At 73.2% G+C, this 57,671-nt stretch carries 42 protein-coding genes, 1 tRNA gene and 2 pseudogenes (2 of these 45 only partly in view); 24 read left to right on the plus strand and 21 right to left on the minus strand.

Annotated features, from left to right (window positions below; translation table 11 throughout):
- The 14 genes from RNL97_RS10625 to RNL97_RS10690 form a co-directional block, all read left to right on the plus strand.
- Positions 1-734, plus strand: the 3' portion of a protein-coding gene (locus RNL97_RS10625) for a mechanosensitive ion channel family protein (protein ID WP_030577160.1). The gene continues 337 nt to the left of window position 1, outside the view; only the last 734 of its 1,071 coding nucleotides appear in the window; its start codon lies off the left edge, out of view; it ends in the stop codon at positions 732-734.
- A 234-nt stretch (positions 735-968) separates the two neighbouring features.
- Entirely contained in the window at positions 969-2,201 is a 1,233-nt protein-coding gene (locus RNL97_RS10630) for an ROK family transcriptional regulator (protein WP_313750618.1), read from the plus strand.
- Positions 2,202-2,270: 69 nt separating this feature from the next.
- Positions 2,271-3,602 (plus strand): ABC transporter substrate-binding protein, encoded by a 1,332-nt coding sequence (locus RNL97_RS10635; RefSeq protein WP_313750619.1) that lies wholly within the window; start codon positions 2,271-2,273, stop codon positions 3,600-3,602.
- 6 nt (positions 3,603-3,608) lie between these two features.
- The gene (locus tag RNL97_RS10640; protein ID WP_030577151.1) at positions 3,609-4,550 is read left to right on the plus strand and encodes a carbohydrate ABC transporter permease; all 942 of its coding nucleotides are present in this window, start codon (positions 3,609-3,611) and stop codon (positions 4,548-4,550) included.
- A 3-nt stretch (positions 4,551-4,553) separates the two neighbouring features.
- Positions 4,554-5,462, plus strand: coding sequence for a carbohydrate ABC transporter permease (locus tag RNL97_RS10645; RefSeq protein ID WP_030577149.1), 909 nt, complete (start codon positions 4,554-4,556; stop codon positions 5,460-5,462).
- Position 5,463: 1 nt separating this feature from the next.
- A complete protein-coding gene (locus RNL97_RS10650; RefSeq protein ID WP_030577146.1) occupies positions 5,464-6,729 on the plus strand; it encodes a 6-phospho-beta-glucosidase in 1,266 nt (421 codons plus the stop codon).
- A complete protein-coding gene (locus RNL97_RS10655) occupies positions 6,720-7,694 on the plus strand; it encodes an N-acetylglucosamine kinase (RefSeq protein WP_030577143.1) in 975 nt (324 codons plus the stop codon). The genes RNL97_RS10650 and RNL97_RS10655 overlap by 10 nt, the downstream gene beginning before the upstream one ends.
- A 288-nt stretch (positions 7,695-7,982) precedes the next feature.
- The gene (locus RNL97_RS10660) at positions 7,983-9,371 is read left to right on the plus strand and encodes a hypothetical protein (RefSeq protein ID WP_313750620.1); all 1,389 of its coding nucleotides are present in this window, start codon (positions 7,983-7,985) and stop codon (positions 9,369-9,371) included.
- An 11-nt stretch (positions 9,372-9,382) separates the two neighbouring features.
- Positions 9,383-10,417 carry a glutamate ABC transporter substrate-binding protein gene (locus RNL97_RS10665; RefSeq protein ID WP_030577137.1) on the plus strand — a complete coding sequence of 345 codons (1,035 nt, stop codon included), beginning with the start codon at positions 9,383-9,385 and terminating at the stop codon, positions 10,415-10,417.
- Between the two features lie 126 nt (positions 10,418-10,543).
- Complete coding sequence (locus RNL97_RS10670) at positions 10,544-11,896, plus strand: coiled-coil domain-containing protein (RefSeq protein WP_030577133.1); 1,353 nt, start codon at positions 10,544-10,546, stop codon at positions 11,894-11,896.
- A complete protein-coding gene (locus RNL97_RS10675) occupies positions 11,893-14,766 on the plus strand; it encodes a serine/threonine-protein kinase (RefSeq protein ID WP_313750621.1) in 2,874 nt (957 codons plus the stop codon). Before RNL97_RS10670 ends, RNL97_RS10675 begins: the two co-directional genes overlap by 4 nt.
- A 2-nt stretch (positions 14,767-14,768) precedes the next feature.
- Complete coding sequence (locus RNL97_RS10680; protein WP_313750622.1) at positions 14,769-16,202, plus strand: protein phosphatase 2C domain-containing protein; 1,434 nt, start codon at positions 14,769-14,771, stop codon at positions 16,200-16,202.
- A gap of 19 nt (positions 16,203-16,221) precedes the next feature.
- Positions 16,222-17,577: a vWA domain-containing protein gene (locus tag RNL97_RS10685; RefSeq protein ID WP_313750623.1), complete on the plus strand. Its 1,356-nt coding sequence runs from the start codon at positions 16,222-16,224 to the stop codon at positions 17,575-17,577.
- Between the two features lie 86 nt (positions 17,578-17,663).
- Positions 17,664-19,052, plus strand: a complete 1,389-nt coding sequence (locus RNL97_RS10690) for an FHA domain-containing protein (protein ID WP_243314050.1) — start codon at positions 17,664-17,666, stop codon at positions 19,050-19,052.
- Positions 19,053-19,086: 34 nt separating this feature from the next.
- Here RNL97_RS10690 and RNL97_RS10695 read toward each other — a convergent pair whose 3' ends face one another.
- Positions 19,087-20,091: a methyltransferase domain-containing protein gene (locus tag RNL97_RS10695; RefSeq protein ID WP_030577115.1), complete on the minus strand. Its 1,005-nt coding sequence runs from the start codon at positions 20,089-20,091 to the stop codon at positions 19,087-19,089.
- Positions 20,092-20,204: 113 nt separating this feature from the next.
- Here RNL97_RS10695 and RNL97_RS10700 point away from each other — a divergent pair, with 113 nt between their 5' ends.
- The 4 genes from RNL97_RS10700 to RNL97_RS10715 all read left to right on the plus strand — a co-directional run bounded on the left by RNL97_RS10700 (position 20,205) and on the right by RNL97_RS10715 (position 28,027).
- Positions 20,205-20,609, plus strand: a complete 405-nt coding sequence (locus RNL97_RS10700; RefSeq protein ID WP_030577114.1) for a globin — start codon at positions 20,205-20,207, stop codon at positions 20,607-20,609.
- Between the two features lie 212 nt (positions 20,610-20,821).
- Positions 20,822-24,157: an FtsX-like permease family protein gene (locus RNL97_RS10705; RefSeq protein ID WP_313750625.1), complete on the plus strand. Its 3,336-nt coding sequence runs from the start codon at positions 20,822-20,824 to the stop codon at positions 24,155-24,157.
- A 1-nt stretch (position 24,158) separates the two neighbouring features.
- Positions 24,159-27,026: an ABC transporter permease gene (locus RNL97_RS10710; RefSeq protein WP_243314053.1), complete on the plus strand. Its 2,868-nt coding sequence runs from the start codon at positions 24,159-24,161 to the stop codon at positions 27,024-27,026.
- The gene (locus RNL97_RS10715; protein ID WP_243314054.1) at positions 27,023-28,027 is read left to right on the plus strand and encodes an ABC transporter ATP-binding protein; all 1,005 of its coding nucleotides are present in this window, start codon (positions 27,023-27,025) and stop codon (positions 28,025-28,027) included. The genes RNL97_RS10710 and RNL97_RS10715 overlap by 4 nt, the downstream gene beginning before the upstream one ends.
- 32 nt (positions 28,028-28,059) lie before the next feature.
- On the opposite strand, the gene RNL97_RS10720 is transcribed toward RNL97_RS10715, so the two are convergent.
- The 7 genes from RNL97_RS10720 to RNL97_RS10750 all read right to left on the minus strand — a co-directional run bounded on the left by RNL97_RS10720 (position 28,060) and on the right by RNL97_RS10750 (position 36,781).
- The gene (locus RNL97_RS10720) at positions 28,060-28,770 is read right to left on the minus strand and encodes a hypothetical protein (protein ID WP_030577104.1); all 711 of its coding nucleotides are present in this window, start codon (positions 28,768-28,770) and stop codon (positions 28,060-28,062) included.
- Positions 28,767-29,189: an acyl-CoA thioesterase gene (locus RNL97_RS10725; RefSeq protein WP_243314055.1), complete on the minus strand. Its 423-nt coding sequence runs from the start codon at positions 29,187-29,189 to the stop codon at positions 28,767-28,769. Before RNL97_RS10725 ends, RNL97_RS10720 begins: the two co-directional genes overlap by 4 nt.
- A 5-nt stretch (positions 29,190-29,194) precedes the next feature.
- Complete coding sequence (ettA, locus tag RNL97_RS10730; protein WP_243314056.1) at positions 29,195-30,859, minus strand: energy-dependent translational throttle protein EttA; 1,665 nt, start codon at positions 30,857-30,859, stop codon at positions 29,195-29,197.
- Positions 30,860-30,984: 125 nt separating this feature from the next.
- Complete coding sequence (locus RNL97_RS10735; protein WP_030577095.1) at positions 30,985-32,481, minus strand: Cys-Gln thioester bond-forming surface protein; 1,497 nt, start codon at positions 32,479-32,481, stop codon at positions 30,985-30,987.
- A gap of 198 nt (positions 32,482-32,679) precedes the next feature.
- Positions 32,680-33,141 carry a single-stranded DNA-binding protein gene (locus tag RNL97_RS10740; RefSeq protein WP_030577092.1) on the minus strand — a complete coding sequence of 154 codons (462 nt, stop codon included), beginning with the start codon at positions 33,139-33,141 and terminating at the stop codon, positions 32,680-32,682.
- A gap of 137 nt (positions 33,142-33,278) precedes the next feature.
- The gene (locus RNL97_RS10745) at positions 33,279-35,141 is read right to left on the minus strand and encodes a YfjP family GTPase (protein ID WP_030577089.1); all 1,863 of its coding nucleotides are present in this window, start codon (positions 35,139-35,141) and stop codon (positions 33,279-33,281) included.
- A complete protein-coding gene (locus RNL97_RS10750) occupies positions 35,138-36,781 on the minus strand; it encodes a dynamin family protein (protein WP_243314057.1) in 1,644 nt (547 codons plus the stop codon). Before RNL97_RS10750 ends, RNL97_RS10745 begins: the two co-directional genes overlap by 4 nt.
- Before the next feature lie 306 nt (positions 36,782-37,087).
- On the opposite strand from RNL97_RS10750, the gene RNL97_RS10755 reads away from it, so the two are divergent.
- Together RNL97_RS10755 and RNL97_RS10760 are read left to right on the plus strand one after the other, a co-directional pair.
- A tRNA-Arg gene (locus RNL97_RS10755) sits at positions 37,088-37,160 on the plus strand.
- Positions 37,161-37,940: 780 nt separating this feature from the next.
- Positions 37,941-38,816: a peptidoglycan-binding protein gene (locus RNL97_RS10760; RefSeq protein ID WP_030577083.1), complete on the plus strand. Its 876-nt coding sequence runs from the start codon at positions 37,941-37,943 to the stop codon at positions 38,814-38,816.
- A 76-nt stretch (positions 38,817-38,892) separates the two neighbouring features.
- Here RNL97_RS10760 and RNL97_RS10765 read toward each other — a convergent pair.
- Positions 38,893-39,090 (minus strand): annotated as a pseudogene (locus tag RNL97_RS10765) (FG-GAP repeat protein); the annotation flags it as partial.
- 80 nt (positions 39,091-39,170) lie between these two features.
- Between RNL97_RS10765 and RNL97_RS10770 the strand changes: the two are divergent.
- Positions 39,171-39,743 carry a GNAT family N-acetyltransferase gene (locus tag RNL97_RS10770; RefSeq protein ID WP_243314058.1) on the plus strand — a complete coding sequence of 191 codons (573 nt, stop codon included), beginning with the start codon at positions 39,171-39,173 and terminating at the stop codon, positions 39,741-39,743.
- A 26-nt stretch (positions 39,744-39,769) separates the two neighbouring features.
- On the opposite strand, the gene RNL97_RS10775 is transcribed toward RNL97_RS10770, so the two are convergent.
- The 4 genes from RNL97_RS10775 to RNL97_RS10790 all read right to left on the minus strand — a co-directional run bounded on the left by RNL97_RS10775 (position 39,770) and on the right by RNL97_RS10790 (position 45,961).
- A complete protein-coding gene (locus tag RNL97_RS10775; RefSeq protein WP_374115118.1) occupies positions 39,770-40,225 on the minus strand; it encodes an anthrone oxygenase family protein in 456 nt (151 codons plus the stop codon).
- Positions 40,226-40,553: 328 nt separating this feature from the next.
- Complete coding sequence (locus RNL97_RS10780; RefSeq protein ID WP_030577074.1) at positions 40,554-42,158, minus strand: vWA domain-containing protein; 1,605 nt, start codon at positions 42,156-42,158, stop codon at positions 40,554-40,556.
- A gap of 240 nt (positions 42,159-42,398) precedes the next feature.
- Positions 42,399-43,310, minus strand: coding sequence for an ABC transporter permease (locus RNL97_RS10785; RefSeq protein ID WP_030577071.1), 912 nt, complete (start codon positions 43,308-43,310; stop codon positions 42,399-42,401).
- Positions 43,307-45,961: an alpha/beta fold hydrolase gene (locus RNL97_RS10790; protein ID WP_313750626.1), complete on the minus strand. Its 2,655-nt coding sequence runs from the start codon at positions 45,959-45,961 to the stop codon at positions 43,307-43,309. Before RNL97_RS10790 ends, RNL97_RS10785 begins: the two co-directional genes overlap by 4 nt.
- Before the next feature lie 133 nt (positions 45,962-46,094).
- Here RNL97_RS10790 and RNL97_RS10795 point away from each other — a divergent pair, with 133 nt between their 5' ends.
- Positions 46,095-46,529, plus strand: coding sequence for a GNAT family N-acetyltransferase (locus tag RNL97_RS10795; RefSeq protein ID WP_030577066.1), 435 nt, complete (start codon positions 46,095-46,097; stop codon positions 46,527-46,529).
- A gap of 69 nt (positions 46,530-46,598) precedes the next feature.
- Positions 46,599-47,261, plus strand: a pseudogene (locus RNL97_RS33190) (phosphatase PAP2 family protein); the annotation flags it as partial.
- A 15-nt stretch (positions 47,262-47,276) separates the two neighbouring features.
- On the opposite strand, the gene RNL97_RS10810 reads toward RNL97_RS33190, so the two are convergent.
- The 8 genes from RNL97_RS10810 to iolC all read right to left on the minus strand — a co-directional run bounded on the left by RNL97_RS10810 (position 47,277) and on the right by iolC (position 56,699).
- The gene (locus RNL97_RS10810; protein ID WP_030577059.1) at positions 47,277-47,990 is read right to left on the minus strand and encodes a response regulator; all 714 of its coding nucleotides are present in this window, start codon (positions 47,988-47,990) and stop codon (positions 47,277-47,279) included.
- Positions 47,991-47,997: 7 nt separating this feature from the next.
- Positions 47,998-49,383 (minus strand): sensor histidine kinase, encoded by a 1,386-nt coding sequence (locus RNL97_RS10815; RefSeq protein ID WP_199814149.1) that lies wholly within the window; start codon positions 49,381-49,383, stop codon positions 47,998-48,000.
- Between the two features lie 125 nt (positions 49,384-49,508).
- A complete protein-coding gene (locus RNL97_RS10820; RefSeq protein WP_313750627.1) occupies positions 49,509-50,129 on the minus strand; it encodes a DUF4291 domain-containing protein in 621 nt (206 codons plus the stop codon).
- Between the two features lie 76 nt (positions 50,130-50,205).
- A complete protein-coding gene (locus RNL97_RS10825) occupies positions 50,206-51,708 on the minus strand; it encodes a CoA-acylating methylmalonate-semialdehyde dehydrogenase (RefSeq protein WP_030577051.1) in 1,503 nt (500 codons plus the stop codon).
- A gap of 41 nt (positions 51,709-51,749) precedes the next feature.
- Positions 51,750-53,708 carry a 3D-(3,5/4)-trihydroxycyclohexane-1,2-dione acylhydrolase (decyclizing) gene (gene iolD / locus RNL97_RS10830; protein WP_030577048.1) on the minus strand — a complete coding sequence of 653 codons (1,959 nt, stop codon included), beginning with the start codon at positions 53,706-53,708 and terminating at the stop codon, positions 51,750-51,752.
- Positions 53,705-54,634: a 5-deoxy-glucuronate isomerase gene (iolB, locus tag RNL97_RS10835; protein WP_030577046.1), complete on the minus strand. Its 930-nt coding sequence runs from the start codon at positions 54,632-54,634 to the stop codon at positions 53,705-53,707. Before iolB ends, iolD begins: the two co-directional genes overlap by 4 nt.
- On the minus strand, positions 54,631-55,542 hold the full coding sequence (locus tag RNL97_RS10840) for a Cgl0159 family (beta/alpha)8-fold protein (RefSeq protein WP_030577043.1): 912 nt from the start codon (positions 55,540-55,542) through the stop codon (positions 54,631-54,633). Before RNL97_RS10840 ends, iolB begins: the two co-directional genes overlap by 4 nt.
- On the minus strand, positions 55,539-56,699 hold the full coding sequence (gene iolC / locus RNL97_RS10845; RefSeq protein WP_030577040.1) for a 5-dehydro-2-deoxygluconokinase: 1,161 nt from the start codon (positions 56,697-56,699) through the stop codon (positions 55,539-55,541). Before iolC ends, RNL97_RS10840 begins: the two co-directional genes overlap by 4 nt.
- A gap of 146 nt (positions 56,700-56,845) precedes the next feature.
- Between iolC and RNL97_RS10850 the strand changes: the two genes are divergently transcribed.
- Positions 56,846-57,671, plus strand: the 5' portion of a protein-coding gene (locus tag RNL97_RS10850) for a sugar phosphate isomerase/epimerase family protein (protein WP_030577037.1). The gene runs 101 nt beyond the window's last position; only the first 826 of its 927 coding nucleotides appear in the window; it begins with the start codon at positions 56,846-56,848; the stop codon falls past the right edge of the window.

Consider the following 57,671-nt stretch of genomic DNA (forward strand, 5'->3'; position numbering starts at 1 on the left):
TCATGGGCACGGCGGCGCTGATGGTCCTGGGCGCCTTCAAGATCAACCTGGCGCCACTCCTGGCCTCCGCCGGTGTCGCGGGTGTGGCGCTCGGCTTCGGCGCCCGCAACCTGGTCACGGACTTCCTCTCCGGCGTCTTCATGATCCTGGAGGACCAGTACGGGGTCGGCGACACCATCGACGCGGGCGTCGCCTCCGGCGAGGTCATCGAGGTGGGCCTGCGCGTCACCAAGCTGCGCGGCGACAACGGCGAGATCTGGTACGTCCGCAACGGCGAGGTGAAGCGGATCGGCAACCTCAGCCAGGGCTGGTCCACGGCCGGGGTCGATGTCACGGTGCGCCCGACCGAGGACCTGGAGCAGGTCCGTAAGGCGATCACCGCGGCGGCCGAGACGATGACCAAGGAAGAGCCCTGGTCGGAGCGGCTGTGGGGCCCGGTCGAGGTGCTCGGCCTGGACGCGGTGCTGCTGGACTCGATGACCGTCCGGGTGACCGCGAAGACGATGCCGGGCAAGTCGATCGGAGTGGAGCGCGAGCTGCGCTGGCGCATCAAGCAGGCGCTGGACGACGCGGGCATCCGCATGATCGGCGCGCTGCCGCCCCAGACCGAGGGCGAGTCCTCGGCGGACCCGACGGCGGCGATGGCGGCCCCCTCCGCGTACGCGTCGGCGACCTCCCCGCAGTCGATGGCGGCCACCCCGATACCGCCGCCGGCGAACCTGAACAAGCAGTAGGCAGCCCTTTTGCCGACGCCCCCGGCCGCGCCTGGATCCCAGGACCGCGGCCGGGGGCGTCCGCGTCGCAGGTAACACTTTGATTGCCGGGCGGGTGGCACCCATTGACGCCCCGGTGACCTGCGCCCTACCGTCCTCTCAACCGAATAGGAAACTTTCCTAACAGAGTCACGGACCGGCGTCGCGGATGGACGTCACGGACGTGAGTTCCTGACAGAGGGCGGTGCATCCACGATGGCGGGAACCACTCCTGGCCCACCCGGCGCGTCCGGCACTCCGGGCACCCCGCGCGTGCTGCGGGCCATGAACGACCGGGCCGCCCTCGATCTGCTGCTGGAGCACGGGCCGCTCTCCCGGACCCGGGTCGGCAAGCTGACCGGGCTCTCCAAGCCCACCGCCTCCCAGCTGCTGGCCCGGCTGGAGGCGGCCGGGCTCGTCGTCGCCACCGGGACCAGCGAGGGGCGCCCGGGACCCAACGCGCAGCTCTACACGGTGAACCCCCGCGCCGCCCATGTCGCCGGGCTCGACGTGAACGGGCAGCGCATCGTCGCCGCCGTCGCGGACGTGACCGGGGCGACCGTCGGGCAGTTCGAGCTGGCCACCCCGGGGCGGCGCGCCGACAGCGTGGTGCGGCAGGTCGCCGACGGGCTGGACGGGGCGGTCAAGGAGGCGGGGCTGACCCGCGCGGACGTGCACCGGATCGTCATCGGCACCCCGGGCGCGTTCGACCCGGGCACCGGGCGGCTGCGGTACGCCTCGCACCTGCCCGGCTGGCACTCCCCCGCCCTGCTGGACGAGCTGGCCGCGTTCCTGCCGATGCCGGTGGAGTACGAGAACGACGTCAACCTCGTCGCCGTCGCCGAGCAGCGCCTCGGTGCGGCCCGCGGCCACGAGGACTTCGTACTGCTGTGGAACGAGGAGGGCCTCGGCGCCGCCCTCGTCATCAACGGCCGGTTGCACCGCGGTTTCACCGGCGGCGCGGGCGAGGTCGGCTTCCTGCCGGTGCCCGGCACCCCGCTGGTCCGCCAGGTCGTCAAGGCCAACAGCGGCGGCTTCCAGGAGCTGGCGGGCGCCCAGGCGGTGCCCCGGATCGCGAAGGCGCTGGGCATCGACACCCCGCAGCAGCCGTACGCGAAGGTCGCCGCCGAACTGCTGGCGCGGGCCGCCGACGCGTACGAGGAGGACGAGGCGTTCACCGAGCTGCTGCGCCAGTACGCCCAGCGGCTCGCCACCGGTCTGGCCTCCGTCACCGCCGTCCTGGACCCCGGGCTGATCGTGCTCTCCGGCGGGGCGGTCGCGGCGGGCGGCGAGATCCTGCGCTCCCTGATCCAGTCCGAGCTGGCCGAGCTGGCCGCCTCCCGGCCGCGCCTGGTGGTCGGCGAGATCGACCGCACCCCCGTTCTGCGCGGCGCCCTGGAGAGGGCGCTCGCCGACACCCGCGACGAAGTGTTCGACACCTCACGCTGAGCCTGTCCCCCGCTTCCCGTTCCTGCCGTCCCCTTCTCTTTCCCGTCCCTGGTCCCTGGGAGTCTCGTCATGCGCACCAGCCGTCTCACCACCGCCGCTGTCGCCGTCGCCGCGATATCGGTGCTCGCCACCGCGTGTACCGGCCAGTCCGAGGCCGGCGCCTCCGACGACCCGAACGCGAAGACCACGATCAACTTCTGGCACGGCTGGAGCGCGCCCGCCGAGGTGAAGGCGGTCCAGGACAACATCGACCGGTTCGAGAAGGCCCACCCGAACATCACGGTGAAGGTCTCCGGCAACATCAACGACGACAAGCTCAACCAGGCGCTGCGCGCGGGCGGTTCGAACGGACCCGACGTGGTCTCCTCGTTCACCACCGCCAACGTCGGCAAGTTCTGCTCCTCCGGCGCCTTCGCCGATCTGAAGCCGTTCATCGAGAAGTCGAAGCTGGACCTGGAGAAGACCTTCCCGAAGGTCCTCCTGGACTACACCCAGTTCGAGGGCAAGCGCTGCTCCCTGCCGCTGCTCACCGACGCCTACGGCCTCTACTACAACAAGGACGCCTTCAAGAAGGCCGGGATCACCGCCCCGCCGAAGACGATGTCCGAGCTGGCGAGCGTCGCCAAGAAGCTCACGGTGGAGAAGGGCGGCAGCTACGAGCAACTCGGCTTCATGCCGACCTTCCACGGTTACGAGACCGTCGCCGACCACTACCTCTCCTCGTGGGACCACACGTACTTCGACGAGAACGGCAAGTCCAACATCGCCAAGGACCCGGCGTTCGCGGAGATGTTCACGTACCAGAAGAAGCTCGTCGAGGATCTCGGCGGCTACGACAAGCTGGAGAAGTACCGGGGCACCTTCGGTGACGAGTGGGGTGCCAAGCACCCCTTCCACACCGGTCAGGTCGCCATGCAGCTGGACGGCGAGTGGCGGCTCGGGATGGCCGAGGACGCCGGGGTCGACTTCGAGATCGGCGTCGCGCCGATGCCCGTCGCCGACGACGAGGCCGACAGCTACGGCAAGGGGTTCCTCTCCGGCACCATCGTGGGCATCGCCCCGGCCAGCAAGAAGCAGAACGCCGCCTGGGAGCTGGTCAAGTTCATGACCAGCGACACCAAGGCGGTCGTGGACTTCGCCAACGGCATCCGGAACGTGCCCTCCACCTTCGAGGCGCTGAAGTCGCCGGACCTGACGTTCGACCCGCGCTTCAAGACGTTCCTGGAGATCGCGCAGCACCCGAAGTCCAACACCCCCGACGGGGCCGTCAACGGCTCGACGTACCAGCAGACGATCCAGGACTTCGGCTTCCAGTACGAGAAGGGCGCGGTGAAGGACCTCCAGGCCGGTCTGGAGAAGACCGCGCAGCAGATCGACACCGACATCGCCAAGGCCAAGTAGCCCTCGATGACGACGCACACGCTCCGCTCGAAGCGCCGCAGGTCGGCGCTGCGCACGGCGGCCTTCATGTCGCCGTGGCTGATCGGGTTCTCGGTCTTCTTCGCCTACCCGATGGTCTCGACCGTCTACTTCTCCTTCACGCAGTACGACGGTTTCGGGGCGCCGGCCTTCAACGGGCTGACCAACTGGACGTACGTCTTCAGCGACTACCCGATGTTCTGGCCGTCGCTGCGCAACACGCTGTGGCTGGTGGTCGTGATGGTCACCTGCCGGGTGGTCTTCGGGCTCGGCGTCGGGTTGCTGATCACGAAGATCAAGACGGGCGCCGGGGTCTTCCGGACCCTGTTCTACCTGCCCTATCTGGCCCCGCCGGTCGCCGCGACGCTGGCCTTCGTCTTCCTCCTCAACCCCGGCACGGGGCCGGTCAACGCGATCCTCGGGGAGTTCGGGCTGCCGACGCCCGGCTGGTTCAACGACGCCTCCTGGTCCAAGCCGGCGCTCACCATGCTCGCGGTGTGGGGCATCGGGGACCTGATGGTGATCTTCATGGCCTCGCTGCTGGACGTGCCGGGCGAGCAGTACGAGGCGGCGGAGCTGGACGGGGCGTCCGCCTGGCAGAAGTTCCGCTTCGTGACCCTGCCGAACATCTCGCCGATCGTGCTCTTCGCGGTGGTGACGGGCGTCATCCAGGCGATGCAGTACTACACGCAGCCGCTGGTCGCCGGAAAGGTCGCCTCCGGGGTCATCGGCGGCTCCGGCCAGTCCTTCGAACCCGGCTATCCCGACAAGTCGACACTGACGCTTCCGCAGCTCGTCTACAACCTGGGCTTCCAGCGCTTCGACTACGGCGCCGCCTGTGTCGTCGCCCTCGTCCTGTTCGCCTTGGCCATGGCCTTCACGGCGCTGCTGATGCGGGGCCGCAACAACCTGATCTCGGCCGGTGACTGAGCCATGACCCACCTCCTCGACAAGACCGCCGCCCCTTCGCCCTCGACCGCTCGCGGCCCGCGGACGCCCGCCGCCCGCACCGCACGCCGCAAGGCGCTGCTGCACTGGATCGCCGTGCACTCCCTCGGGATCGCCGCCGCGCTCTTCTTCGTGCTGCCCTTCGTCTTCGTGGTGCTGACCTCGCTGATGAGCGACCAGCAGGCGCTGACCCGCGACCTCACCCCGAACACCTGGGAGTGGGCCAACTACGAACGGGTCTTCAACACCCCGGGCTTTCTGACCTGGTGGCGCAACACCCTGCTGTACGCGGGGGTCGGCACCGTCCTCACCGTGGTGTCGTCGATCCCGGTGGCGTACGCGCTGGCGAAGTTCCGCTTCCGGGGCCGCAAGCTGTCGCTGATGCTCGTCATCTCGATGATGATGCTGCCGCCGCAGGTCGTCATCATCCCCATGTACCTGTTCTGGGCGAAGCAGATGGACCTGTCCGGCACCCTGTGGCCGCTGATCATCCCGATGGCCTTCGGCGACGCGTTCTCCATCTTCCTGCTGCGGCAGTTCCTGCTGACCATCCCGAACGAATACCTGGACGCCGCGAAGGTCGACGGCTGCGGCGAGTTCCGTACGCTGATGAAGGTCGTCCTGCCGATGGCCAGACCCGGGATCGCGGCCATCGCCCTCTTCCAGTTCTTCGCCGCCTGGAACGACTACTTCGGACCACAGATCTACGCCTCGGAGAACCCGGCCGCCTGGACGCTCAGTTACGGCCTCGAATCCTTCAAGGGCGCACACCACACCGACTGGAACCTGACCATGGCCGCGACCGTTCTGGTCATGGCCCCCGTGATCGCCGTCTTCTTCTTCGCCCAGAAGGCATTCGTCGAGGGCGTCACACTGACCGGAGTAAAGGGCTGACATGAAGCTCGCAGTAGTGGGTGGCGGGTCCACCTACACCCCTGAACTGATCGACGGATTCGCGCGGCTGCGGGACACGCTGCCGATCGAGGAGCTGGTACTCGTCGACCCCGCGGCCGACCGCCTGGAGCTGGTCTCCGGCCTCGCCCGGCGGATCTTCGCCAAGCAGGAGCACGCCGGGAAGATCACGACGACCACCGACATCGACGCGGGCGTCGCCGACGCGGACGCGGTCCTGCTCCAGCTGCGCGTCGGCGGACAGGCCGCGCGCAACCAGGACGAGACCTGGCCGCTGGAGTGCGGCTGCGTCGGCCAGGAGACCACCGGCGCGGGCGGCCTCGCCAAGGCGCTGCGCACCGTGCCGGTCGTCCTGGACATCGCCGAGCGGGTCCGCCGCACCAACCCGGACGCCTGGATCATCGACTTCACCAACCCGGTCGGCATCGTCACCCGCGCCCTCCTCCAGGCCGGGCACAAGGCCGTCGGCCTGTGCAACGTGGCGATCGGCTTCCAGCGGAAGTTCGCCCGGCTGCTGGAGGTGGAGCCGGGCCAGGTGCACCTCGACCACGTCGGGCTCAACCACCTGAGCTGGGAGCTGGGGGTGCGTCTCGGCGGCCCGGACGGCGAGAACGTCCTGCCGAAACTGCTCGCGGAGCACGGCGACGCCATCGCCGACGACCTGCGCATGGACCGGCGGATCATCGACCGGCTCGGCGTCGTCCCCTCCTACTACCTGCGCTACTTCTACGCCCACGACGAGGTGGTGAGGGAGCTGGGCACCAAGCCCTCCCGGGCCGCCGAGGTCGCGGCGATGGAGAAGGAACTCCTCACGATGTACGGCGATCCCGCGCTCGACGAGAAGCCCGAGCTGCTCGCCAAGCGCGGCGGCGCGTTCTACTCCGAGGCGGCCGTGGATCTGGCGGCCTCGCTGCTGGGCGACGGCGGCTCCCCCGTCCAGGTGGTCAACACGTACAACAACGGGACCCTGCCGTTCCTCCCGGACGACGCGGTGATCGAGGTGCAGGCCCGAGTCGGGCGCGACGGTGCGACGCCGCTGGCCGTCCCGGCGCTGGACCCGCTGTACGCCGGCCTCATCGCGAACGTCACGGCGTACGAGGACCTCGCCCTGGAAGCCGCGCTGCGCGGTGGCCGGGACCGGGTCTTCAAGGCGCTGCTGGCCCACCCGCTGATCGGTCAGTTCGACTACGCCGAGGGGCTCACCGACCGGCTGATCGCACACAACCGGGAGCACCTGGCGTGGGCGTGAACGTGTCGGTCGTCGCCATCGACGCGGGCAACAGCAAGACCGATGTGGCACTGATCGGCAAGGACGGCACGGTGCTGGCCACAGCGCGCGGCGGCGGTTTCCAGCCGCCGGTGATCGGTGTGGAGGCCGCGCTCGACGTGCTGGCCGAGGTGCTGGGGCGGGCGGTCGCGGAGCTGCCGGCTCCGCCCGTCCTCTCCGGTCATGTCTCCGCCTGTCTGGCCAACGCCGATCTGCCGGTCGAGGAGGCCGAGCTGGCCGCGGCTCTGGGGTCCCGCGGGTGGGGCTCCTCGGTGGAGGTGCGCAACGACACCTTCGCGATCCTGCGCGCCGGGGTGGACGAGCCCCGGGGGGTCGCGGTGGTGTGCGGGGCCGGCATCAACTGCGTGGGCATGACCCCGGACGGGCGGACCGCCCGCTTCCCCGCGATCGGGCGCATCTCCGGGGACTGGGGCGGCGGTTCGGGGCTCGCGGAGGAGGCGCTGTGGTTCGCCGCGCGTGCCGAGGACGGGCGCGGCGAGCCGTCGGAGCTGGCACGCGCGCTGCCGGGCCACTTCGGGCTCGATTCGATGTACGGGCTGATCGAAGCGCTGCACCGGGGCGCGATACCGCTGACGCGGCGGCACGAGCTGACGCCGGTGCTGTTCGCCACGGCGGAGGCCGGGGACCCGGTGGCGGCCGCGCTGGTGAAGCGGCAGGCGCACGAGGTGGTGGCGATGGCCTCGGTCGCGCTGGACCGCCTCGACCTGCTGGAGGAGGAGGTTCCGGTACTGCTCGGCGGCAGTGTGCTGGCCGCCCGCCACCCGCAGCTCAACGACCGTATCGCCGCGCTGCTGGCTGCCCGCGCCCCGAAGGCCGAGGTGCGCGTCGTGTCCGAGCCGCCGGTGCTGGGCGCGGCGCTGCTGGGGCTGGACCGGACGGGCGCGGGTCCGGAGGTCCACCGGAAGCTGCGCGCGCGGTACGCCTGAGGACCGGGACCGGTCGGAGATCGGCGGGGCGTCCCCTCACGCGATACGCGTGGGGGGACGCTCCTCGTCCGTTCCCCGTACGGGTGAACGGCCGTCGTACGAGGGGCGTGAGGGAACCGATCGGGCTTCTGGAACGTGTACCTGATGGGAAGTCCGTTCGCTTATGGGGATGTATTCGGGCACGTTGCGCTGCTTGCCTTGATCGGCCGTGTCCGCCCTGATCGAATGCGGATACTGACGACGAGGACGGGACGGGGACCCACTGTCAGTGACCGAGGGGGAGGTCGAGTGACACACCCGCCGAGCGGCGGCTCGCAGACGCTGCGTACCCCGGGCCCGGTGTCCGGGCACGCCGGCGTGCCCGCACAGCGCGCCACCACGTGGGCAGCGCACACACAGCGCCTGCGTGCCGTGGCGACCACCGAGCCCGGCCGGCTCCAGATCATCGGGGCGGTTCTGGCCCTGCTGGTCGTCGCGTTCGGCGCGGTGACCACGCTGGAGACATCGCAGCGGGCCTCTTCGGCCGACGACGTGGTCAGCCGCAGTCAGCCGCTCAGCGCCGACGCGGCGGACATCTACCGCTTCCTGGCGGACGCGGACACGACGGCGGCCAGTGGGTTCCTCGCGGGGGCGCAGGAGCCCGAGGCCGCGCAGGAGCAGTACCGGAAGGACATCGAGGAGGCGGCCCGGCTGCTGGTGAAGGCGTCGGGGAGCACCGACTCCGCCAGTGCGTCCAGCCGTGAGATAGCCACCCTCAACAAGCTGCTCCCGGTCTACACGGGCCTGATCGAGCGCGCCCGCGCCAACAACCGCCAGGGCCTGCCCCTGGGCGGCGCCTATCTCCGGTACGCGAACCAGAAGATGGCCGGCGAGATGCTCCCCGCCGCCGAGCGGCTGTACGCGGCGGAGACGGGCCGGCTGGAGAGCGACTCGACCGACGCCCGGCAGTGGCCGCTGTGGTCGATCGGCGCCGGGATCGTCGTGGTGGGAGCGCTGGGGTGGATGCAGCGGCGCACCTACCGCCGGACGAACCGGGTGCTGAACCACGGGCTGCTGGCGGCGACGGCCGCCGCCTCCGTGGCGGTGGTCTGGCTGGCCGGGGGGCACACGGTGGCCCGCGCGGAGCTGCGGTCGGCGATGGTGCACGGCCAGGAGTCGCTGGACGTCCTCAACGACGCGCGGATCAACTCCCTGAAGGCGCGCGCCAACGAGAACCTCACGCTGGTGGCGCGGGGCGCGGTGCTGACGCCCGACGGCTCCGCCGACCAGTACGAGGCGGACTACGGCTCGGGGATGAAGGCGCTGAAGGCGCAGTTGGACAAGGCCGAGCGGCTCGCGGACGACGACAGCGGGAGCGCGCCGGTGGCCACGGCGGCGGACGGCGTGGCGCAGTGGCAGGCGCGGCACCGCGAGGCCCGGGCCACGGACGACCGGGGCGACTACGACGGCGCGCTGGAGCAGATCATCGGGACGGAGAAGTCCACCGGGCAGTCCTTCCAGCAGGTGGACGCCGCACTGGAGAAGGCGCTCGCCCATGAGCAGAGCGAGTTCACCTCGGCCGCGAAGGACGGGCGCGGAGCCCTGCGCGGCCTGCCGACCGGGGCCGCGGCCCTGGCGGTGCTGGGGGCGGTCGCCGTGATCGTCGGGGTCAACCGCAGGCTCTCGGAGTACCGGTGAGAGGGGCAGCGATGAGCAGGTCCGAGGACCGGCCCGGGCGCGGCGGCCTGCGCGGCTGGGGCGGTGTGACGGGGATGGCGGTGGCGTGCGCGGTCACCGCCGCGGTCACCCTGCTGCCGCTGGCCCACCACAACGGCGGGCCGGCCGGGGCGGGCACGTCGGGCGGGGTGGTGACGGCTGACCGGGCCCGGGCCGAGGCGTGCACCGAGCCGGAGGCGAGCCTGCCTGCGTCCGGCGACGACGGGCCGAACATCGACAAGATTAAGGAGCGCGGCAAGCTGATAGCGGGCGTCGACCAGAACAGCTTCCGCTGGGGGTACCGCAATCCGGAGAGCGGGGACCTGGAAGGGTTCGACATCGATCTGGTGCGGGCCATCGCCGACGACCTCCTGGGCGACCCGGACGCGGTGGTCTTCCGGGCCATCCCCACCAACCAGCGCATCGCCGCTCTGGAGAACGACCGGGTCGACGTCGTCGTGCGGACGATGACGATCAACTGCAAGCGGCTGGAGCAGGTCTCCTTCTCCACCGCCTACTTCCAGGCCGGGCAGCAGGTGCTCGCGCCGAAGAAGTCGCCGATCACCGGCTACGACTCCTCGCTGAAGGGCAAGCGGGTCTGCTCGGCCGAGGGTTCGACGGCGTACGAGGCACTGGAGAAGAAGTCCTTCGGGGCGCTCTACAAGGACGACTTCGACGGCACCGAGCGCGATCCGGACCGGCTGACCGTACCCAACCAGCTGGACTGCCTGGTGCGGCTCCAGCTCGGCGAGGTCGACGCGGTCGTCACGGACAACGCCCTGGCGGCGGGGCAGGCGGCGCAGGACCCGGCGGTGGAGCTCAAGGGGAAGGACCCGTTCACCACGGAGTACTACGGCGTCGCCACGAAGAAGGGCTCCGACGATCTGGTGGCCCGGGTCAACAAGGTCCTCGTCGACTACCGGGCGGGCGGCGGGGACAGCGCCTGGATGCGGTCCTACGAGAAGTGGCTGGCGACCGGCCTGCCCGGGATCACCGCACCACCCGCCCCCAAGTACCGCACCGACTGACCCCGCGGCACCCGCGCCGCGGCACCGCAGCAGCGTACGGACCGGATCGAGCGGGCCGGAGCAAGACCGAAGCAGACCGATCCCGCCGGGCCCACCGGCCCGGCGGGGAGAGCGGAGAGGTGATCGATGGGCGTCGCGGGATCCTTCCCCAGCTTCGCGGGGAGGCCCTCCGGACCGGTCATGGACCGGGAGGAGGCGGACCGTGCGCTGGCCCGGCTCGGGGCGGAGCACGAGGCCATCGAGACCTCGCTCCTCGCGCTCCAGGACCATGCCGGGCGCCGGCTCCTGGAGGGCGCCGAGCTGACCGGCGTCACCCGGGAGCGCTGGGCCGCCACCGAGCAGACGATCACCCTCCTGTGGGGGTACTTCGACGCGTACGCGGGGGCGCTGTCCGAGGCCCGCGAGATCCGTGCGCGCCGCCGGCACCCGAACCGGGAGGACCTCGCCGCGCTGACCGAGCTGCTGCGCGGCGAGTCGGTCACGGTCGCCAACCCGGGTGCGGTGCCGCCGCCTTCGGCCGCAGGCCCGGCCCGGCTCTCCGAGCGGTTCTCGCTCCAGGAGCTGGTCGCCCGGATGAACGAGCTGTACGCCAGGTCCCTGGACATGGTCGTCGCCTCCGACTCCGTCTGGTCGGCGCTGCCCGCCCGGATCGACCTGCTCGCCGCCGAGCTGCACCGGACGCGTTCGCTGGCGCACTCGGTGGGGGTGCGGCCCGGTGAGCATCCGGCCGGGGACGATCTGGCGGAGATCACCGAGGAGCTGACGACGCTGCGGGTGCAGGTGATCTCGGACCCGCTGGCGTTCTGGCTGCCGGGCCCCGGCAGCGCCGCGCCCGGCGGCGGCCGCCCCGACACCTCGCGCTACGACCGGGCCGCCCGCGCCCTGGAGGACGTACGGCGCGAGATCGAGGCGGTGCTCGCGGTCCGGCAGGACGCGGAGGCGCGCCTGGTGCGGCTGCGGGACGTGCTCTCGCGGGCCGACCGCACCCTGACGGAGGCGCGGGCGGCGCGCGGCGAGGTGCTGGCGAAGATCGCCGCGTCCGAGGTGCCCGCGGTGAGCGGTCCGCCGACCGCTCTCCAGGAGCGTCTGGCGGCGGCATCGGAACACCGCAGGCACGCCCAGTGGCACCGGCTCTCACCGTTGCTGGAGTCCCTGGAGCAGGAGGCCGAGGACGAACTGCTGCGCGCCCGTGAGTCGTTGACCTCGGTGACCGCGCCGCTGGCGGTCCGCGCCGAGCTGCGCGGCCGGCTCGACGCGTACAAGGCGAAGGTGGCCCGGCACGGCCTGGCGGAGGACCCGCTGCTGATCGAGCGGTACGACGCGGCACGCCGCATGCTGTGGAGCGCGCCGTGCGATCTGCGGGTCGCCGAGCAGGCCGTCCTGCGTTACCAGCACGCGGTCGCGGAGTCGCTGCCGCCGCGCCGGCCCGACGGACCGCAGGACGGGCAAGGCGCGGGCGAACAGGGGGAATCACGATGAGTACGCAGTGCCAGCGCCCCGCGTGCGAGGGGAACTACGAGGACATGGGCGGCGGTGAGCTGTACTGCGACACCTGCGGTCTGGCTCCGGTCGTCTCGCCGACGGGCATGGTCTCCTCGCCGCCGACCGGGATCGCCGGGGGTGGCCGGGCGAGCGGCCCGGACAGCTCCTCGCAGCGCTCCAGCTCCCGTGCCTCCGCCCGGTCCTCGTCCCGTTCGTCGACCTCGCGCCGTTCGGTCTCCGGCAGGCTGTCGCGTTCGCTGTCCGGGGCGTCCACCTCCCGTTCGGTCTCGGTGCGCTCCTCCGGCTCGACGTCGGCGGCCTCGGCCCGGGGGCGGCTCGGCGTCGGCCTGGTGGAGGTTCCGGACGTCCCCCGGCCCGATCCGCGTACGGCGGTGATGGAGCGGGCGGAGGTGCCCGAGCGCAAGCGGTTCTGCTCCCGCTCGGACTGCGGGGCCCCGGTGGGCCGTTCGCGGGGTGAGCGGCCGGGCCGTACGGAGGGGTTCTGCACCAAGTGCGGCCACCCGTACTCCTTCGTGCCGAAGCTGACCGGCGGCGACATCGTGCACGGCCAGTACGAGGTCGTGGGCTGTCTGGCGCACGGCGGCCTCGGCTGGGTGTATCTCGCGGTGGACCGGGCCGTCTCCGACCGCTGGGTGGTCCTCAAGGGCCTGCTGGACACCGGCGACCAGGACGCGATGGCGGCCGCGATCTCCGAGCGCCGCTTCCTCGCCGAGATCGAGCACTCCAACATCGTGCGGATCTACAACTTCGTCGAGCACCTGGACCAGCGCACCGGCTCCCTCGACGGCTACATCGTCATGGAGTACGTCGGCGGCAAGGCCCTCAAGGAGATCGCCAACGACCGCCGCACCCCGGCCGGGAAGCGTGACCCGCTGCCGGTGGAGCAGGCCTGCGCGTACGGCATCGAGGCCCTGGAGGCGCTCGGCCATCTGCACAGCCGCAATCTGCTCTACTGCGACTTCAAGGTCGACAACGCGATCCAGACCGAGGACCAGCTCAAGCTGATCGACATGGGCGCGGTGCGCCGGATGGACGACGACGAGTCCGCGATCTACGGCACGGTCGGCTACCAGGCCCCCGAGGTGGCGGAGCTGGGCCCGTCGGTCGCCTCCGACCTGTACACGGTGGCCCGGACGCTGGCGGTCCTCACCTTCGACTTCCAGGGGTACACGAACGTCTTCGTGGACTCGCTGCCGGACCCGGACACCATCGAGGTGTTCCGCACCTACGAGTCGTTCTACCGGCTGCTGGTGCGGGCCACCGATCCGGACCCGGCCCGGCGGTTCGGCTCCGCCGCGGAGATGGCCGAGCAGCTGACGGGGGTGCTGCGGGAGGTCGTGGCGCTGCAGACCGGCCGGCCGCGCCCGGCCCTGTCCACACTGTTCGGCGCGGAACTGCGCGTGGTCGACACGGAGTTGTTCGCCCCGCAGACGGACGACGTCTCCCAGCTGGGCGGCCGGGACACCGGCTCCGCGCGGGGCGGGCCGCTGGGCCGCCGCAAGGGCCGCGGCGGTCCCACGGCCGGCATTCCCGCGCAGGGCGGCTCGGGGCAGGTCCACGGCGGTGCGGCTCCGGTCGCGCCGGGGGCCGTGGCATCCGCGGTGGCCGGGGCGCTGCCGGTGGGCGCGCAGCCGTCCGGGCCGGCCGGCGGTCCCGCCCCGGGTGCGGCGGGGGCCGCTCCCCTGGCCGTGCCGCCGACCCATGTCCGGGGTTCCGCGCCGGGCGGCGGGGCTCCGCTCCCGTACGCGCCCCCGGCTCACGCCCCTCTTCCGGCGCCCCGGGCGGCCGAGCGGGCCCCGGGCCTCCCGGCCGGACCGTACGCCGCCGGCGCATCGGCCGGACCGTACGTCCAGACCGCTCCGGCCGGACCGTACGGCCCCGGCGGGGGTGTCCGGCTCGCCCGGTTCGACGCCCCGGCCACCGCGTTGGCGCTGCCGGTCCCCCGGGTCGACGCGATGGACCCGAACGCCGGTTTCCTCGCCGGTCTGATGGCCGCCGCCCCGGCCGAGCTGATCACCGCCCTGCAGACGGTCCCCGCCCCCTCGCTGGAGACCCGGCTGCGGGAGCTGCGGGCCCGGCTGGAGATGCGGGAGCCGGATGCGGCCGCCCGTGCGCTGACCACCCTGGAGGGTGAACACGCGGACGACTGGCGGGTCGTCTGGTATCGGGGCGTCGCCTCGCTGGTGACCGGTGACCACGAGACGGCGGCGCTCTCCTTCGACGCGGTCTACGACGCGTTCCCCGGGGAGATGGCGCCCAAGCTGGCGCTCGGGATCTGCGCGGAGGTGCTGGGCCAGCTGGACAACGCCGCCGAGTACTACCGCCTGGTGTGGGCGACCGATCCGGGGTTCGTCAGCGCGGCGTTCAGCCTGGCCCGGGTGCAGATCGCCGCCGGGGAGCGGGGGGCGGCGGTGAGCACCCTGGAGTCGGTGCCGGAGGCCTCGATCCACTACACCGCGGCGCGGGTCGCCGCCGTCCGGGCGCGGCTGCGCGAGCGCTCGCCCCGGGAACCGCTGCTGGGCGATCTGACGGCCGCCGGGGCCCAGGTGACGTCGCTGGGCGCCTTCGGTCTGGACCCCGTGCGGCGCGAGCAGTTGTCGACGGAGGTACTGGGCAAGGCGCTGGACTGGGTACTCTCCGGTAGTCCCGGTGCCCCGGGGCCGGGCAGACCGGACGCGGGTCCGCCGGATGCACGGAAGCTGCTCGGCGCCGAACCGACCGAGCGGGGACTGCGGTTCGGGCTGGAGCGCTCGTACCGGATGCTCGCCCGGCTCGCGCAGCGGGGCGACGAGAGGATCGAACTGGTGGAGCGGGCCAACCGTTTCCGCCCCCGGACGTGGGTGTGAAGATGTCTCAGAGCCACCAGCAGCCCGCCCTGGCGAAGTGCCCCGGCTGCGAGGAACCGCCGGCCGCGGGCGATCTGTTCTGCGGGGCGTGCGGCTACGACCTCTCGGCCGTGCCCGCGCGCCCCGGTGACCGGCCCACGATGCCCATCACCGTGCCCCCGGCCGCCCCGGAGGCATCGGCCGCCCAGGCGGCGCCGGCCGCGTCGGGTGCCGAGGCCGTGCGATGGCCCGCCGCCGCGGAGACCGGCAGCTCGGACGCGCCCGCGCCCGTGCACCGTCCGTCGGACCTGCCGGGGACGGACTCGGGCGGCAGGCCCCTGGGGGAGCAGGAACGGGTCCCGGAGCCGGAGCCCGTCGGCGGGCCTGAGCCCTCGGCCGTTCCGGTGCGCCACGACGACCGGGCCGAGCCGGGCGGTGCGGAGCACTCCGGTGGCTTCGCGCCGGCCGCGCCCGATCCCCGTACGGCGGAGCACCAAGCGGCGGCCGCCGCTCCCGCCGCCGGGGAGAAGGTCTGTGTGGCCTGCCGCTCCGGCCGGGTGGACCGCGACGGCTACTGCGAGAACTGCGGGCACGCCCAGCCCCGCGAGCGCGACCACATGGAGCAGGAGCTCGGCTCGGTGGCCGCGGTGAGCGACCGGGGCCTGCGGCACCACCGCAACGAGGACGCCTTCGCGGTGTCCTCGACCGCCCTGCCGGACGGTTCGCCCGCCGTCGTCGCGATCGTCTGCGACGGCGTCTCCTCGGCGAGCCGCCCCGACGAGGCGTCGGCCGCCGCCGCGAACGCCGCCAACGAGTCGCTGCTGGAGTCTCTGCCGCGCGGTACGCATCCGCAGCAGGCGATGCACGAGGCGATCGTCGCCGCGTCCGAGGCGGTCAACGCCCTGGCGCAGGAGCCGGCCGGGGCGATGGAGCACGACGCGCACCGCCATCAGAACGCCCCGGCGTGCACCCTGGTCGGCGCGGTCATGGCGGGCGAGCTGCTGGTCGTCGGCTGGGTCGGCGACAGCCGGGTCTACTGGGTGCCCGAGGACCGGACCCAGCCGACCGCGCGGCTCACCGAGGACGACTCCTGGGCCGCGCAGATGGTGGCGGCCGGCTTGATGAACGAGGCGGAGGCGTACGCGGACGAGCGCGCCCACGCCATCACCGGCTGGCTCGGCGCCGACGCGTACGAACTGGAGCCGCACACCGCCGCGTTCAAGCCGGACCGGCCCGGTCTGGTCGTCGTGTGCACGGACGGCCTGTGGAACTACGCCGAATCCGCCGAGGAGATGGCCGCCGCGGTCCCCGCCGACGCCCAGGAACACCCGCTGCGCGGCGCCCAGGTGCTCGTCGGACACGCGCTCGACGGCGGGGGCCACGACAACGTAACAGTGGCACTTCTGCCGTTCGCCGTCCGGCCGCAAGGGGCAGGATCGGCCTGCGAAACCGTTTGAGCCTCAAGGAGCCGACCAAATGGCCAACTTCTCCAAGTCGCAGGTGCCGCAGTTCTCCGTCGAGGTGTACCAGAACGAGTTCCTGCCCGAGGGCGGCCGCGAGGTCAACGCGATCGTCACGGTGACCTCGACCGGCGGCGGCACCACCGGCGGGATACCGCTGGCGGATGCGGCGCCCGCGTACGGGGCGGGGCAGGGGCCCGGCGCGGCCGTGGTGCTGATGGTCGACTGTTCGGGCTCGATGGACTACCCGCCGACGAAGATGCGCAACGCGCGCGACGCGACGACCGCGGCGATCGACACCCTGCGCGAAGGGACCCGGTTCGCGGTGGTCGCCGGAACGCATGGGGCGAAGGACGTCTACCCCGGCGGCGGACGGCTCGCGGTCGCCGACGCGCAGACGAAGGCGCAGGCCAAGGAGGCTCTGCGGAAGCTGAGCGCGGGCGGGGGCACCGCCATCGGCACCTGGCTGCGGCTGGCCGACCGGCTGCTGAACTCCGCCGACGTCGCCATCCGGCACGGCATCCTGCTGACCGACGGTCGCAACGAGCACGAGTCGCCCGAGGACCTGCGGGCGGCCCTGGACTCCTGCGTGGGCCGGTTCACCTGCGACGCCAGGGGCGTGGGCACCGACTGGGAGGTGAAGGAGGTCACGGGCGTGGCCGCCGCCCTCCTCGGTACGGCCGACATCGTCGCCGACCCCTCGGGCCTGGCCGCGGACTTCACGCGGATGATGGAGAACGCCATGGGCAAGGAGGTCGCGGACGTGGCGCTGCGGCTCTGGACCCCGGTGGGCGTGGAGATCCGGTTCGTGAAGCAGGTCGCGCCGACCGTCGCCGACCTGACCGCCCGGCGCACCGAGGCGAACGCCCGGGCCGGGGACTACCCGACCGGTTCCTGGGGCGACGAGTCCCGCGACTACCACGTGTGCGTCCTGGTGCCGGAGGCCGGGGTCGGCCAGGAGATGCTGGCCGCCCGGGTCTCGCTGATCCTGCCCGACCACTCGGGCGCGGGCAGCCCGCAGACGCTGTCGCAGGGGCTCGTACGGGCCGTGTGGACGGACGACATGGTGGCGTCGACGTCGATCAATCCGCAGGTCGCGCACTACACGGGTCAGGCGGAACTGGCACAAGTCATCCAGCAGGGGCTGGACGCGCGCAAGTCGGGCGACTTCGACGGAGCGACGGCGAAGCTGGGCCGTGCGGTGCAGCTGGCGTCGGCCTCCGGGAACCAGGACACTGCGAAACTGCTTTCGAAGGTGGTCGACGTCGTCGATGCCGCGACAGGTACTGTGCGACTGAAGGCGAAGGTCGCGGAAGCGGACGAGATGACCCTCGAAACCCGCTCGACCAAGACCGTTCGCGTCAAGAAGTAGCACAGAGCGATCACCTCGCGGTCAAGGCACCGCGACCGACAGCATGCGGCCTCCGCGGCCGGAAGAGGAGAGGGGGAAGCGCCGACATGCCGACCTGCCCGAACGGACACCAGTCGGGTTCCGAGGACTGGTGCGAGGTCTGCGGACACCGCATGACGACCGGCGGCGCGCCCGCGGGCGCGGTGCCCCCGCCGCCTCCTCCGCCGCCCGCGCCCGGCTACGGCTACCCCCAGCCGGGTTCCGGCTCCGATGTCGGCCAGCCCACCATGCAGGCGGAGCTCTGCCCGCAGTGCCGTACGCCGCGTGAGGCGATGGCGCCGTTCTGCGAGGAGTGCCGCTGGAACTTCCTCACCAACACGGCGACCTCCTACACCCCTCTGGCCCCGCAGCACAGCACGCCCAGCGGCCCGCCGCCCGGCCTCAACCTGCCGCCCGGCTTCCAGGCGCAGGGCCCTGGCGGACAGCCCGGCCCCGGCGGTCCCGGTGGTCAGCCCGGCCCCGGTGGACCTGGTGCGCAGGGCGGTCCGCCCGGCGCGCCGCAGCCGCGCGACCCGTTCGACTACCAGGGCTCGCGGCCCTCGCAGATGAACCGTCCCGCCGAGCCGCTCACCCCGGAGCGGAACGCCCCGCAGGGGAACGGCGGCCAGGGCGGGCCTCCGCAGTCGTTCCAGCAGGGTGCTCCGCCCTCCTCGTTCCAGCAGCAGGGCCCGCCGTCGGCGCGCTCGCCGTTCGAACCGCAGCAGTCGGCTCCGTCGCCGTTCGAGCCCCAGCAGTCGGCTCCGTCGCCGTTCGAGCCCCAGCAGGCGTCGCCCTTCGCGCCGCAGCAGCAGCAGTCGGCGCCTCCGCAGTCGCCGGGGCACACCGGCGGCGGGGACGACTGGATGCTGTCGCCGCCCTCCCAGGCGCAGCCGCCCCAGCAGTTCCAGCAGCCGGGCCCCCACCAAGGCCAGGGCCACCCCGGCCAGGGCCACCCGGACCAGGGCCACCCCGGCCTGCAGCACGGGCAGGACCAGGGGTACGACCAGGGTCAGCAGCACGGTGTGCCCGGCCAGGGACGACCGCAGCAGCCCGCCACCTGGACCGCCGTGATCGCCCCGGACCGCGCGTACTTCCTCGCGATGATGCAGCGCAGCGGACCCGAGGCGACCGGGCTGAACCTGCCCGCGTACTCCCCGGAGCAGCGCCTTCCGCTCACCGGCAGCCAGGTCACCATCGGGCGCCGTCGGCAGAGCACCGGCGAGTCCCCCGACGTCGATCTGTCGGTCCCCCCGGAGGACCCGGGCGTCTCGCACCAGCACGCGGTGCTGGTGCAGCAGCCCGACGGGGGCTGGGCGGTCGTGGACCAGAACTCCACCAACGGCACCACGCTGAACGGTGCCGAGGAGCCGATCCAGCCCTACGTCCCCGTGCCGCTCCAGGACGGTGACCAGGTGCACGTCGGGGCGTGGACGACGATCACGGTCCGCCGGGACTGAGACCGCCGGGCCGGGGTGCGCTCGCCGCCGTGGTTCACCGGCCGGCGGCGAGCGGCCAGGTGTAGGGGCCCTGCGGATCGTCGAGCCAGGCCCACTGCCGGCCCTGGCCGACCGTGATGCCGTACCTCTCCCGGCGCGGGCGCCCCTCGCGCTCCCAGAGGGAGAGTGCCTCGTGCGGATCGAGGGTGCCCGCGGTCAGCGTCAGGAGGAACCGGAACAGGTCGTCCCCGGCCACCCGGCGCGGCAGTCCGCCCAGGCGCGGCAGCCCGTCGGTCGGCGGCAGCGCCCCCCGCAGGGGCACGAAGTACGCCGGGGTGTGCAGGAAGTGCCCCTCGGCGCGCGGTCCGTGCGCCGTCGCGCGGACCTCCAGCAGGACCAGGCCGGTGGCGAGCGGCGCGAGGATCAACGCCCCCGGACGGCACTGTTCCGGCCAGCTCTGCGGTACGGAGGGCAGGGTGCAGGTCGCGATGATCCGGTCGTACGGGGCGCGCTCCGGGCAGCCCCGGGCCCCGTCGCCGGTGACCACCGTCGGGTGGTACCCGGCCGCCGCGAGGTGGCGGCGGGCCGACTCCGTGATCTCCGGCTCCAGATCGACGCTGGTCACGGCGGGGTCGCCGAGCCGGTGGGCGAGGAGGGCCGCGTTGTAGCCGGGGCCGGTGCCGATCTCCAGGACCGTGTGTCCGTCCGCCACGTCGAGGGCGTCGAGCATCAGGGCCATCAGGGACGGCTGGCTGGAGGACGAGACGAGTTCGCCGTCCTTGAGCCAGGTCGCCAGCGCCCCGTCCGCGTACACCCCGTGCAGCCAGCGGGAGCGCTGTCCGGGGTCGGCGGCCTCGTCCCCGAGGCGTTCGTAGCCCCCGATCCCGTGCACGTAGAAGAACGGCACGAACAGATGGCGGGGGACCTCGGTGAAGGCGGTGCGCCAGGCGGGATCGGTGAGTCCGCCCCGCGCGACGATCTCCCGCACGAGGGCATGCCGCGCCGCGTCGGCCTCGGCGTCGGGGGCGGACGGGGAGGGGCTCTGCCGGTGTGCACCCATGTCTCCACTGTCCTGCGCCGGGGCCGTGGGGGCGAGGGGGAGCGCACCGCCGGACACCGGACGTTGGTCCTAGGACCGCTGACCTCGGGCGGTGCGTCTGCGACCATGGACGGGTGACTGAGATTCCGCGCGACACGCTTCAGGAGCAGACCTTCTACGAGCAGGTCGGCGGCGAGGCGACCTTCCGGCGCCTGGTCCACCGCTTCTACGAGGGCGTGGCGGGCGACGAGCTGCTGCGGCCGATGTATCCCGAGGAGGATCTGGGCCCGGCCGAGGAACGGTTCGCGCTGTTCCTGATGCAGTACTGGGGCGGCCCGCGCACCTACAGCGACCACCGGGGCCACCCGCGGCTGCGGATGCGGCACGCGCCGTTCCGGGTGGACCGTGCGGCCCACGACGCCTGGCTCGCCCATATGCGCGTCGCGCTGGACGAGCTGGGGCTCGCGCCCGAGCACGAGCGGCGGCTGTGGGACTACCTGACGTACGCCGCCGCCTCGATGGTCAACACCGCGGACTGATCGCTTGCGGGCGCCGAGGGATCACCGGAGAGCGAGCATGTGAACGTTCGGTGACCGGTTGCCTCCGGAATTCGACGCTCCACCTCCGGATAACGATCACGATCGCATCAAGGTGCGCCTGTAAGCGGTTACCGAAACCCTGGTGCCTCTGAAAGCATCACCGGTACGTCGGGGGGCGTGCGCAGGTGGTGTTTCCGGGGCTGGGGGATCAGGTGACGGGTTTCGTCCTTCTGCGGGTGCGGGCTCATCGCCTGTTGCTCTCCGCGGCCGTCCTCGCCGTCCTGCTGACCACCTCCGTCCTGGCCGCGCTCACCGCGTTCTCCGATTCCGTGGGGGACGCGGCCCTGCGTCACACGCTCACCCACCGCTCGGCCGCGTCCGCCGCCCTCGTCGTGTCCGCCTCGGTGGACCACGAACAGCGCGCGGAGGCCGACGAGGCCGTCCGCAAGGCCTCCCGCGACGCCTTCGACGGCCTGCCCGTGACGGTGGGGAAGTTGGAGAGTTCGGGGTCGTACGCGCTGCCGCGGGACCTCCGGGACCCGGCCGCCCGGCGCGGTGAACCGGACCTCACCCACTTCGCCGCCCTCGACCGCGACCGGGTGCGGATCACGGAGGGCAGGGCGCCCGCCGCCTCCGACGGCACCGGACCCGTGCAGGTGGCGCTGCCCGTCGTCGCCGCCGAGGCGCTGAAGCTGAAGCCCGGCGCACGGCTCACCGTCACCGACCGGCTGCACGACGACAAGAAGCAACGGGTCCTGGTCACCGGTGTCTACGAGGCCGCCGACCGGTCCGACCCGTACTGGCAGTTGGACCCGCTCGGCGGGCGCGGGGTGCGCAAGCTCGCGTTCACGACGTACGGCCCGCTGCTCACCGACCCCTCGGTCATCGCCTCGGGCGCGCTCGGCGGCGGGCAGACGTCCTGGCTGGCCGCCGCCGACTTCACCACGCTGACCACCGGCTCCATGGAGGGGCTGCGGGACACGTCGGCGGCGGCCCCGAAGGCCCTGGCGGCCGCACCGGTGTTCACGTCCGGTGTCACCGCGCGGATGCCGCTGCCGACCGTGCTCGACCAGGTCGACCGGGCGCTGCTGGTCTCCCGTTCCACGCTGATGATCGTCGCGGTGCAGTTGGTGCTGCTCGCCGCGTACGCCCTGCTGCTCGTGGCCCGGCTGCTGAACAGCGAGCGGGACGGCGAACGCGAACTGCTGCGCGCCCGGGGCGGTTCCCGGGCCCGCATCACCTCGTTCGCCGCGATCGAGGCGCTGCTGCTGGCCGTGCCCGCCGCGGTGGCGGCCCCGCTGCTCGCGGAGCCGCTGACCGGGCTGCTGGCCGAGCGCAGCGCCCTGTCCCGGATCGGTCTGGAGGTCGGCGCGGCCGCGACCGGGACCGTCTGGCTGGTCTCCGCGGCCGTCGCGCTGGCCTGCGCCCTGGCGGTGGTGGCCCCGTCGCTGACGGCCGGGGCGGGCGGGCGCCGGACCCGGGCCGCGTCGCTGCCGGGACCCGTGCGGGCGGGCGCGGACCTCGGGCTGCTGCTGATCGCGGGGGTGGCGTACTGGCAGCTGGACCGGCAGGCCGGCGGCGGGGTGCTCACCGGCGACCGGGCCGGCAACCTCGGGATCGACCCCCTGCTGGTCACCGCCCCCGCCCTCGCGCTGCTCGCCGGAACGGTCCTCACGCTGCGGCTGCTGCCGCCCGCCGCGAGGCTCGCGGAACGGCGCGCGGCCAAGGGCCGGGGGCTGCCCGCGGCCCTTGCGGGCTGGCAGTTCAGCCGCCGCCCGCTGCGCGGCGCGGGTCCGGTGCTGCTGCTGGTCCTGTCGGTCGCGATGGGCATGCTGGCGATCGGGCAGAGCGCCTCGTGGAACCGCTCGCAGTCCGACCAGGCAGATTTCGGCTCCGGCGCCTCGGTCCGGCTGGTGGGCGGGCACGGCAGCGGTCCGGCGTCGGCCGGAATCTACAGCGGCCTGGACGGGGTGCGGCAGGCGGCGCCCGCCCACCGGACGACGGTGGAGGCCTCCGGGGGGCGCACGGCCGAGATCCTCGCCCTGGACACCGCCCACGCGGACGAGGGGATGCTGCTCCGCTCCGACCTGGCCGGCGGAAGCCCGCGCCGGGTGTTCGACACCATCGCCCCGAAGCGGACCCCGCGCCCCGGGCTCGTCCTCCCGAAGGACACCGCCCGGGTCACGATGGACCTCCGGATCACCACGGTGTCACCGAAGGGCTCCGAGGCCGCCTCCGACACGTCGGCGCCGGTGGTCACCGTGCTCCTGGAGGACCGCTACGGCCTCCCCTACCGGTTCCTGGCCGGCCCGGTGCCCGTGGACGGCCGCCCGGTCCCGGTGTCGTTCCCGGTGTCGGCGGCGGGCGGTCTGGCCGTGACCGGCATCGAGGTGGACGACGAACCGCCGTACGGACGAGCGGAGAAGCGCCGGGTCGCGGTGAGCGACGTACGCGTGGTCACGGCCCCTGGCGACGGCAACGCGTCCGGCTCCCCCGAAGGTTCCGAGGGCTCCGAAGGCCGGGAACGCCCGGTGCCGGTCTCCGGGTCGGTGCGCTGGGACGCGTCGATGGCATTGACCGACCGCGGCGACAGCCGGCCCGGCACACCGCCGGTGCGCAACGGGGCACCGGGCCTGCCGGACTTCACCTACGACACCGGGGTGAGCAGCGAGGACGGCTGGGAGCAGACCACCAGCACCCTGCGGATCACCGCCGCCCGGCCGAAGGCCGCGCCCCTCAAGGCGGTCGCGACGGACGCCTACCTGAAGAGCGCGCACGCGAAGCTGGGGGACGAGATCGACCTCACCCTGGCCGGGAACACCGTCCGGGTGACCCTGGCGGAGTCGGTACGCCGGCTGCCCACCACCGGGGCCGCCGAGCTTTCCGGCGCCGCCGACCCGGCGCGGAGCGGCGGCGCGCTGCTGCTGGACCTCAAGGCCGTCACCGAACTCCTGTCCTGGCGGACGACGGCCACCATCGAGGCGACCGAGTGGTGGCTGAGCGCCGACCCCGGCGACGCCCCGAAGGTCGCCGCCGCCCTGCGCGCCCTGCCGGACACCGACGCGGCCCAGGTGCTGGTCCGGGCCGAGGCAGCCCGGCAGCTGGTGGACGACCCGCTGGGCGCGGGGCCCCAGTCGGCTCTGCCGGCCGTCGCGGTGGTCGCCGCCGCGCTGGCGGCGGTCGGCTTCGCGGTCAGCGCCTCGGGCTCCCGGCGCGAACGGGCGGCGGAGCTGGGAGTGTTGCGGGCGCTCGGCGCCCCGCGCCGCCAGCTGGCCCGGATGATCGCCGCCGAACAGGGCGTGCTGATCGCTCTCGCCCTGCTGATCGGGCTCGGCATCGGCACGGTGCTGACCCGTGCCGTCGTCCCGCTCATCGTCCTGACCGGGCAGGCGGGCCGGCCTGTTCCAACGGTGCTGGTCGAGCTGCCCGCCGGGCAGGTCGCCGCACTGCTGGCCGGGGTCGCCGCCCTGCCGCTCGTGATCGTCGCGACGATGGCGCTGCGCCGCGGGGACCCGGCGGTCACACTGCGCCACCAGGGGGACCACTGACATGAGTGACGGCAAGCGGGCGGCGAGCGCCCCCTGGATACGGACCCGGCTGCGCACCGCACCCGGCGCCGCGGTGGCCCTCGCGGTGCTGGTGCTGGTGACGGCGTTCCTCGCCGCGGCGTTCCCGCGGGCCGTGGACGCGTACGAGACGAAGGGGCTGCGCCACGACATCCGGCTGGCCGACGCGGGGCGCAGCGCGGTGGAGGTCTCCCGACCCCAGCCCGGACTGGAACTGCCGCGGGAGCAGCGGGAGGCCGAGGTGCGCGGCCCCGAGCTGACACGGGTCGGCGGGGCGCTGCTGAAGGCGCTGCCCGCGCCGCTGCGCGCGGACCCGTCGTCCGTCGCGTACGGGATACGCACCATGGAGCCGGTCCTCGCGACCGAGCCGTGGCTGCCGAGGCCCGACACGGTGCCGCCGCAGCTCTCGTACACGGCGCAGACGGGGCTGAAGGAGCACGCCCGGCTGGTCTCGGGCGCCTGGCCGACGACGCCTGACGCGGTGACGTCCACCTCGCGTGCGGTGCAGGGCACGGTCACCGAGGAGACGGCGGCCGCGCTGAACATGAAGGTCGGCTCGGCCCTCCACCTGCCCACCGCGGTCGGGGGCCCGCTGAAGGTGACCGTCACGGGCATCGTCGCCCCGCGTGACCCGGGCGGCGGCTACTGGTCCGCCGATCCGCTGGTGCGCACCCCGTCCCTGATCCCGGACCCCACGAGCCCCTTCCCGCAGAACTACTGGACCGGCACCGTCCTGCTGGCCGAGGACGCCGGCCCCGCGCTCCTGGCCACCGCCACCGAACCGTCGCTCTTCTGGCGGTTCCCGCCCGACGCCTCCGCGCTCACCGGCCCCGACGGCTCGCGGCTGGCGTCCGTCGTCGACTCGCTGGAGAGCGGCCCCGGGCTGCTGGAGGTGCGGGCGATCGCCGGGGACACCGCGGAGGTCCTCACCGGGCTCGGTCACCTCGTGCAGGCCAACGCGCGGATGCGCGACGCGATCAGTCCCGTGATCGCGGTCGCCGCCCTCGGCATCGGCTCCGTGGCGGCCGTCGTCCTGGTGATGACGGGGGCCCTGATCGCCGCCCGCCGCAAGGCCGAACTGGCCCTGATGCGTTCGCGCGGCGGCTCGCTGCGTGGCATCGGCGGCCGTCTGCTCGCGGAGACCGCGGTGACCGTGCTGCCCGCGAGCGCGCTCGGTCTGCTCCTCTCGGTACTGGCCGTGGGCGAGGGCCGCTGGTGGCCCGCGGCGCTGGCGGCGGCGGGCGTCGGGCTTCTCGTCTGCGTCGCGCTGCCCCTGCGGACGACACTCCAGCACATCCGGCCCACCCTGCACGGCGCCCGCGACGACATGGTGAGCGCCCGGCCCTCGCGTCGGCGGAGCGTCGCCGAACTGACCCTGCTCGTGCTGGCGGTGGGCGCGGTGACGGCGCTGCGCCGTCGCGGTACGTCCGGGGGCGGCACCGATCTGCTGGTCAGCGCGGCACCCGTGCTGGTGGCGCTGATCGCGGCGCTGGTGCTGGTGCGGCTCTATCCGCTGCCCCTGCGGCTCGCCGCGCGTCCCATGGCCCGGCTGCGCGGGGCGATCGGCTTCCTGTCGCTGGCCCGGGCCGGCCGTTCCTCGGCCGGCGGGGCGCTGCCGCTGCTGGCCCTGCTGCTGGCGCTGGCCACGGCGGCGTTCGGCGGCTCGGTGATCGCCGGGATCGGGGACGCGCGGGACGACGCGGCGCTGGCGGCCGTCGGCGCGGACGCCCGGGTCAGCGGCGAGAGCGAGCGGGCGACCCTGCCCGACGGACTGGTCCGCGCGGTGCGCGACCTGGACGGGGTGCGGAGCGCGGCCGCGCTGCGGGTCGAGTTCGGCGTCGCCACGCCGGAGACGGCGGCCGGTGGCGGCAGTGCGGACGACAGCGGTACGGATACGGGTTCGGGCGCGGACACCGGTGGCGGCGACGCGGCCGGGGCGAGCGGCGCGAGGGCCATGGCCATGGTGGGCGTCGATCCGGCCTCGTACACCCGGCTGGCCCGCACGACCGGGCTGCCGGACTTCCCGAGCGGTCTGCTGAAGGCGACCGGCCCCTCGGCGCCGCTGCCCGAGGGAGCGAAGTCCGGCCCGGAGCGCGTGCTTCCGGTCATCGCCTCCCCGGCGGTGGCGGCCCGGCTGGGCAAGGAGGCGCACGCGGTCGACACGCTGTCCGGCGACTTCAAGGTCCGGGTGGTGGGGACCGTCGAGCGGGTGGCGTCGCTCGCCTCCACGAACTTCCTGATCGTCAACTCCGCCTCCCTGGAGGAGCGGGCGCCCACGACGCTGCTGCTCACCGGCGCCCCCGACCCCGGGAAGCTGCGCGCGGCGGCCGACGGGAACGGCGAGGAGTTCGTCGTACAGCTGCGTTCCGAGGAGCGCGCGCGCTATGTGAACACCCCGATGCAGGCGGGGGCGGAGCGGATCTATCTGGCGGCCGTCGCGGCGGGCGCCGGATACGCGCTGCTGGCCGTCCTGCTGTCGCTGCTCCAGACCGCGCCCGAGCGCAGGACGCTGCTGGCGCGGCTGCGGACGATGGGGCTCACCACCGGGCAGGGCAGGCGGCTGCTGGCCTTCGAGGCGACGCCGCAGGCGCTGCTGGCGGCGGGCGGCGGCCTGCTCACCGGCTGGGCGACCATCGTCCTGCTCTCCCCCGGCATCGATCTGGTGCCGCTGGCGCTCGCGGGCGTCGCCGGATCGGACACGAGCCCCGTCACACTGCGCGCCGACCTCTGGTCGCTGGCGCTGCCGGCCGCGGGGGTCGTGGCACTCGCCGCCGCGGTCGCGGGCGTCCAGGCGTGGTGGGCGAGCCGCCGCGGATCGATCACCGAACTCAGGGCAGGAGACTCCCGATGACCTCGTCCACCGAGACGGCAGGCACGGCCCGCGCGGCCGAGACGACCCTCGCGGAGCTGGAGCGGCGGGCCGCGGCCCGCCGGGACCGGCCCTCCTACGGGCACGACGCGCTGATCGCCTGCGACCGGGTGGTGCGGATCTTCACCACGGACGGGGTGGAGGTGCAGGCCCTCCAGGGTCTCGACCTGCTGGTCACCGAGGGCGAGTTGATGGCTCTGGTGGGGGCGTCGGGCAGCGGCAAGTCGACGCTGATGAACATCCTGGCGGGGCTGGACGTGCCGACGGCGGGCTCGGCGAAGGTCGCGGGGTGCGATCTGCTGTCGATGGGCCCGAAGGAGCGGCTGCGCTACCGGCGGGACGTGGTCGGGTTCGTCTGGCAGCAGACCGCCCGCAATCTGCTCCCGTATCTCACCGCGATCCAGAACATCACCCTGCCCATGCAGTTGCGCGGCGGGGGCGCCAAGCGCGAACGGGCGGCCCGCGCCGAGTCGTTGCTCGCCATGCTCGACATCGCGGACTGCCGCGACCGGCGGCCCCAGCAGCTCTCCGGCGGACAGCAGCAGCGGGTGGCGATCGCGGTGGCGCTGGCCAACAACCCGTCCGTGCTGCTGGCGGACGAGCCGACCGGTGAGCTGGACTCGGCCACCGGGGAGCAGGTCTTCGCCGCGTTCCGCCGCGCCAACGAGGAGTTGGGCACCTCGATCGTGATCGTCACCCACGACCAGGCGGTCGCCGACGAGGTCCGGCGTACGGTCGCCATCCGCGACGGCCGTACGTCCTCCGAGGTGCTGCGCCGCACGGAGGTGGACGCGGCGACGGGCCAGGAGTCGCAGGTGGCCCGGGAGTACGCGATGCTCGACCGCGCGGGACGGCTCCAGTTGCCCGCGGACTACACGCAGGCGCTGGGCATGGAGCACCGGGTGCTGCTGGAGCTGGAGCAGGACCACATCGGCGTGTGGCCGGACGCGCACGGGGCGTCGCAGGACGCACCGGAGAAGTAGCGCCGGTCGGGCCGAACGGGTCGGGCGACCGCTCAGCCGCGCCCGACGGAGAGGCTGAGCCCGCCGGGCCCGCCCAGGCCGCCGGCCGGGTCGCGGCGCAGCGCGATGGAGCCGAAGGGCGTCCGCAGCCGCAGCCAGCCGCCCGCCGCGAGCAGCGAGACGGGGAAGTCGGGGTCGGGGCGGAGGAAGCCGAGGGACTGGGCGGCGTGCACGGCGCGCAGGGGCAGGTCCGTGGTGCCGACCGGCCGCGACCAGATCTCGCGGCCGATCCGGTCGCGCTCGGCGCGGGTGCGCCGCTCCTCGGGCAGGGCCTCGTCCCGGGTGCGGAACTCGGTGACGGCGGCCTCCAGCGCGAGGCGCACGGCGTCGGGGCCGGGCAGCCCCGCCTGCTCCTGCCAGGGGCCCCGGGGCGGCAGGACGCCGGTCCAGGGCGGCCCGGTGACGGGGGCGGGCAGCGCACCGCCCCGCTCCCCCGGGCCCTCACCGGAGACGTCGAGGGACTCCAGCAGCTCCCCGGCCGACACCGTGACGTCGAGGGTCTCGGGGCGGGCCAGGCGGGCGGTGCGGATGGCGAGGACCTCGAAGGAGGGCGGGCGGCCGAACACGGCCAGCGCGTCGCCGCCGCCCGCCTGCAACCGGACCGCGGCGGCCCGGTCGTAGTGGAGCAGCCGGCCGAGGAAGGCGGCGAGATCCGCCGCCTCCCTCGGGTCGGCGAACCGCAGCGACTGCACGGGCACGGTCATGCCGCGGCGGGCTCCTCTGTCAGGTACTGCTGGAGGAAGAGCTTCTCCTCGGCGGAGATCCGCCGGGGCCGCTCCGCCGCCAGGTCGTACGGCACGACGACGGTCGAGGCGCGTACGTACACCTGCTCGGGGTCCTTGATCTCATAGGCGATCGTCAGGGACGCGGCGCCGATCTTCGTGACCCACGACTCGACGGTCACCGGTTCGTGCCGGTGGACCAGCGGCCGTACGTAGTCGATCTCGTGCCGGGCCACGACGGACCCGCCCGAGAACGACGGGGAACCGTCCCCGGGCGCCAGCCGGAACATGAAGTCGATGCGCGCCTCCTCCAGGTAGCGGAGGAAGACCACGTTGTTGACGTGGCCGAAGGCGTCCATGTCCGACCAGCGCAGGGGGCAGCTGTAGAGGTGACGAGCCAAGACGATCAGCCTCGCGTGAGCTTCTTGTACGTGGCACGGTGCGGGCGGGCCGCGTCCGCACCGAGGCGGTCGATCTTGTTCTTCTCGTACGACTCGAAGTTGCCCTCGAACCAGTACCACTTGGAGTCACCCTCGTAGGCGAGGATGTGCGTGGCGACGCGGTCCAGGAACCAGCGGTCGTGGGAGATGACCACCGCGGCGCCCGGGAACTCCAGGAGGGCGTTCTCCAGCGAGGAGAGCGTCTCGACGTCGAGGTCGTTGGTGGGTTCGTCGAGGAGCAGCAGGTTGCCGCCCTCCTTGAGCGTCAGCGCCAGGTTGAGGCGGTTGCGCTCACCACCGGAGAGGACGCCGGCCGGCTTCTGCTGGTCCGGGCCCTTGAAGCCGAACGCGGAGACGTAGGCGCGGGACGGCATCTCGACCTGGCCGACGTTGATGTAGTCCAGCTCGTCCGAGACGACGGCCCAGAGGGTCTTCTTCGGGTCGATGTTGGCGCGGGACTGGTCGACGTAGGAGATCTTGACCGTGTCGCCGATCTTGACCGAACCGCTGTCGGGGGCCTCCAGGCCCTGGATCATCTTGAACAGCGTGGTCTTGCCCGCGCCGTTCGGACCGATGACGCCGACGATGCCGTTACGGGGCAGCGTGAACGACAGGTCGTCGATGAGGACCTTGTCGCCGAAGGCCTTCGAGAGGTTCTCGACCTCGACGACGATGGAGCCGAGCCGGGGGCCCGGCGGGATCTGGATCTCCTCGAAGTCCAGCTTCCGCATCTTGTCGGCCTCGGCCGCCATCTCCTCGTACCGGGCGAGACGGGCCTTGGACTTGGTCTGGCGCCCCTTGGCGTTCGACCGCACCCACTCCAGCTCCTCCTTGAGGCGCTTCTGGCGCTTCTCGTCCTTGCGGCCCTCGACCTTGAGGCGGGCGGCCTTCTTGTCGAGGTAGGTGGAGTAGTTGCCCTCGTAGGGAATCGCGCGGCCGCGGTCGAGTTCGAGGATCCACTCGGCGACGTTGTTGAGGAAGTACCGGTCGTGGGTGACGGCGACGACGGCACCCGCGTACTTCGAGAGGTGCTGCTCCAGCCAGTTCACCGACTCGGCGTCCAGGTGGTTGGTGGGCTCGTCGAGGAGGAGCAGGTCCGGGGCCTCGATGAGGAGCTTGCAGAGCGCCACGCGGCGCTTCTCGCCACCGGAGAGGTTGGTGACCGGCCAGTCGCCGGGCGGGCAGCCCAGGGCGTCCATGGCCTGCTCCAGCTGGGCGTCCAGGTCCCACGCGTTGGCGTGGTCCAGGTCCTCCTGGAGCTTGCCCATCTCCTCCATCAGCGCGTCGGAGTAGTCGGTCGCCATGAGCTCGGCGACCTCGTTGAAGCGCTTGAGCTTGCCCATGATCTCGGCGGCGCCGTCCTGGACGTTCTCCAGGACGGTCTTCGACTCGTCGAGCTTGGGCTCCTGCATGAGGATGCCGACGGTGAACCCGGGCGACAGGAACGCGTCGCCGTTGGACGGCTGCTCCAGGCCCGCCATGATCTTCAGCACCGTGGACTTACCGGCGCCGTTGGGGCCCACGACACCGATCTTCGCGCCGGGCAGGAAGTTCAGATTGACGTCATCGAGAATCACCTTGTCGCCGTGCGCTTTGCGCGTCTTGCGCATGGTGTAGATGTACTCAGCCAAGAGAAACCGTCCGGCAGCAATAGAGGTGTGGGCAGATACACCCATCTTGCCTGACACCCGCCCCCGGAAGGAAACCCGTCCACCCACCGGCACCGGAGCGGCGGTCACCGTGTGCGGGCAGGTGCTCACTCACCGTCGGCGAGCGGCTTCTTCCGGCGGAGGGCGAAGACCGCGCCACCGCCCACGACGAGCAGTCCGATGGCGACGGCGGCGAGCATCGGGGTGGCGCTGGATCCACCCGTGGCGGCGAGGTCGCCCTCCAGCCCCGACGAGACGGAGCCGGTCGTGGCCGGGACGGACCGCTCGGCGCTCCGCGTGCCGACGTCGTTGCCCGCGCCCCCCGCCTCCTGGCTCTCCCGCTCCAGGACGCTGCCGCTGGTGGCGCAGTCCAGCACCCCGGTGAAGGTACGGCTGAAGCCGGCGGGCCCGGTGATGGTGAAGTCGTACGCCTGGTCCTCGGCGACGGGGACGGCGACCGTGCTGGTCTCTCCGGCGGCGACGGTGTGCTCCTCGCCGGCCAGCTCGAAGGTGAACGGCGCGTCGCCCCGGTTGGCGGCCGTGACGTCCACCCCGCCCTTCGCACAGTTCTTCCGGGCGGTCACCGCCGGGGCGGCGCCGGTCTCGGCCCAGGCGGCGGTGGCGCGGGCGGAGACGGTCGACTCGCTGGAACCGGCCAGGATCTGGGTCTGGGTGCGGCCCGTCCCGGCGAGGGCCCGGCCGACCGGCACGGAGGTGGTGGCCTGGACGGCCAGCGACGCGGTGCCGTCGGCGGTGCCCTTCGGCACGGCGAAGTAGAGCCGGTCCCCGTCGGACGCCTCGGTGACCGGGGCGCCCTTCTTGTCGGTGACCTGGACGCCGCTGGCCGCGGCGTCCACCGGGGGCGACACCGAGACCTGACCCGCGGCGGTGCGGACGGTCACCGGACCGAGCAGTTCCCCGGCCCGGCCGGAGACGGCGGCCGGCTCCAGGGTCAGCGAGGTCCGGGGCTCCTTCTCCGGGCGCGCGCTGCGCTGCAGCCAGTCGGCGAGCTTCTCCGCCTGCTTGTCCGACGCGGTGACGTCGGCGTTGTCCGAGTAGCGCCAGATGGCGACCTGCGTCCCCGCGGCCGCGGTCCGCTCCGTCAGCGGACCGGTACCGGCCGCCTCGGCGAGCGCGGCCAGGTCGTCGACCTGCGGGTAGGAGTGCTGGAGGATCCAGCGGATCCTCCCCGCGTTCCGGTTGCCGCCGAGTGAGGTCTCGGCCCAGGGGGTCTCCAGGTACTTGGCCTGCTCCTGGGTGGGGTTGTGGAGGTCGATGCAGTAGGTCTTGAGCTTCCCTCCGCCGTCCACGGTCATCTCGAAAAGTCCGGCGGGCAGTTCCTGGGTCCGGACGGGCGCGCCGTCCTCCCCCGCGATGCGGAGCACGGCGCTGTCGAAGGTCTTCAGTCCGTCGAGCACGGCGGCGGCGCCGCCGTGGTGCCGGCTGGTGTCGTCGGCCGCCGCCGGTCCGGCGCCGACGAGCGCGGCTGCCGCGACGAGACCGGAGACCAGCAGAGCGGCGACCGGGCGGAGGATCCCGCGCCCGGGGTCCGCTCCTGTCGTGCCGGATGACGACGCAGCGGACGCTGAAGGCGCAGAAAACACAGAATTCCCCTCCGGGCGAGGCCCTTGCGCGTGGTGCGCGTGTGGGGAATGCCTCGCCAGCAGACCCAAGTGACCCGTGAGCACTGGGAATCCTAAAGAACGGGCGGAGGCGAGTCCCCCGAACTGCCCTTCGCCAACCGTTCCGAATCGGAATCGTTATCGCGGGATGGCGCCAGAACGCGTCACCGAACAGCCTTTTCAGGACACTGCGGCCATTGCGCCGACCTGTTCTCCTTCTTTCGGCGCCCTCTCCGTGTCGCCGTCCGTGACGCGCTCCGGACGCTCCGTCAGATGCGGTTCCAACCTGGGCGCCCGGCGGAAGGCGGCGGTTCCCCGGCTCAGATCGTGGCCGACGGCGACCGCCTCGACATCGACGAACGTCCGTCGCTGACCGGCCTGTTCTTCCTCACGGATCTTCAGTCGGCCGTGCACGACCAGAGGTTCCCCGACCGAAACGGAACCGGCGAGATTCGCGGCGAGCGTCCGCCAGGACCAGACGGTGTAGAAGCTGGTGCGGCCGTCGGCCCAGAGCTGTTTCTCGCGGTCCCAGCGGCGCGGAGTGACGGCGAAACGGAATCGCGCCATTCCTCCGGTGGCCGTCTCCCGGAAGTCCACCGCGGTCGCCGCGTTACCCACCAGGGTCACCAAGGTCTCGTTCATTTCCGCCCCCGCATTCCTTGTCTTCCTTGCCTTGCTTGTCTTCCATGCCGTGCCGCACCGCGCGTACCTCGTCGCACGGCGGTGTCGTACGCACTCCATGGTGGCCGCCGGAAAGGAATCACGTCGGGGCCTGTGGACTACCGGCCGGTTGTGGAAAACTCCGTCACCGTCACGTACCGCTCGCGCACTTCCCGGTAGCGGACCAGTTCGGCCGCGACCGGGTCCAGGACCCTGGCCCGGCCGCAGCCGGCCGCCGCCTCGCGCAGCCGCCGCTCGGCGTCCTGCCCGAACCGTCTGGCCGGTCCACGGATGGCCGCGGCGCAGGCCCACTCGACCAGCGGGCCGCCGACGACACCGGCCAGCATGATGAGCGCGGGGGTGACGAGCCCGGGTTCCAGGACGCCGATGATCTGGCCGGCCAGCCACAGGCCGCCGAAGATCTGCAGGAGCGTCATCGACACCTGGGCCAGCACCGCGGCCGGCCACCACTTCGGCCGGGGCGGCTTGGGCGGTCGCCCGCCGAGCTGGGGGACCGTGCCCGTCCCCGTCTCCGTCCCGCCGCTCCGCTTGGACGCGCCGGGGGCCCCGGCCCTGACCGCCAGTTCGTCCAGCGCCTCGGACAGCCCCTGCGCCCCGGTGAACGCGGCCTCGCGCACCGCTTGCGCCCAGGGGCCGGGCAGCCCGTCGGCCGCGTCGTCCGCGACGATCCGCACCGCCTGCTCGACCCGCTGCCGGGCCGTCAGCTCCTCCTCGGGCGGGGTGAGCGCCTGGCCCATCCGGTCCAGGCTGCCGGGCAGGCCCCGGTTCTCGTACCAGCGCCAGAGCCGCAGCCAGGGCGTCCCGCAGGCCCGGCTCGCGTTGCGGCGCCACTCCCGCTCGGCGGCCTGTCCGGCGGCCGCGGCCCCGACGGCGTCGGCCAGCCGGTCGGTGAACTCCTCGCGGGCCCGCTCGCCGAGACCGGGCCGCCCCTCGGCCACGTACACCGGGCGCAGCCGGGCCGCCGCCGCGTCGACGTCGGCGGAGAGGCGGCGGGTGGCGGCGGTGCGGTCCGAGACGAACCGGCCGATCATCTCGCGGAGTTCGGGGACCCCGTCGCCGGTGAGCGCGGACAGGGACATGACGGTGGCGCCGGGTTCGCCGTGCTCCCCGAGCGCGATGCCGTCCTCGTCGAGGAGGCGGCGGAGGTCGTCGAGGACGAGGTCGGCGGCCTCGCCGGGCAGCCGGTCGGTCTGGTTGAGGACGACGAAGGTGACCTCCGCGTGTCCGGCGAGCGGGCGCAGATAGCGTTCGTGCAGGGCGGCGTCGGCGTACTTCTCGGGATCGACGACCCAGATCACCGCGTCGACCAGGGCCAGGACCCGGTCCACCTGGTCACGGTGCTCGGTGGCCGCCGAGTCGTGGTCGGGCAGGTCGACCAGGACGAGCCCCTGGAGCGCCTCGTCGAAGGCGGCGGGTCCCGGGTGGGGCCTGCGGCGCAGCCGCCCGGGGACGGCGAGGCGGTCCAGCAGTCCCGCCGCCCCGTCGGTCCAGCTGCACGCGATGGGCTGGGAGGTGGTGGGCCGGCGGAGCCCGGTGTCGGAGATGGGGGCCCCGGCGAGCGCGTTGAACAGGGTCGACTTCCCGCTGCCGGTGGCTCCCGCGACGGCGATGACCGTGTGCCGGGAGGAGAGCCGCTGCCTGGCCGCGGCCTCGTCCAGCACGCGGCCCGCCTCGGCGAGGGTGTCCCGGTCGAGCCGGGCGCGGGAGAGTCCGACGAGCTCGCGCAGGGCGTCGAGCCGGGTGGGCAGCGGTCCGCCGGCGGGGGCGTACGCCTCGACCTGCGGCTCCGCGTCGTCCTCTGCGGGCGTGGGCGGCGCGGCCTCCTCCGCTTCGCGGGCCTCGGCCGCCGCCGCGCGCCGGGCGATGAGCCCGTCGTCCCAGCGCCCGTCCTCACGCCCGTCCGGCTTCCCCGTGCTGTCGCCCCGGCCCTTGCCGTGGCCCTCGTCCGTGACGGCAGTCATCGCTGCCACCTCTCCTTCTGCAGTACGGAAAGCGCGGCGATCAGTTCGGCCTGGGGCTCGGGGGCGACGTCGAGCGCGTCGAGCGGGGCGAGGCGGCGTTCGCGTTCACCGCGGAGCACCTGGTCGAGGCAGCTCGTCAGCAGCTCGCCGCCCTTGTCGCGGAGGCGCAGCGCGCCCTGGGCGCCGATGCGTTCGGCGAGCTGCTCCCCCGCCGCACGGGCGCGCCGCCCGCCGAGCAGGGCTGCCGCGAGGAGGGCCGTGACGTTCTCGGGGGCGGGCGCCACACTGCGGTCGAGCTGGCGCACCTCCTCGTCGACCAGCTCCTCCAGGACCCGGCGCCACCGGCGTACGGCGACGGCGATCCGCCCTTCGACGTCCTCGGCGGGCCCCCAGCCCCCGGCTTCGCGTCCGGCGCCCTCGAACCGGAACAGGGCCCCGGCGGGTTCGCGGAGCCAGTGGGTGCGGATCTGTTCGTCGGCGGCGGAGACCGAGCACTGGAGCAGGGCCACCAGGCTGTCGACGAGGGCTTCGAGGAGTTCCTCGGGCGAGCTGTAGAGGGGGTAGCCGCGCCACCGGGTCCGCGCGTCCCCGGAGAGCACCGCCCCGTTCCTCAGCCGGCGGCGGATCCGGTTGGCTTCCTTGCCGTACGCCTCGTCGACAGCCGCGGTGAGCCGTACGGAGGCGGCGTACTGGGCGGCGACGGCGGAGGCCAGGGCGGGCATCCGGACGTTGAGCGACTCGATGACGCCGGAGGCGGTGCGTCCCACCGCCTGCTGCCGGGCGGCGGGGTCCTGGGCCCGGTGGGCGAGCCAGGCGCGCAGCGGGGCGACGGCGCTGGTGGGGAGCAGTCCGCTGCCGCCGCCAGTGGACTCGGGCAGTTCGGGGATGGTGAACCGGGGCACGTCCCCGAGTCCGGCCCGGGTCAGCAGGGCCGCGTACTGCCGGGACACCTCGGCGATCACCTGGTGGGGCACCCGGTCGAGGACGGTGACGAGGGCGGCGTCGTACTCCTTCGCGGTACGCAGCAGGTGCCAGGGCACGGCGTCGGCGTAGCGCGAGGCGGTGGTGACCATGACCCAGACGTCGGCGGCGCAGATGAGTTCGGCGGCGAGGACGCGGTTGCGGACGACGAGGGAGTCGATGTCGGGGGCGTCCAGGATGGCGAGCCCTCGGGGCAGGCTGACCGCGGTCTCCACCCGCAGGGCGGCGTCCCCGTCCTCCCCGCGTGCGGCGAGGTCGTCAAGCCCGTCGGGGTCGGGCGTCTGGCCCGGCGGCAGCCAGATCCGGGTGAGCTGCGGCAGCACCCGCACCCCCGCGAACCAGTGGTGGTCGTCCGGGTGGCAGACCAGCACCGGGGTCCGGGTGGTGGGCCGCAGCACACCGGCCTCGCTGACCCGGCACCCCACCAGCGAGTTGACCAGGGTGGACTTCCCGGCCCCGGTGGATCCGCCGATCACGGCGAGCAGCGGCGCCTCGGGGTCCTTGAGGCGTGGCAGGAGGTAGTCGTCGAGCTGGGCGAGGAGTTCGACCCTGGCCTGCCGGGCCCGTTCGGCCCCCGGCAGGGGCAGTGGGAGACGCACGGCGGCGACACGGTCGCGCAGGGCGGAAAGTGCGTCGATGAGCTGAGGCCGTACGTCCATGGTCACCACATGCGAAGAATGCCCAATTTTGGAGCCTTTTTGAAGCGTATAGACCCCTCTGCGCGGCGGTTCCACCCTCTGGACAGAGTCAGGACAGAGGGGACGAGTGGGGCAGGGGCATAACGAGTGCACAACACCCGGCGCGCAGCGGGCGAAAAGCGCTGCGGGAATCGCACCTACCTGCGATTATCGGTTCGCTTCACCGAACCTCCACATCGTGCCACGCAGGTGAAGCAACCGGGTCCAGGGGATCGGAGCCCTATCCTTGTCCCGGCACGGCCACGGAACCACCGATCAGGACTCCCGGCCCCCGTAGCTCAGTGGATAGAGCAGGCGCCTTCTAAGCGCTTGGCCGCAGGTTCGAGTCCTGCCGGGGGCGCACAGCCACGCAGCTCATGGGCATACGTGCCCGGTGGGTGCCCGCACCGCTGCTGAAGATGATGCCGGACGTGGAGCCGGCGAACCGGCGACGAGGGGGTCCGGGGCCATGCGGCCCCGGACCCCCTCTCCTCGTGCCGGAGTTCAGCTCACACCGTCGGTGCTCCGGTCCACCGCCGACCGGCCCTCCAGAAACTCGGTGACCTTGCGCAGACGCAGGGCGAGCTGGATCTCCAGGGCGGGTCCGGGCTGCTGCCACTGCGGACCTCGACCGCGGACCGGGTTCTCGAATCGATCGTCGCGCGCTTCACCTGAGAGCTCCCCTTTCCCCTGTTCGCCGGGCGGTGGCCCGGACAGAAGGGTGCGCGAGGCCGGTCGCAGGGACGTGAAAACTCATACGGTCCGCAGTAGACGACGGCAGCCCTCCCGGCCACAAAGGAAGAGGGATAGTCCGTCAAGTCGGCGGCCTCCCCTACGACGGCCGGGGGAGGCGATGCGCCCGATGTCCGCGACCTTCGGGCAGGAGTTCGGGCATACCCGGACGGGAGTTCGAGTGCGGTGAAACCTTCCGCCCGGCGGGACGTTCGTCAGGGCATGGGAGCGGGCAAATCGATCAGGTGGGCTCCGAAAGGCGGAATCCCCTCCCGCAGGACCGGCCCCCCGCACCCCGTCACCCGGCGGGCATCCGCGACTCCGTGCCGCCGCCCGTCCCCCCGGTCCCGCCGCCCGCACACCGAAGCGCCTGCGTGAATTGCGCACCATCAGGGAAAGGAGCGCCGCGATGGCGACGCCGCTGTCCGCCGACAAGCTGCTCAAAGCCCTCCGCGACGAAGGCCTCCACGTCGTCGAACACCGGAGCTGGCGTACCAACAACCGTAATCACAAGGGTCCCTGGGGACCGACGCACGGGGTGATGATCCATCACACGGTCACGTCGGGCACCGCGTCCTCCGTCGAGCTCTGCTACAACGGCCACTCCGCCCTGCCGGGTCCGCTCTGCCACGGTGTCATCGCCAAGGACGGGACCGTCCACCTCGTGGGGAACGGACGGGCGAACCACGCCGGGCTCGGCGACGACGACGTGCTGCGCGCCGTCATCGCGGAGAAGGCGCTGCCCCCGGACAACGAGGCCAACACCGACGGCAACCGGCACTTCTACGGCTTCGAGTGCGTCAACCTCGGCGACGGCAAAGACCCTTGGCCGGCGGCCCAGTTGCTGGCGATCGAGCGGGCCGCCGCCGCCGTCTGCCGGGCGCACGGCTGGTCCGAGCGGTCGGTGATCGGGCACCTGGAGTGGCAGCCGGGCAAGGTCGATCCGCGCGGCTTCACGATGAACTCGATGCGTACGCGGATCGGCAAGCGGCTGGACGGCGCCCCGGACGGCCCCTCCAAGCCGCCGCCGAAGCCTGCGTACGAGCCGTTCCCGGGGTCCGCGTTCTTCAGGGTGGGCCGGAACAGCGCCGTCATCACGGCGATGGGCAAGCGTCTGGTGGCCGAGGGCTGCGGGCGGTACACGGTGGGCCCCGGCCCGGCCTGGTCCGAGGCCGACCGGAAGTCGTACGCCGCCTGGCAGCGCAAGCTGGGCTACTCGGGCGAGGACGCGGACGGCGTTCCCGGGAAGAGCAGTTGGGACCGGCTCAAGGTGCCCAACGTGTGACAGGGCGCGCCTCACGGTGGCCCGGCTCGCGCTCTTCCGGCGAGCGCGAGCCGGGCCACCGCACGCGGATCAGCGGTCAGCGGTTGAAGCCGCTGCCCCGTCCCGCCTTCGTGGCCACCGTGCCGAGCGCCCCGTGCCCGAAGCTGAAGGAGCCCTTGGCCGCCAGGCCGGAGGCGGTGGCCCAGAACACCCACAGGGAGCCCTCGCCCGCATTTTCGCCCGGCGCGCCCACGGCCGGTTCGGTGCGGCCGTCGCCGTTCAGGTCGCGCAGGGAGACCGCGCCGCCCTCTAGGGTTTGCCCTCGGCGCCGGTGACCTGCCGATGGTCAGCCGGTGGATCTTGAGGGACGGTGCGATGACGACCGAGATACGAACGGTGCAGGCCGGCGAGGTGATGCGGTACGCCGACGGCATCCGCGACGTGTACGCGAGCGCCTTCGCGGCCCCGCCCTGGAACGAGGATCCGGCTGAGGCCGACGTCTACGCGGAACGGCTCGCCCGGGACGCGCTCCGGCCCGGGTTCACGGGGGCGGTGGCGACCGCGGGCGAGACGGTGACCGGTTTCGCCACCGCCTGGATCACCCCGGAGCACTTTCCGGCCGATCGCAGCTACGGGCAGGTCGCCCAGGCTCTCGGGGCGGGGCGCACGCGGGCGTGGCTCTGCGGGGCGCTGGAGGTGAACGAGCTGGCGGTCGCCCCGGAAGCACACGGCGGCGGGCTCGGCGCGGCGCTGCTGGACGCGGTGACGGGGGCGGCCCCGGGCGGCCGTTGCTGGCTGCTGACCTCGGTGCGGGCCGAGGCGGCCCTGCGCCTGTACGAGCGGACCGGCTGGCGGCGGGTCGGCACATCCGTGCCCGGCAAGGCCGCCCTGGTGGTGCTGCTCGGCCCCCGGCATCCGGGGCGGGAGGAGGCCGGGGGCGGCCGGTAGCCCCGCCGCCGTACCCCGGTGGTGACTTACCGCGCGACGACCAGCAGCACGAACGCCGCCAGCGAGAGCACCGTGCGCACCCGGTGCAGCGTGTTCCAGCGGGACTCGAAAGCCGCGCGGGCCGCACTGTCGTCGCCGCCCTCGGAGGCGGCGAGGGCGTTGTTGAGCGGGATGTTGCCGACCACGGTGATCAGATGACCGGCGACCGAGCAGATCAGCGCCGCCAGGATGGCGGGCCCCGCCACCCGGTCGTGTTCGCCGAGGCCCGTGAAGAACGCGGCGGCGGGCAGCGCGACGACGCCGAGGAACAGCACCAGGAAGACCGGCCGGGGGACCTTCTCGTTGAAACGGCGCATGGCCGCGGCGAACTGCTCGTCCCTCAGGTCGGCGAGGCCGGGCATGATCCCCGTCAGGAAGGTCAGCATGAAGCCCGCGTAGAGGCCGGTGACGATCGTGGCGAGTACCAGGGAGAGGGAGGTCATGGCGGACATCATGGCCCGGAAGGACGGTTCACAGCACGCATTTTCGAGTGACCGTGCGACCGGCCGCGCCCGCACCGGGGACCCGGCGCGGGCGGCCTCCGGCGCGGAGGGCCCCCTGCGCGGAGGGCCCCCGTGCGGGCGGCCTCCGGCGCGGGCGGCCTCCGGCGCGGGCGGCCTCCGGCGCGGAGGGCCCCCGGCGTGGAGGGCCCCGGCGCGAGCAGGCTCCGATCCGGGCGGCCCCAGGCCGGCGACCTCCGGCGCAGGCCGCCCAGCGCGGGCAGGGTCCGATCCGGGCGGCCCCCGGGCCGGTGGGGGCGGGCGATCCGCGTCAGCCGATCTCGCCCTCGCTCGGTTCCGGCGCGTCGTCCGTACCGGCTCCGCGCTGGAGCCGGTCCGCCTGACCGATGGCCGTGGCCAGCTTCTCCACCGCGCTGTCCTCCGTGGACTCCGCCAACCCGGATGCCCGGGAGGCGAGTTCGCCGAGTCGGGGCGCGCCCGGCAGATCGCCTCCGCGTAGCCGGTCGGCGAAGTAGGCGGCCACGGCCGCTACTTGGAGCCGGTCGTTCTCGCCGCCCCAGAGGGTTTCGTCGACCGCCCCGGTCGTGACGGTTCCGGTCTCCTCCTGGGCCTTGCGGGTCTTGGGGTCGAGCCAGCGCACCGTCGCCCGGGCCACGGTGCCGGACGCGCCCTCCCGCAGCCGTACGGCGTACAGAGCTGTCACGGTGTGGCCGGGGCCGACCTCGCCGCCGTCGACGCTGTCGTCGCGGAAGTCCTCGTCGGCGACCTTGCGGTTCTCGTAGCCGATCAGCCGGAACTGCCGCACGTTCTTCCGATCGAACGCCACCTGGGCCTTGGCGTCGCGGGCCCGGATCTCCAGGTGGGCGGGCAGCTGGTCGACGAAGACCTTGCGGGCCTGCGTCTCGTCACCGACGTACGTGGTGTTGCCGTCGCCCTTGTTGGTGAGCTGCTCCATGAGCGCATCGCCGTAGTCGCTGCCGACACCGACGCCGAAGAGGGTGATGCCGTACTCGCGACGGGCCGAGTCGATCTTCTTCAGGATGGATTCGGCCTCGGTGTCGCCGGTGTTCGCGAGGGCGTCGGAGAGGAGCACCACGCGGTTGGTGGCGCCTTCGCGGTGGCCCTCGACCGATTCCTCGTAGCCGCGGGTGATGCCCGCCCCGACGTTGGTGGACTGGGCGGGCTCCATCTCCTCCACCACGTCCTTGATCCGGTTCCGGTTGCCCTTGACGCGGGTCATCGGCAGCCGGGTCTCGGCCGTGTTGCTGAAGGTGACCAGGGAGAGGGAGTCGTCGTCGCGCAGTTCGTCGGCGAGGATGGTCAGGGACTTCCGGACCAGGTCCAGGCGGCCGGTCTCGGCCATGGACCCCGAGATGTCGACGACGAACGTGAGCGCGGCGGGCGGCCGTTCGGCGGCGGGCGGTGCGGTCTTCGTGGCCAGGCCGACCCGCAGCAGCGACCAGTCGGAGGCTCCGGTTCCGCCTCCCCCGCCCGTCCCGGAGCCGATGCGCGCCCCGTCGACGTTGACCGAGAAGCCGTTGCCCTCGGGCCGTTCGTACCCCTGGCGGAAGCTGTTGACGAACTCCTCGGGACGTACGTCCTCGGCGGCGGGCAGCCGGCCGTCGCCGAGGGTGCGGCGCGCGTAGCCGTAGCTGGCGGTGTCCACGTCCAGGGCGAAGGTGGAGAGGTAGTCGGGCGCCTTGGCGTCCGGCGCGGCCGAGGCCCCGGACCCGGCGTCTCCCCCCGGTGCGGCCGACCGGCCGGTCTCGGGCGCCACCGCGTCCGGCGCGGGCTGTCCGCCGCCGGTCGATCCCTGCCCCTTGCGCGAGCCGGAGCCCAGATCGCGCGTACCGTCCGACCCGCTGCCGGCGCCGCAGGCGGTGAGCGCCAGGGCGCCCGCCAGGAGGAGCGCCACAGCTCCCGCCCGGCCTCCTGCCCAGCTCCTCACCGGGGCCGTCGCCGGGCCTCCCGCCGGCTCTCCCGCCCGCGTCCCATGTCGTCGGCTGACCTGGTTCATGCGTAACCCCCCACGTCGTCACGGTGTCCTCGACACCTGTGAATGTGACGTACGGGACCGCCGACCGGAGTCGACGAAAGCGTTGCGGAACCATCTCGATGCGGCAACAGCGGGCGGGAAAACGGCGGAACATCAGGTTCAGGACACGATGTCCTTACGGCTGAACCCGCGGAAGGCCAGCGCGAACAGAATCAGGGCATAGGTCACTGATACGGCCGCGCCCTTGATCATGCCGCCCCACTCCAATTGCGGCTGGAGCGCGTCGGCCCAGGCGAACTGCCAGTGCGCGGGCAGGAAGTCGCGCCAGGAGCCGAGCGCGGTCACCGCGTCGAGCACATTGCCGACGATGGTGAGGAAGACCGCGCCGCCGACCGCGCCGAGCGGCGCGTCCGTCCTGGTGGAGAGCCAGAACGCCAGTGCCGCCGTGACCAGTTGGGAGACGAAGATGAACGCCACGACCAGCGCGAGGCGCGGCACGGTGTCCCCGGCGGACAGGGCTCCCCCGGTCGGCAGTTTCAGCGGCCCCCACCCGTAGGCCGCCGTTCCCGCCGCCAGCGCGACGACCGGCAGCAGCACCATCGCGGCGAGGCTGAAGCCGAGCGCGACGACGAGCTTGGACCACAGCAGCCGTACGCGCGGCACCGGCGCGGCGAGCAGATAGCGCAGCGAGGACCAGCTCGCCTCGGAGGCCACGGTGTCCCCGCAGAACAGGGCCACCGGGATCACCAGCAGGAAACCGGCCGAGACGAACAGCGAGGTGGCCGCGAAGTTGGCCGCGGACTCGGTCGCCACGTCCATCAGGTTGATCCGGCTGCCTCCGCCCCGCCCTCCGCCGCCGTCCTCGCCGTCCGGCGTGCCGCCGATGGCGAAGGCGATGATCAGGATGAAGGGGAGGGCGGCGAGCACCCCGCCCATGAGCAGGGTGCGACGCCTGCGCAGCTGCCGCACGGCCTCGACGCGGAGCGGGAGCGTCCGCCCGGCGCGGTAGCCCGCGGCCTCCGGGTGTTCGGTCGCCACCCGGGCCTCGGGCGGCTGTACGGGGGCGCTCATGCTGCTCCTCCGGAGATCAGGGTGAGGAAGGCGTCCTCCAGGCGGCGGTGCGGTCCGACGCCGGTGACCGGGACGTCGAGCCGGACCAGGTCGGCGACGAGCCGCGAGGTGGTGGCCCCGTCCAGGCGGACGAGGAGCCCGCGCCCGTCGTCGGTGGGGACGGCGGAGCCGATGCCGGGCAGGGCGGCGATCTTCTCCGCCAGCGGCTCGGACACCTCCTCGGCCGTGGTCACCAGGATCATGTCGCCGGAACCGGTGATCTCGGCGACCGGACCGGCCTGCACGAGCCGGCCCCGGTCCATGACGACCAGGTGCGTGCAGGACTGCTCGACCTCCGAGAGGAGGTGGCTGGAGACGATGACGGTCCGGCCCCCGGCCGCGTACCGGATCATCACGTCCCGCATCTCGCGGATCTGCGGCGGGTCGAGCCCGTTGGTCGGCTCGTCGAGGATCAGCAGGTCCGGCATGCCGAGCATGGCCTGGGCGATGGCGAGCCGCTGCCGCATGCCCTGGGAGTACGTCCGGACGGCACGGGCCAGCGCGTCCCCGAGGCCCGCGATCTCCAGGGCCTCGTCGATGTGGGAGTCCTCGGCGGGGCGGCCGGTGGCCTGCCAGTAAAGGTCGAGGTTGGCGCGCCCGGAGAGGTGCGGCAGGAACCCCGCTCCCTCGACGAACGCCCCGACCCGGGACAGCACCGGGGCGCCGGGCCGGATGGCCTGCCCGAAGACGCGGATCTCGCCCTCGTCGGGGGTGATGAGCCCCATGAGCATGCGCAGCGTGGTCGTCTTGCCCGCGCCGTTGGGTCCGAGGAGCCCGAGCACCTGGCCCTTCTCGACGCGGAAGGACAGCTCGCGCACGGCGTACCGGTCGACGGACTTCGCGTACTTCTTGGAGAGCCCGGTGATCTGAAGCGGTACGTCGGTGAGTCCGTGGTCCGGGGCGGGCGTCGCGGTCCGCCGCCGGGCGGTGATCAGCAGCGCGGCCGCAATGACGACCGCAGCGGCCGGGAGGCCCCAGGTCCACCACGGGAGAGCGGCCGCCGCGGTCTTCACGGCGGGTGCGGTGGGGGCGGTCAGCGGTCCGTCGAGGGTCACGTCGTACGTGGCGGGCTCGGCCGGGGAGGCGTAACCGAGGTCCGTCGCGGAGAACACGAGGCGCAGCCGGTGTCCGGCGTCGAACTCGTGGTCCACGGCGGGCAGCGCCAGCTCGATCGGCTTGCCCTGCTGGTCGGGGGTGATCCGGTAGGGGGCGACGAGCTGGTGGGGCAGGACCTGCTGCCTGCCGTCCGGCGACACGTCGTACACCTTGCCGAAGAGCACCGCGTCCCGGTCGCCGTCGGCCTTCACGTTCACCGTGACGGTGGGCGTGCCGGTGACGCGCAGGGAACTGTCCAGCGGGGCGGACTCGAACTTTCCGAACTGCCCGGGGAAGTCGAGCGAGAGCCCGACGCCGAGGGAGGAGAGCTGGGCGAGTCCGCCGCCGACGCCGGGCACGGCGGAGATGGCGGGCGGCGCGGATCCGGCCGGGTTGCGGAAGGTCTCCGTCCCGCCGCCGAGCGCGATGTCCCGGCCGCCGCTGCGCAGCCCCGGGTAGGTGTCGCTGCTCGCACCGCGCAGGAGGGCGGCGCCGTCGGTGGAGTCGACGCCCCCGGTACGGGTGACGCGGAAGGCGGGCCCGGTGGCGCTGCCGGTGTCCTCCTTGAGATACCGGTCGAACCAGTCCCCGACCCGCCCTTCGATACGCCCGGACTCGCTGTCGCCGCCGTCGTGGCCACCGGAGATCCAGTCGACGGAGACGGGTGCGCCGTTGGAGCTGATGGCCTTCTGCATGGCGTCGGCCTGGCCGAGCGGGAAGAGGGAGTCGGACTGTCCCTGGAGGAGGAGCGAGGGGGCCTTGATGCGGTCGGCGACGGCGGACGGCGAACGCTCGGTGAGGAGTTCCACCGCTTCCGCGTCGGGCTTGCCGCTGACGGCGACGCGCTCGTACATCTCGCAGAGCCGCTTCTCGAACCGTTCGCAGCCACCGCCGGTGGTGATGAAGATCCCGGCCCAGAGCTTCTTGAAGACCCCGTCGGGGAAGAGGGCGTCGGCGAGGTTCCAGTAGGTGATGACGGGAGCGATGGCGTCGACGCGCTTGTCGTGCCCGGCGGCGAGCAGGGAGACGGCCCCGCCGTAGGAGGCCCCGGTGAGGCCGACGCGGGGGTCGCCCTTCGTGTCGAGCTCCACCTCGGGCCGGGTGGCGAGCCAGTCGATGAGCCGGGAGACGTCCTTGACCTCGTGGTCCGGGTCGTTGAGGGAGACCTCCCCGCCGGACTTCCCGAAGCCGCGCGCCGACCAGGTCAGCACGGCGTATCCGTCGGCGGCCAGCTTCTCGGCCTGGGCCCGGACGTCGTTCTTGCTGCCGCCGAACCCGTGCCCGATGAGCACGGCGGGCCGCTTGCCGGAACCCTTGGCATGGAAGTACGAGGTGTCGATCGGCACCCCGTCCATGCGCAGGATCCGGTCCTCGCGCTGCACGGCGGGCGAGCCGTCGTCGGCGACGGCGGACCAGGTGCCGCCGCCCACGAGTACGGCGAGCGCGGCGCCGGCCGCGGCCCACCGGCCAGGTGTACGGGGCAGCAGGCGCCGCCATCGAGCAGTAGGGGTCTCCATCCCTCGACCCTAAACGGAGGACGCAAGCCGGTTGAGTGCCGCCAGGGTGAAGCGCGCGGCCTCCCTGAGAGGTACGGTGCGCCTCGCCCGTACTCCGGACGCGGTACGGAGTTCCTGCCCTCGGGAGGCCCTTGTGGACATTCGCCCCGCTTCGACCGTCGCGGAGCTCCTGGCCGCCGGCCATCTCTTCGACGCCCCGCCCCGTGAGGAGTGGGCGGCCCGCTTCCTCGCCGCGGACGGTCACGTGATGCTGATCGCGTACGTCGACGGCGTCCCCGCGGGCTTCGTCTCGGGCATCGAGATGCTGCACCCGGACAAGGGGACGGAGATGTGCCTGTACGAACTCGGCGTCGACGACCCGTTCCGCCGCCGGGGCATCGGCGGGGCCCTGACCCGGGCGCTGGTGGACCTCGCCCGGGGGCGGGGCTGTTACGACGTGTGGGTCGGGGTGGAGCCGGACAACGAGGCGGCGCTCGCCACGTACCGGTCGGCGGGGGCGGGTGCCGACGGGCGGTTCGCGATGCTGGTGTGGGAGTTCGGGGGCGGCGCGGACGGGCGTCAACCCTGACGTTCGTCGGGGGCGGCTCCTGCCCTTCGGCCCCCGCGCCGGGCGGCCGTCCCTCCGTACGTTCGCCACATGGCACAGCACACAAGTCAACACCACTGGCCCGCCCGGCTGTTCGGATCGTTCGCCCTGACGGCGACGGCGGCGGCCGTGATCACGATGCTCTCCCCGGGAGGTCTGGGGAGGCCCGGCCCGACCGAGGTCACGGACGGGGCGTCCGTATCCGCGTACCGCTCGCTGACCGAGGCGGTCGCTGATGCCCCGGGGTGGGTGGGGCACCTGCTGGAACTGTCGTCGGAGGCCACGCTGATCGTCCTCGGCCTGCTGCTGCTCGGGGTCTGCTGGACCGCCGTACGCCGGAGGGATCCGGACGCGGTGGCGGGGGCCGTGCTCATCGGCGCCGGGACCGTCGTGGCGTACGCCGTCAGCGAGGCGCTGAAGCTGGTCGTCGACGAGGAACGTCCGTGCCGGGCGCTGGACGGCGCCGAGGCGGTCGCCGCGTGCCCGGAACCGGGCGACTGGTCGTTCCCGAGCAACCACGCCACCCTGGCCGCCGCCCTCGCGGTGGGGCTGGCGGTACGGCGGCCCCGACTGGCCGCGGTGACCCTGCCGGTGGCGGTGGCGGCGGCGCTGCTGCGGGTCCTGGTGGGGGTCCACTATCCGCACGACGTGATCGCCGGCGCGCTGCTCGGCGGTGCGGTGGTCGCCTCGGTGCTCCTGGTGCTGGTGCGCCCCGCCGGTCTGCTCGCCTCAGCGCTGCTCGGGCGGCGGTGGGGGCAGGATCCCGGCCTCGTGGGCGACGACGGCGGCCGCGGCCCGGTTGTCGACGCCGAGACGGGCCAGGACGGAGCTCACGTACGCCTTGACCGTTCCTTCGACCAGGTGCAGCCGCCGGGCGATCTGCCCGTTGGACAGTCCGCCGCCGAGGTGGGCCAGCACTTCGCGCTCCCTGGGCGTCAGCCCGGCGACCCGCTCCCGGGCGGCGTCCCGCCGTTCGGCCAGGGCCCCGGCCCCGGTGGACGCGAGGTGCGCGACCACACGGGCGGCGACCTTCGGTGACAGGTAGGCGGCGCCGTCGGCGACGGCCCGCACCCCGGCGACGAGTTCCTCGGGCTCACCGGACTTGATCAGGAATCCGGCGGCCCCGGCCCCCAGCGCCCGCAGGATGAAGTCGTCCTCGCCGAAGGTGGTCAGCATGACGACGCCGGTACCGGGCAGGGTGCGCCGGATCTCGGCGGCGGCGTCGATGCCGTTGGTCCGCGGCATGCGTACGTCGAGGACGGCCACGTGCGGGCGGTGCGCCCGGGCCAGCTCCACGGCCTCGTGCCCGTCGGCCGCCTCGGCGACGACCTCGATGCCCGGGTCGGTGGCGAGCACGGCGCGCACACCGGCCCGGATCATCGGCTCGTCGTCGGCGACGAGCACCCGGACCGGTCCGGACGCTGCCGTACCGGCCCGGCTCATCGGGCGCTCACGGTGTCAGCGCGTCGCGGGAGACCAGCCTGCCGTCCCGGAAGCAGAGCCGGTACGCGTCGCCGGAGCGGTCGTCGAAGCGGTCGGCCGTCATCGCGTAGAACTCGCACGTCACTCCACGTTCCTGTCGTTCGCGTCGCTCCTCAGGTCCTGCGCCCGTCGGCCGCGCCGCCGTCTGCCGGTCCGGCAGCACCTTCTGGATCTCGGACCGATCCTGCCCCAGCCGCAGGCGGGCGTAGTCGCCCGGGTCGAGGACGGACCGGGACGCCGCCACGGTCTCCCACGTCCCGACCACGGCGAGCAGCACCGCACCCGCCACCAGCGGCACCGTCAGCGCGGTGAGCAGGGTGCGGTGGACGCGCCGGCGGGCCCGCCGGTAGCCCGGGGGCGCGGGGCTCTCCCGGTGGCCGGCGGGCCGCGGCGGGATCTGCGCGGGGGCGCGGTGGGGCAGCCGGGCGGAGACGGCGAAGCCGCCGTCCCGGGGCCCGTGGTCGAGGGAGCCGCCGACGAGCCGGACGCGTTCGTCCAGCCCGATGAGCCCGCGCCCGCCGTGCCGGGGGGACGGGGGGAACGATTCCCGGGCCGCAGGAGCAGCGTTGCGGACCGTCACCCGGGTCTCCGCCGCCGTGTGCGAGAGTTCGACGGTCACGGACGCGCCGGGCGCGTGCTTGGCCGCGTTGGTCAGGGCCTCCTGCACGACCCGGCGCGCGGCGCGCCCGACGGTGGGCGGCAGCCCCGACGCGTCGCCGTCCACGGAGAGTTCGACCGGGAGCCCGGAGGCGGCCGCGTCCCCGACGAGCCGGGCGATGTCGGAGTCCCCCGGCTCCTGGGGCGGGCTCTCGCTCTCCTCGCGGAGGACGCCGATGACCTCGCCGAGGCGTTCCACCGCTGCCGCCGCCCTGCCCCGGATGTCCTGGGCGGCCCGCCGGTGCCGCTCGTCCAGGCCGGGTGCCAGTTTCAGGGCCCCGGCCGACAGGGCGATCAGACTCAGATCGTGTCCCAGCACATCGTGCATGTCCTGGGCGATCCGGGCCCGCTCCAGCAGCCTCGCCTGCTCGGCGACCAACTGCCGTTCCCGTTCCATCTGTTCGGCCCGCTCCCAGCCGGCCCGGACCAGCTCCCGGTACTGGCGGGAGAACCGCCCCACGAACCAGGGCACCAGCACGGCGAGGACGACGACCGCGACGAACTGCGTCGCCAGCGAGAGCAGGGACGGCACGAGGACCACCGCCACCGCCCCGGCCACCAGGGCTCCGGCCAGGAACAGGACGACGGTCCTGCCGCGCCCTGGCCCCCGCCCGGCGGCGAACGCGGCGATCGCGGTCGGCAGGCCCCACCACCACCCCACCAGGCTCAGCGCGCCGAACGCCGCCGTGGCGGGCACCAGCAGACCCCCCGGGTCCGCCCACCGCGGGCCGGGCCGCCCGCCGGCCGTCCTTTTCACGAGGGAGAAGCTGTTCACGAGGGAGAGGTTACGGAGGGCGGGACGCCTTCCGGCACTGCCGAAAGTCACCTGCCCGGCACCGGGGAACCGTCCCGCACCGGCCGGGGCGCGGCGAGGTCGAGCGGCGTCTCCACGGGCAGCAGGGCGGCGGCCCGCTCCCGCTCCCCCGCCCGGACCGCCGCGTGCACCTCGCGGGCGAGCGGCGTGACATCGCGTACGGAGACGGTCCACTCGTCCGCGTACCGGCGGGACGCCTCGCCGCTCAGCCCGAGCTGGAGGGAGCGGTACGGGAGCGGGTTCAGGTCGAGGTCGCGTTCGGGGTCCCACTGCACCCGGGCGGGGGAGGTGCGCAGGCCGCGCTGCCAGGAGGCCCGGTCCGGGTGCACCCCGCGTACGTAGTGGGAGAGTTCGGCGTGGGCGAGGGCCCATTCCAGGCCGCTCCGGGAGATCTCGACGGCGAGGACGACCTCCTGCCCCTCCTTGGCGCCCCAGCCGCAGCGGTACATCATCCACAGGAAGCTGGGCTTGATCCAGGTCATCCGGTCCCGCTTCCACTCGGCGGGGAACCGTCCCTCGCGCGCGGCGGGCAGGCCGATGGCCGGCCGGTACGCCTGGTAGACGGTGACCGTCGTGGCCGTGTGGAGCGCGCGGATCTCATGGCGGGGCGGGACGGACGGGCTGTTCATAGGCCCCAGGATGCGGGACACGGCCGCGCCCGGGCATCCGGATTTCGCCGGAGGCCCGGGCGCGGGCGGGGGCCGGTCAGTGGTTGCGCGGGAAGCCGAGGTCGACGCCGGCCGGGGCGTCGGCCGGGTCGGGCCAGCGGGTGGTGGTGACCTTGCCGCGGGTGTAGAAGTGCACGCCGTCGTTGCCGTAGATGTGGTGGTCGCCGAAGAGCGAATCCTTCCAGCCGCCGAAGGAGTGGTAGCCCACCGGGACCGGGATCGGTACGTTGACGCCGACCATGCCCGCCTGGATCTCCAGCTGGAAGCGGCGGGCCGCGCCGCCGTCGCGGGTGAAGATCGCGGTGCCGTTGCCGAACGGCGAAGCGTTCATCAGGGCGACGCCGTCCTCGTACGACTCCACGCGGAGCACGCAGAGGACCGGGCCGAAGATCTCGTCCTTGTAGGCGTCGGAGTCGGTGGAGACCTTGTCCAGGAGGGACAGGCCGATCCAGTGGCCGTTCTCGAAGCCCTCGACCGTGTGGCCCGTGCCGTCGAGGACGACCTCGGCGCCCTGGGCGGCGGCGCCCGTGACGTAGGAAGCGACCTTGTCGCGGTGGGCGGCGGTGATCAGGGGGCCCATCTCGGAGGTGGGGTCGTCGCCGGGGCCGATCTTGATCTTCTCGGCGCGCTCGCGGATCTTGGCGACCAGCTCGTCGCCGATCGCGCCGACCGCGACGACCGCGGAGATCGCCATGCAGCGTTCACCGGCGGAGCCGTACGCCGCCGAGACCGCCGCGTCGGCGGCCGCGTCCAGGTCGGCGTCCGGGAGGACGAGCATGTGGTTCTTCGCGCCCCCGAGGGCCTGGACGCGCTTGCCGTTGGCGGAGGCGGTGGCGTGGATGTAGCGGGCGATGGGGGTGGAGCCGACGAAGGAGACGGCGGCCACGTCGGGGTGGGCGAGGAGCGCGTCCACCGCGACCTTGTCCCCGTGGACGACGTTGAGCACACCGTCCGGAAGGCCCGCCTCGGACGCCAGCTCGGCCAGCAGGTTGGCGGCCGACGGGTCCTTCTCGCTCGGCTTCAGCACGAACGTGTTGCCGCAGGCGATCGCCAGCGGGAACATCCACATCGGCACCATGGCCGGGAAGTTGAACGGGGTGATGCCCGCGACCACGCCCAGCGACTGGCGGATCGAGGAGACGTCGACCCGGTTGGAGACCTGGGTGGACAGCTCGCCCTTGAGCTGCGTGGTGATCCCGCACGCCAGCTCGACGATCTCCAGGCCCCGGGCGACCTCGCCCAGCGCGTCGGAGTGCACCTTGCCGTGCTCGGCGGTGATCAGCGCGGCGATGTCGTCGCGGTGGGCGTCGAGCAGCGCGCGGTAGCGGAACAGGACGGCGGTGCGCTGGGCGAGCGAGGAGGTGCCCCAGGTGGCGTACGCGGCCTTCGCCGCCGCCACGGCCGCGTCGACCTCCTCCACGGAGGCCAACGCCACCTGCGTGGTGACCGCGCCGGTGGCCGGGTCGGTGACGGGACCGTACTGGCCCGACGTGCCCTCCGCTGTCTTGCCGCCGATCCAGTGGTTGACGGTCTTCGTCATGACGTACTCCTTCAGACTTCGGGCAGGCGCGGGGGCTGGTCTCACAAGTGGCGGCGTCGGGCGGCGACCTGGCGGTCGTACTCCTCCCGGGCCTTCACCGCCGCCGGTCGGCTCGCGGTTTCGGCTACCGGAACATCCCACCACGCCTGCGCCGGAGGGGGGCCCGACACTGTGTCGGGCGTTTCGGTCTCGACGTAGACACAAGTGGGGCCCTCCGCGTCGCGGGCCTCGGAGAGAGCTTTGCGCAGGTCGTCGACGGTGGTGGCGCGCAGGACCCGCAGGCCGAGGGAGGCCGCGTTGGCGGCCAGGTCGACGGGGAGCGGCGGGCCGGTGAAGCCGCCGTCGGCGTCGCGGTGGCGGTAGGCGGTGCCGAAGCGTTCGGCGCCGACCGATTCGGAGAGGCCGCCGATGGAGGCGTACCCGTGGTTCTGGAGGATCAGCAGCTTCAGCGGCAGGTTCTCCTGGACGGCGGTGACGATCTCGGTGGGGTTCATCAGGTACGTGCCGTCGCCGACCAGGGCCCAGACCGGGCGGTGCTCCCGGCTCCGGGCCCCGGTCGCGAGCAGGACGCCGATCGCCGCCGGGATCTCGTAGCCCATGCAGGAGTAGCCGTACTCCACGTGGTACTGGTCGTGGGAGCGGGTCCGCCAGAGTTTGTGCAGGTCGCCGGGGAGGGAGCCGGCGGCGTTGATGAGGATGTCCTCCTCGGTGACGAGGTCGTCCAGGAGGCCGAGGACCTGGGTCTGGGTGGGGCGCGCGGTGGGGTCGGGGGTGGCGAAGGACGCCTCGACCCGTTCCTCCCACGCCTCCTTCGCGCCGGTGTACTCCGTCTCGTACGCCGGATCGACCCGGTATCCGCGACCGGCGAGGGCCGCGGTGAGCGCCTCAAGTCCCGTGCGGGCGTCCGCCACCAGGGGGAGGGCGGCCAGCTTGTGGGCGTCGAAGGCGGTGATGTTGAGGTGGAGGAAGCGGACGGCAGGGTCGGCGAAGAGGGTGCCGGAGGCGGTCGTGAAGTCGGAGAAGCGGGTACCGACGCCGATGACCAGGTCGGCGGTGCGGGCCAGCTCGTTCGCGGTGGCGGTGCCGGTGTGGCCGATGCCGCCGACGTCGGCCGGGTGGTCGTGGCGGAGCGCGCCCTTGCCCGCCTGGGTGGAGGCGACCGGGATGCGGGTCGCGGCGGTGAAGGCGGCGAGCGTCTCCTCGGCGGCGCTGTGCCGGACCCCGCCGCCCGCGACGATCAGGGGGCGGCGGGCGGAGCGGATCGCCCGTACCGCCGTCTCCAGCTCGTACGGGTCGGGGGCGGGCCTGCGGATGTGCCAGTCGCGCTCGGCGAAGAACTCCTCCGGCCAGTCGTACGCCTCCGCCTGGACGTCCTGCGGCAGCGCGAGCGTGACGGCCCCGGTCTCGGCGGGGTCGGCGAGGACCCGCATCGCCTGGAGGGCAGCCGGAATCAGCGCCTCCGGCCGGGTGACCCGGTCGAAGTAGCGCGAGACCGGCCGCAGACAGTCGTTGACGGACACATCACCGGCGTACGGCACTTCGAGCTGTTGCAGTACGGGATCGGCGGGCCGGGTCGCGAAGGTGTCGCCCGGCAGGAGCAGGACGGGCAGCCGGTTGATCGTGGCGAGGGCGGCCCCGGTGACCAGGTTGGTGGCCCCCGGCCCGATGGACGTGGTCACCGCGTGCGCGGAGAGCCGCCCCGACTGGCGGGCGTACCCCACGGCCGCGTGCACCATGGCCTGTTCGTTACGGCCCTGGAGGTACGGCATGCGGTGTGCGGCGCCGTTCCCTCCGTGGCCCGCCTCCACGAGTGCCTGGCCGACGCCCGCGACATTGCCGTGGCCGAAGATGCCCCAGGTGGCGCTGATCAGCCGCTGCCGGCGGCCGTCGCGCTCGGTGTACTGCCGGGCCAGGAAGGCGACCAGGGCCTGAGCGGTGGTCAGACGGCGGGTGGGGGTGGACCTGCGGTTCTTCGGGCTCGCGGGACTCGTCGGGCTCAAGGCGTTACCTCCGGGCCGGGCGACGGATGCGCCGTGTAGAGCGGGAGTCTGGCGTCGATCGGCTCGTCTGGCCAGGTGTCGCGGATCCACCGGTGGTCGGGATGGTCGCGGATCAGCCAGGCGCGCTCCTCCCCCGGCCCGGCCATGACGTTCAGGTAGTACAGCGTCCGGCCGGGCGGGGCGATGGACGGGCCGTGCCAGCCGTCGGGGATGAGGACCACGTCGCCGTCGCGGACTTCGGCGAGGACGTCCGTACCGCCCTCGCGCGACGGGGAGACCCGGTGGTAGCCGAGCCCGCCGTCCTGCACCTCGAAGTAGTAGACCTCCTCCAGCTCGCACTCCTCGCCCGGCACGTGCTCGTCGTGTTTGTGGGGCGGGTAGGAGGACCAGTTGCCGCCGGGGGTGAGGACCTCGACGGCGATCAGCCGGTCGCAGTCGAAGGTGTCGGCGGCGGCGAAGTTGTTCACCTGGCGGGAGCAGGTCCCGGAGCCGCGCAGCTCGACGGGTACCTCCGGCGCGGGGCCGTAGCGAGCGGGGAGTCGTCGCTCGCACTTCGCTCCTGCCAGGGCGAAGCGGCCTCCTGCGCCGGAGGCGATCTGTGCGTGGGCGTCACGCGGTACGTAGGCGAAGTCGGAGACCCCGCTGAACACGCTCTCCCGGCCCCGCAGTTCAAAGGTCTCACCTGCGGTACGCACCGTACAGCCACCGGCCAACGGCAGGACGATCCATTCGCTGCCTCCGGTGACGAGCGTGTGAACACCGCCCGGCTCCAGCTCCAGCACCCGCAGGGCCGAGCGGTCCCAGCCGGCGCTCTCGGGATCGATGTCGACGGCGTACGGCCCGCGCGCGGCGCCGCCGGACGGCAGGTGGAACCCGTGCTGTCCCTGGCCCTGGTGCTGTCCCCGGTCGGGGTGGTCCGTCGTCATGGCTCCTCCCTACCCGGCCGGAGCAGCGATACGGCGGTGTCGACGGCGAGCGCCACGTCCCCGTCGACCGGGTAGAGCAGCGAGCGTCCCACGACCAGCCCCCGGACCGTGGGCAGCCGCAGCGCGTCGCGCCACTTCCCGTACGCGGCGTCCTGGTCGTCGCCGACCTCGCCGCCGAGCAGGACGGCGGGCAGCGTGGAGGCCTCCATCGCCCGGCCCATGGCGTCGGGGTCGTCGGTGACGGGCACCTTCAGCCAGGTGTACGCGGACGTCCCGGCGAGGCCCGACGCGATGGCGATGGAGGTCGCCACGGCGGCGGCGCCGAGGTCGTTGCGGAGGCGGCCGTCGACGCGGCGGCAGAGGAACGGTTCGACGAAGACGGGCAGCCGGTGGGCGGCCATCGCGTCGATGGTCCGGGCGGCGGTGTGCAGGGTGTCCAGCGAACCGGGGTCGTCGTGGTCGATGCGCAGCAGCAGCTTCCCCGCGTCGAACCCCTGCCGGACCAGGTCGTCGGGGCGGTAGCCGGTGAACCGGTCGTCGAGCTCGAAGGCCGCGCCCGCCAGACCGCCACGGTTCATCGAACCCATGACGACCTTGTCTTCCAGGGCCCCGAGCAGGAGGAGGTCGTCCAGGACATCGGCCGATGCGAGCACCCCGTCGACCCCGGGGCGGGAGAGGGCGAGGCAGAGCCGCTCCAGCAGCTCGAAGCGGTTGGCCATGGCGAGGGAGCGGTCCCCCACGGCGAGCGCGCCGCGCGCCGGGTGGTCGGCCGCGATGATCATCAACCGGTCGCCGGGGTGCCGGATCAGCCGCCGCCTCTTCCGTCGTGCGGCGGCCTCGGCAACGGCTTCAGGGCGCTCGGCGCGCAGCCGGACGAGCGCGGAGAGGGAGGGCGCGATCGGCGTCACGAGCCCGCTCCGTTCCGGGGGCCGGCAGGGGCGTCGGGGTCTGCGGGAGCGCCAGGGGCCGTCGCGGCGCCCGGAGCGGTGGGAGTCTCGGGGTGAGCTGCGGCGCCCGGGGCGGCCGGGGACTCCGGACCGCGCGCGGCGCCTCCGGCGGTCCGCGTGGCGAGGTCCGCCGTGACGGCGCCGGCCGCGAGGGCCTCCTCGACCTCGTCCGGGAACGGCATCGCGGACGAGCAGGCGAGCCGGGAGGCGACGATGGCGCCGGCCGCGTTCGCGTACCGCACGATGCGGTCGAGGGGCCACCCGGCGAGCAGCCCGTGGCAGAGCGCACCCCCGAACGCGTCTCCGGCGCCGAGGCCGTTGACCACCGCGACCGGCAGCGGCGGGCAGTCGGCGGTGGTGCCGTCACGGTGCACGGCGAGCACACCCTTCGGCCCCTGCTTGACGACGGCGAGCTCCACTCCGGCCGCGAGGAGGGCCCGGGCCGCCGCGTACGGTTCGCGTTCGCCGGTCGCGACGGCGCACTCGTCGACGTTGCCGACGGCGACCGTGGCATGGGCGAGCGCTTCGCGGTACCGCGCGGGCGCCTCGGTGCTGTCGTCGCCCCCGTCCCAGAACATCGGCCGCCAGTCGAGGTCGAAAACGGTCGCCGTCGCCGTACGCGACGCATCCGCCGGGCCGGTGCCGCGCGCGTCGAGGGCGGCCAGCGTGGCGGACCGGCTCGGCTCGGCGCTGAGTCCGGTGCCCGTCATCCAGAAGATCCCGGCGTCGCGCACGGCGTCCAGGTCGAGGTCCGGGGCGTGGATCTCCAGATCGGGGGCCTTGGGCCGACGGTAGAAGTAGAGCGGGAAGTCGTCCGGCGGGAAGATCTCGCAGAAGGTGACCGGGGTCGGATACTCCGCGAGGGCCGTCGCCCAGCGGGGGTCCACGCCCAACCGTTCCAGTTCCTGGTGGAGATAGGCGCCGAAGGGGTCCTGCCCGGTCCGGGTGATGAGGGCCGTCCGCCGCCCCTGCCGGGCCGCCGCCACCGCGACGTTCGCCGGGGAACCACCGAGGAACTTGCCGAACGTCTCGACCCGGGCGAGCGGTACCCCGACCTCCAGCGGGTAGAGGTCCACCCCGATCCGCCCCATGGTGATCACGTCGTACGGCTCAGGCATGCCCATCCCTTCGCACGACCGGCTCGCACCGCCGGTGGCCGGCTGGTCCCAGGTCTAGCCCTCCGCCCGGAACCCTGTCAACATTTTGTCCGGACATTCGGACGAACCCTTGACACCCTTCCGCGCGGGCCAGGAGGCTGGCCGTTATGACCCCCTCCGTCCCCTCCTCGGCCCGCATCCGTATCGGCTCGGCCCCCGACTCCTGGGGTGTGTGGTTCCCCGACGACCCGCAGCAGGTGCCCTGGCAACGCTTCCTCGACGAGGTGGCCGAGGCCGGCTACGCGTGGATCGAGCTCGGCCCGTACGGCTATCTGCCCACCGATCCGGCGAGGTTGGCCGACGAGACGCGCGGCCGGGGACTCACGGTCTCCGCCGGAACCGTCTTCACCGGATTGCACCACGGCCCGGACGTCTGGGACCGGACCTGGGCGCATGTCGCGGACATCGCCGCGCTGACCCGGGCCATGGGCGCCGAACACCTGGTCGTCATCCCCTCCTTCTGGCGCGACGACAAGACGGGCGAGGTGCTGGAGGACCGCACGCTCACCCCCGCGCAGTGGCGCGATCTGACCGCGCAGACGGAGCGGCTGGGCCGGGAGGTCCGGGAGCGGTTCGGGCTGCGGATCGTGGTCCACCCGCACGCCGACACCCACATCGACACCGAGGAGAACGTCAACCGCTTCCTCGACGCCACCGATCCGGACCTCGTCTCGCTCTGTCTGGACACCGGGCACTACGCCTACTGCGGCGGCGACAGCGTCAAGCTCATCGAGACGTACGGGGGGCGCATCGGCTATCTCCATCTCAAGCAGGTCGACCCGGAGATCCTGGCGGCTGTGGTGGCGGACGAGGTGCCGTTCGGCCCGGCGGTGGCCCGAGGCGTGATGTGCGAGCCGCCCGGCGGGGTCCCCGCCCTGGAACCGGTGCTGGACGCGGCACGCGCCCTGGACGTCGACCTGTTCGCGATCGTGG

It is taken from the genome of Streptomyces parvus, from assembly GCF_032121415.1.
Taxonomy (GTDB): Bacteria; Actinomycetota; Actinomycetes; order Streptomycetales; family Streptomycetaceae; genus Streptomyces; species Streptomyces globisporus_A.

What these genes read in the sequence shown, in the direction of transcription:
- RNL97_RS10670 (WP_030577133.1), top strand. Translation starts at nt 10,544, where the DNA reads ATGGGCGTCGCGGGATCCTTCCCCAGCTTCGCGGGGAGGCCCTCCGGA.
- RNL97_RS10810 (WP_030577059.1), bottom strand. Translation starts at nt 47,990, where the DNA reads ATGAGCCGGGCCGGTACGGCAGCGTCCGGACCGGTCCGGGTGCTCGTC.
- RNL97_RS10680 (WP_313750622.1), top strand. Translation starts at nt 14,769, where the DNA reads ATGTCTCAGAGCCACCAGCAGCCCGCCCTGGCGAAGTGCCCCGGCTGC.
- RNL97_RS10640 (WP_030577151.1), top strand. Translation starts at nt 3,609, where the DNA reads ATGACGACGCACACGCTCCGCTCGAAGCGCCGCAGGTCGGCGCTGCGC.
- RNL97_RS10715 (WP_243314054.1), top strand. Translation starts at nt 27,023, where the DNA reads ATGACCTCGTCCACCGAGACGGCAGGCACGGCCCGCGCGGCCGAGACG.
- RNL97_RS10645 (WP_030577149.1), top strand. Translation starts at nt 4,554, where the DNA reads ATGACCCACCTCCTCGACAAGACCGCCGCCCCTTCGCCCTCGACCGCT.
- RNL97_RS10745 (WP_030577089.1), bottom strand. Translation starts at nt 35,141, where the DNA reads ATGACTGCCGTCACGGACGAGGGCCACGGCAAGGGCCGGGGCGACAGC.
- RNL97_RS10775 (WP_374115118.1), bottom strand. Translation starts at nt 40,225, where the DNA reads ATGACCTCCCTCTCCCTGGTACTCGCCACGATCGTCACCGGCCTCTAC.
- RNL97_RS10685 (WP_313750623.1), top strand. Translation starts at nt 16,222, where the DNA reads ATGGCCAACTTCTCCAAGTCGCAGGTGCCGCAGTTCTCCGTCGAGGTG.
- RNL97_RS10690 (WP_243314050.1), top strand. Translation starts at nt 17,664, where the DNA reads ATGCCGACCTGCCCGAACGGACACCAGTCGGGTTCCGAGGACTGGTGC.
- RNL97_RS10650 (WP_030577146.1), top strand. Translation starts at nt 5,464, where the DNA reads ATGAAGCTCGCAGTAGTGGGTGGCGGGTCCACCTACACCCCTGAACTG.
- RNL97_RS10740 (WP_030577092.1), bottom strand. Translation starts at nt 33,141, where the DNA reads ATGAACGAGACCTTGGTGACCCTGGTGGGTAACGCGGCGACCGCGGTG.
- RNL97_RS10630 (WP_313750618.1), top strand. Translation starts at nt 969, where the DNA reads ATGGCGGGAACCACTCCTGGCCCACCCGGCGCGTCCGGCACTCCGGGC.
- RNL97_RS10695 (WP_030577115.1), bottom strand. Translation starts at nt 20,091, where the DNA reads ATGGGTGCACACCGGCAGAGCCCCTCCCCGTCCGCCCCCGACGCCGAG.
- RNL97_RS10720 (WP_030577104.1), bottom strand. Translation starts at nt 28,770, where the DNA reads ATGACCGTGCCCGTGCAGTCGCTGCGGTTCGCCGACCCGAGGGAGGCG.
- RNL97_RS10760 (WP_030577083.1), top strand. Translation starts at nt 37,941, where the DNA reads ATGGCGACGCCGCTGTCCGCCGACAAGCTGCTCAAAGCCCTCCGCGAC.
- RNL97_RS10675 (WP_313750621.1), top strand. Translation starts at nt 11,893, where the DNA reads ATGAGTACGCAGTGCCAGCGCCCCGCGTGCGAGGGGAACTACGAGGAC.
- iolC (WP_030577040.1), bottom strand. Translation starts at nt 56,699, where the DNA reads ATGCCTGAGCCGTACGACGTGATCACCATGGGGCGGATCGGGGTGGAC.
- RNL97_RS10750 (WP_243314057.1), bottom strand. Translation starts at nt 36,781, where the DNA reads ATGGACGTACGGCCTCAGCTCATCGACGCACTTTCCGCCCTGCGCGAC.
- iolB (WP_030577046.1), bottom strand. Translation starts at nt 54,634, where the DNA reads ATGACGACGGACCACCCCGACCGGGGACAGCACCAGGGCCAGGGACAG.
- RNL97_RS10665 (WP_030577137.1), top strand. Translation starts at nt 9,383, where the DNA reads ATGAGCAGGTCCGAGGACCGGCCCGGGCGCGGCGGCCTGCGCGGCTGG.
- RNL97_RS10790 (WP_313750626.1), bottom strand. Translation starts at nt 45,961, where the DNA reads ATGGAGACCCCTACTGCTCGATGGCGGCGCCTGCTGCCCCGTACACCT.
- RNL97_RS10770 (WP_243314058.1), top strand. Translation starts at nt 39,171, where the DNA reads ATGACGACCGAGATACGAACGGTGCAGGCCGGCGAGGTGATGCGGTAC.
- RNL97_RS10825 (WP_030577051.1), bottom strand. Translation starts at nt 51,708, where the DNA reads ATGACGAAGACCGTCAACCACTGGATCGGCGGCAAGACAGCGGAGGGC.
- RNL97_RS10820 (WP_313750627.1), bottom strand. Translation starts at nt 50,129, where the DNA reads ATGAACAGCCCGTCCGTCCCGCCCCGCCATGAGATCCGCGCGCTCCAC.
- RNL97_RS10710 (WP_243314053.1), top strand. Translation starts at nt 24,159, where the DNA reads ATGAGTGACGGCAAGCGGGCGGCGAGCGCCCCCTGGATACGGACCCGG.
- RNL97_RS10635 (WP_313750619.1), top strand. Translation starts at nt 2,271, where the DNA reads ATGCGCACCAGCCGTCTCACCACCGCCGCTGTCGCCGTCGCCGCGATA.
- RNL97_RS10785 (WP_030577071.1), bottom strand. Translation starts at nt 43,310, where the DNA reads ATGAGCGCCCCCGTACAGCCGCCCGAGGCCCGGGTGGCGACCGAACAC.